General features: G+C 41.0%; 49 protein-coding genes (2 of these 49 cut by a window edge). 37 read left to right on the top strand and 12 right to left on the bottom strand.

All coding sequences use genetic code 11. The features are described from left to right. A protein-coding gene (locus tag IFO69_RS21650) for a hypothetical protein (protein WP_225444126.1) crosses the window boundary here: on the bottom strand, nt 1-15 show its 5' end (the start). It extends 174 nt beyond the left edge of the window; the window shows 15 of its 189 coding nt (coding positions 1-15); the start codon lies at nt 13-15; the stop codon falls past the left edge of the window. 116 nt (nt 16-131) lie between these two features. Here IFO69_RS21650 and IFO69_RS12755 point away from each other — a divergent pair, with 116 nt between their 5' ends. From IFO69_RS12755 to IFO69_RS12780, 6 genes are all read left to right on the top strand, one after another. After that, nucleotides 132-1577, top strand: coding sequence for a BatD family protein (locus tag IFO69_RS12755; RefSeq protein ID WP_192010508.1), 1446 nt, complete (start codon nt 132-134; stop codon nt 1575-1577). Next, entirely contained in the window at nt 1577-2659 is a 1083-nt protein-coding gene (gene aroC, locus IFO69_RS12760; protein WP_192010509.1) for a chorismate synthase, read from the top strand. The genes IFO69_RS12755 and aroC overlap by 1 nt, the downstream gene beginning before the upstream one ends. An 18-nt stretch (nt 2660-2677) precedes the next feature. Then, nucleotides 2678-4009, top strand: a complete 1332-nt coding sequence (locus IFO69_RS12765; protein WP_192010510.1) for a dicarboxylate/amino acid:cation symporter — start codon at nt 2678-2680, stop codon at nt 4007-4009. A 70-nt stretch (nt 4010-4079) separates the two neighbouring features. Continuing rightward, entirely contained in the window at nt 4080-4664 is a 585-nt protein-coding gene (locus IFO69_RS12770; protein ID WP_192010511.1) for a NifU family protein, read from the top strand. A gap of 81 nt (nt 4665-4745) precedes the next feature. Next, on the top strand, nt 4746-5822 hold the full coding sequence (locus IFO69_RS12775; protein ID WP_192010512.1) for a DUF3810 domain-containing protein: 1077 nt from the start codon (nt 4746-4748) through the stop codon (nt 5820-5822). Nucleotides 5823-5917: 95 nt separating this feature from the next. Continuing rightward, nucleotides 5918-6178, top strand: coding sequence for a hypothetical protein (locus IFO69_RS12780; RefSeq protein ID WP_192010513.1), 261 nt, complete (start codon nt 5918-5920; stop codon nt 6176-6178). A 224-nt stretch (nt 6179-6402) separates the two neighbouring features. Here the strand turns inward: IFO69_RS12780 and IFO69_RS12785 are convergent, their stop codons facing one another. Beyond that, the gene (locus tag IFO69_RS12785) at nt 6403-7329 is read right to left on the bottom strand and encodes a DMT family transporter (RefSeq protein WP_192010514.1); all 927 of its coding nucleotides are present in this window, start codon (nt 7327-7329) and stop codon (nt 6403-6405) included. A gap of 159 nt (nt 7330-7488) precedes the next feature. After that, nucleotides 7489-8487, bottom strand: a complete 999-nt coding sequence (gene dusB / locus IFO69_RS12790; protein WP_192010515.1) for a tRNA dihydrouridine synthase DusB — start codon at nt 8485-8487, stop codon at nt 7489-7491. Nucleotides 8488-8524: 37 nt separating this feature from the next. On the opposite strand from dusB, the gene IFO69_RS12795 reads away from it, so the two are divergent. From IFO69_RS12795 to IFO69_RS12815, 5 genes are all read left to right on the top strand, one after another. Then, on the top strand, nt 8525-9484 hold the full coding sequence (locus tag IFO69_RS12795) for a CPBP family intramembrane glutamic endopeptidase (RefSeq protein WP_192010516.1): 960 nt from the start codon (nt 8525-8527) through the stop codon (nt 9482-9484). Further along, entirely contained in the window at nt 9459-9665 is a 207-nt protein-coding gene (locus tag IFO69_RS12800) for a DUF2007 domain-containing protein (protein ID WP_192010517.1), read from the top strand. The genes IFO69_RS12795 and IFO69_RS12800 overlap by 26 nt, the downstream gene beginning before the upstream one ends. After that, nucleotides 9649-10488 (top strand): phosphatidate cytidylyltransferase, encoded by an 840-nt coding sequence (locus tag IFO69_RS12805; protein ID WP_192010518.1) that lies wholly within the window; start codon nt 9649-9651, stop codon nt 10486-10488. The genes IFO69_RS12800 and IFO69_RS12805 overlap by 17 nt, the downstream gene beginning before the upstream one ends. Nucleotides 10489-10562: 74 nt before the next feature. After that, complete coding sequence (locus IFO69_RS12810) at nt 10563-11840, top strand: Glu/Leu/Phe/Val family dehydrogenase (RefSeq protein WP_192010519.1); 1278 nt, start codon at nt 10563-10565, stop codon at nt 11838-11840. Between the two features lie 122 nt (nt 11841-11962). Beyond that, on the top strand, nt 11963-12625 hold the full coding sequence (locus tag IFO69_RS12815; RefSeq protein WP_192010520.1) for a phosphatidylserine decarboxylase family protein: 663 nt from the start codon (nt 11963-11965) through the stop codon (nt 12623-12625). Between the two features lie 70 nt (nt 12626-12695). On the opposite strand, the gene IFO69_RS12820 is transcribed toward IFO69_RS12815, so the two are convergent. Continuing rightward, on the bottom strand, nt 12696-13136 hold the full coding sequence (locus IFO69_RS12820) for a hypothetical protein (RefSeq protein WP_192010521.1): 441 nt from the start codon (nt 13134-13136) through the stop codon (nt 12696-12698). A 74-nt stretch (nt 13137-13210) separates the two neighbouring features. Further along, entirely contained in the window at nt 13211-14518 is a 1308-nt protein-coding gene (locus IFO69_RS12825; RefSeq protein WP_225444127.1) for a hypothetical protein, read from the bottom strand. 180 nt (nt 14519-14698) lie between these two features. Between IFO69_RS12825 and rbfA the strand changes: the two genes are divergently transcribed. Both rbfA and IFO69_RS12835 read left to right on the top strand, forming a co-directional pair. Further along, a complete protein-coding gene (gene rbfA / locus IFO69_RS12830) occupies nt 14699-15079 on the top strand; it encodes a 30S ribosome-binding factor RbfA (RefSeq protein ID WP_192010523.1) in 381 nt (126 codons plus the stop codon). Between the two features lie 79 nt (nt 15080-15158). Further along, complete coding sequence (locus tag IFO69_RS12835) at nt 15159-16382, top strand: FtsX-like permease family protein (protein ID WP_192010524.1); 1224 nt, start codon at nt 15159-15161, stop codon at nt 16380-16382. Between the two features lie 62 nt (nt 16383-16444). Here IFO69_RS12835 and IFO69_RS12840 read toward each other — a convergent pair whose 3' ends face one another. Continuing rightward, nucleotides 16445-18028 carry a hypothetical protein gene (locus tag IFO69_RS12840; RefSeq protein WP_192010525.1) on the bottom strand — a complete coding sequence of 528 codons (1584 nt, stop codon included), beginning with the start codon at nt 18026-18028 and terminating at the stop codon, nt 16445-16447. A 483-nt stretch (nt 18029-18511) separates the two neighbouring features. On the opposite strand from IFO69_RS12840, the gene IFO69_RS12845 reads away from it, so the two are divergent. Next, nucleotides 18512-21451 (top strand): DEAD/DEAH box helicase, encoded by a 2940-nt coding sequence (locus IFO69_RS12845; RefSeq protein ID WP_192010526.1) that lies wholly within the window; start codon nt 18512-18514, stop codon nt 21449-21451. Between the two features lie 138 nt (nt 21452-21589). After that, on the top strand, nt 21590-22444 hold the full coding sequence (gene purU / locus IFO69_RS12850) for a formyltetrahydrofolate deformylase (protein ID WP_192010527.1): 855 nt from the start codon (nt 21590-21592) through the stop codon (nt 22442-22444). 57 nt (nt 22445-22501) lie between these two features. Here the strand turns inward: purU and IFO69_RS12855 are convergent, their stop codons facing one another. The 3 genes from IFO69_RS12855 to IFO69_RS12865 all read right to left on the bottom strand — a co-directional run bounded on the left by IFO69_RS12855 (nt 22502) and on the right by IFO69_RS12865 (nt 25425). Further along, nucleotides 22502-22906: an META domain-containing protein gene (locus IFO69_RS12855; protein WP_192010528.1), complete on the bottom strand. Its 405-nt coding sequence runs from the start codon at nt 22904-22906 to the stop codon at nt 22502-22504. A 200-nt stretch (nt 22907-23106) separates the two neighbouring features. Further along, complete coding sequence (gene alr / locus IFO69_RS12860; protein WP_192010529.1) at nt 23107-24261, bottom strand: alanine racemase; 1155 nt, start codon at nt 24259-24261, stop codon at nt 23107-23109. A gap of 30 nt (nt 24262-24291) precedes the next feature. Then, a complete protein-coding gene (locus tag IFO69_RS12865; protein ID WP_192010530.1) occupies nt 24292-25425 on the bottom strand; it encodes an amidohydrolase in 1134 nt (377 codons plus the stop codon). 215 nt (nt 25426-25640) lie between these two features. Between IFO69_RS12865 and IFO69_RS12870 the strand changes: the two genes are divergently transcribed. The 20 genes from IFO69_RS12870 to IFO69_RS12965 all read left to right on the top strand — a co-directional run bounded on the left by IFO69_RS12870 (nt 25641) and on the right by IFO69_RS12965 (nt 51426). Next, on the top strand, nt 25641-25817 hold the full coding sequence (locus IFO69_RS12870) for a hypothetical protein (RefSeq protein WP_192010531.1): 177 nt from the start codon (nt 25641-25643) through the stop codon (nt 25815-25817). 241 nt (nt 25818-26058) lie between these two features. Further along, on the top strand, nt 26059-26541 hold the full coding sequence (locus IFO69_RS12875; RefSeq protein WP_225444128.1) for a GbsR/MarR family transcriptional regulator: 483 nt from the start codon (nt 26059-26061) through the stop codon (nt 26539-26541). 74 nt (nt 26542-26615) lie between these two features. Next, on the top strand, nt 26616-27986 hold the full coding sequence (locus tag IFO69_RS12880; protein ID WP_192010532.1) for a TolC family protein: 1371 nt from the start codon (nt 26616-26618) through the stop codon (nt 27984-27986). 33 nt (nt 27987-28019) lie between these two features. Next, complete coding sequence (locus tag IFO69_RS12885) at nt 28020-29066, top strand: efflux RND transporter periplasmic adaptor subunit (protein WP_192010533.1); 1047 nt, start codon at nt 28020-28022, stop codon at nt 29064-29066. Between the two features lie 18 nt (nt 29067-29084). Beyond that, on the top strand, nt 29085-32240 hold the full coding sequence (locus tag IFO69_RS12890) for an efflux RND transporter permease subunit (RefSeq protein ID WP_192010534.1): 3156 nt from the start codon (nt 29085-29087) through the stop codon (nt 32238-32240). 194 nt (nt 32241-32434) lie between these two features. Next, a complete protein-coding gene (locus IFO69_RS12895) occupies nt 32435-32680 on the top strand; it encodes a hypothetical protein (protein WP_192010535.1) in 246 nt (81 codons plus the stop codon). Nucleotides 32681-32714: 34 nt separating this feature from the next. Then, entirely contained in the window at nt 32715-33494 is a 780-nt protein-coding gene (locus IFO69_RS12900) for a lipopolysaccharide kinase InaA family protein (RefSeq protein ID WP_192010536.1), read from the top strand. 88 nt (nt 33495-33582) lie between these two features. Further along, nucleotides 33583-34212 (top strand): hypothetical protein, encoded by a 630-nt coding sequence (locus IFO69_RS12905; protein WP_192010537.1) that lies wholly within the window; start codon nt 33583-33585, stop codon nt 34210-34212. A 94-nt stretch (nt 34213-34306) separates the two neighbouring features. After that, the gene (locus IFO69_RS12910) at nt 34307-34945 is read left to right on the top strand and encodes a Pr6Pr family membrane protein (RefSeq protein WP_192010538.1); all 639 of its coding nucleotides are present in this window, start codon (nt 34307-34309) and stop codon (nt 34943-34945) included. A gap of 380 nt (nt 34946-35325) precedes the next feature. Then, nucleotides 35326-35754, top strand: coding sequence for a DoxX family protein (locus tag IFO69_RS12915; RefSeq protein WP_225444129.1), 429 nt, complete (start codon nt 35326-35328; stop codon nt 35752-35754). An 82-nt stretch (nt 35755-35836) separates the two neighbouring features. Then, nucleotides 35837-36490 carry a pseudouridine synthase gene (locus IFO69_RS12920; RefSeq protein ID WP_192010539.1) on the top strand — a complete coding sequence of 218 codons (654 nt, stop codon included), beginning with the start codon at nt 35837-35839 and terminating at the stop codon, nt 36488-36490. A 136-nt stretch (nt 36491-36626) separates the two neighbouring features. After that, nucleotides 36627-37598: an AAA family ATPase gene (locus tag IFO69_RS12925; protein WP_192010540.1), complete on the top strand. Its 972-nt coding sequence runs from the start codon at nt 36627-36629 to the stop codon at nt 37596-37598. Nucleotides 37599-37791: 193 nt separating this feature from the next. Continuing rightward, nucleotides 37792-38979: a right-handed parallel beta-helix repeat-containing protein gene (locus IFO69_RS12930; protein ID WP_225444130.1), complete on the top strand. Its 1188-nt coding sequence runs from the start codon at nt 37792-37794 to the stop codon at nt 38977-38979. 94 nt (nt 38980-39073) lie between these two features. Continuing rightward, nucleotides 39074-41953 (top strand): TonB-dependent receptor, encoded by a 2880-nt coding sequence (locus IFO69_RS12935; protein ID WP_192010541.1) that lies wholly within the window; start codon nt 39074-39076, stop codon nt 41951-41953. A gap of 201 nt (nt 41954-42154) precedes the next feature. Continuing rightward, on the top strand, nt 42155-45412 hold the full coding sequence (locus IFO69_RS12940; protein ID WP_225444131.1) for a S41 family peptidase: 3258 nt from the start codon (nt 42155-42157) through the stop codon (nt 45410-45412). Nucleotides 45413-45600: 188 nt separating this feature from the next. Next, nucleotides 45601-46665: a hemolysin family protein gene (locus tag IFO69_RS12945; protein WP_192010542.1), complete on the top strand. Its 1065-nt coding sequence runs from the start codon at nt 45601-45603 to the stop codon at nt 46663-46665. A 159-nt stretch (nt 46666-46824) separates the two neighbouring features. Then, nucleotides 46825-47958 (top strand): AI-2E family transporter, encoded by a 1134-nt coding sequence (locus IFO69_RS12950; protein ID WP_192010543.1) that lies wholly within the window; start codon nt 46825-46827, stop codon nt 47956-47958. Between the two features lie 90 nt (nt 47959-48048). Further along, nucleotides 48049-48858: an ion transporter gene (locus IFO69_RS12955; RefSeq protein ID WP_192010544.1), complete on the top strand. Its 810-nt coding sequence runs from the start codon at nt 48049-48051 to the stop codon at nt 48856-48858. A 69-nt stretch (nt 48859-48927) separates the two neighbouring features. Beyond that, nucleotides 48928-50706 carry a TrkH family potassium uptake protein gene (locus tag IFO69_RS12960; RefSeq protein WP_192010545.1) on the top strand — a complete coding sequence of 593 codons (1779 nt, stop codon included), beginning with the start codon at nt 48928-48930 and terminating at the stop codon, nt 50704-50706. Nucleotides 50707-50733: 27 nt separating this feature from the next. After that, entirely contained in the window at nt 50734-51426 is a 693-nt protein-coding gene (locus IFO69_RS12965) for a potassium channel family protein (protein ID WP_192010546.1), read from the top strand. A gap of 82 nt (nt 51427-51508) precedes the next feature. Here IFO69_RS12965 and IFO69_RS12970 read toward each other — a convergent pair whose 3' ends face one another. The 3 genes from IFO69_RS12970 to IFO69_RS12980 are packed head-to-tail and all read right to left on the bottom strand — an operon-like array spanning nt 51509 to nt 54189. Beyond that, the gene (locus IFO69_RS12970; RefSeq protein ID WP_192010547.1) at nt 51509-52087 is read right to left on the bottom strand and encodes a LutC/YkgG family protein; all 579 of its coding nucleotides are present in this window, start codon (nt 52085-52087) and stop codon (nt 51509-51511) included. Further along, entirely contained in the window at nt 52084-53457 is a 1374-nt protein-coding gene (locus IFO69_RS12975) for a lactate utilization protein B (RefSeq protein WP_192010548.1), read from the bottom strand. Before IFO69_RS12975 ends, IFO69_RS12970 begins: the two co-directional genes overlap by 4 nt. Before the next feature lie 6 nt (nt 53458-53463). Continuing rightward, entirely contained in the window at nt 53464-54189 is a 726-nt protein-coding gene (locus IFO69_RS12980) for a (Fe-S)-binding protein (protein WP_192010549.1), read from the bottom strand. A gap of 208 nt (nt 54190-54397) precedes the next feature. On the opposite strand from IFO69_RS12980, the gene IFO69_RS12985 reads away from it, so the two are divergent. Next, on the top strand, nt 54398-56866 hold the full coding sequence (locus tag IFO69_RS12985; protein ID WP_192010550.1) for a glycoside hydrolase family 31 protein: 2469 nt from the start codon (nt 54398-54400) through the stop codon (nt 56864-56866). Between the two features lie 110 nt (nt 56867-56976). Continuing rightward, nucleotides 56977-57671, top strand: the 5' end (the start) of a protein-coding gene (locus IFO69_RS12990) for a bifunctional aldolase/short-chain dehydrogenase (RefSeq protein ID WP_192010551.1). Its footprint extends 1414 nt past the window's final position; only the first 695 of its 2109 coding nucleotides appear in the window; its start codon is at nt 56977-56979; its stop codon lies beyond the right edge, outside the window.

Below are 57671 nucleotides of genomic sequence, written 5' to 3' on the forward strand. Positions count from 1 at the left end.
AACATATTCTATCATGGCTCATCAATTTATTTTTAAGTTAAACAATACTAAAACTAATACGACAATACTATGGATTTGTTGCGTTTAAAATATACTCGTTAATTTGCGTCAAATAAGTAGTTGTGTATCTCATGAAAAGAACGAAATATTACCTCACTCTAGTATTCATTTGGACATCGATAATTTCCATTGCCCAAGCACAAGATGTAAGGATTGACTTAGGACCTGATGAGATAGGGCTGAACGAAACGTTCAGTATAAAAATAACAATTTCCGATGAGAAAATAAAGTCATATGATCAGTTTCCGGAGATACCGGGCTTTCAGAAGCAGGGAATTTCTCAGTCATCTTCCATGAATGTGATCAATGGCCAAATGAGTAGTACTAATAGCATTGTTCAATACTACAAACCACTGAAAAAGGGGCAGTTTAGTCTGCCTAACTTTACCCTTCAGGTCAACGGAAATGAGGTGTCGTCTCCTGGCAAAACCATCACAGTGACCGAAGCCAAGCAAAGCCAACAGCGACCAGGCTCCAGAGATCCATTTGATGACTTTTTCAGAAGAGATGAACCTCAAGAGCAAGAATTTATTGAGTTAGATGATGAGGCATTTTTTGCGATGACAGTGGACAAAAATGAAATTTATGTGGGCGAAGGTTTTAATGTGAGTTTGGCCTTTTTCATGGCTCAATCCAACCAGGCTCCCTTTGATTTTTATGAACCGGGGAAACAATTGGAGGAAATTGTTAAGAAAATCAAACCGACCAATGCTTGGGAGGAAAACTTCAATATCACCAATATCCAGCCAGAGCGGGTGACCATTGATGGAAAGGTTTGGACCCGTTTCAAAGTATATGAATCTACCTTCTATCCTTTCAATGAGGGAGAGATTGAATTGCCACGAGTGGCTTGGGAGATGATCAAGTACAAGGTAGCCAAAAACCCCACCTTTTTTGGTAATAACAGGCAACAGGATTTTAAAACTTTCTATGCTAATGGCAAGACCATTAAAGTTAAGCCTTTGCCACCTCACCCGCTGAAAAATGAGGTGAGTGTGGGAGTTTACCGGCTACGGGAAAATTTTGACTCCAAAAAGGTGGAAACTGGCGAGGGTGTAACCTATGACTTTGGGATTAGTGGGGAAGGAAACATCAATGCCATCAAGCCTCCCAAAAAGATGGATATTCAAAAGCTAAACACTTTTGACCCGAATGAACGGCAGCAAATCAACCGGGGAAGAGGTAAAGTGAGCGGGATCAAACAGTATGAATACTATATCACTGTCAATGAGCCCGGAGAAGTAGCTTTGAAGGATCACTTTGAGTGGATTTACTTTAACACGGACAAAGAAACCTATGATACCCTGAGGCCAAGTGCGGTCTTGAACGTGGTGGGTGAGAGCAAAATTAACCAATCAATATCTTCTACGAGTCTAGGAGGAATCTATGATTTAATAGAACTAGAGGACAATAAGCTTTTAAACCAACGATATAAGTATTATTTTTCGACTTTTATCAACATACTACTGGTTGGCGCAGTGATTTTACTGATCGTCATGATTATGAAAAAGAGGTAATGGGTAATTCATTTGGAAGAGTATTTAGGATAAGCACCTTTGGAGAATCACATGGCAAAGGGCTTGGCGTTATTATAGACGGCTGTCCAGCTGGGCTGCCAATAGATGAGGAGTTTATCAGACAAGAGCTGCAGCGCAGAAAGCCTGGGCAGTCCAAGATCACCACTCAACGAAAAGAGGAGGATGAATGTCAAATCCTTTCTGGCGTGTTTGAAGGCAAAAGTACGGGTACGCCCATCGCGATTGTCATCATGAACACGGACCAGAAGAGCAAGGACTATTCTCATATTGCTGACAAATATCGTCCTTCCCATGCTGATTTTACCTATCAGGAAAAATTTGGGAATCGTGATTATCGTGGTGGAGGAAGAAGTAGCGCCAGAGAAACTGCTGCAAGAGTAGCTGCCGGAGCAGTTGCTAAAATGTTTCTTAAGCACGCAGGCGTAGAGATCAATGCTTATGTTAGTCAGGCGGGGCATATCAAGCTGGATAAACCTTATCAGGAATTGGACTTTGCTGAAATTGAGAAAAACATTGTGCGCTGTCCAGATCCTGAAGTGGCCAATGAAATGATCGAATACATTGATGAAATCAGAAAGAACCGTGATACGGTAGGTGGCGTGGTGAGCTGTGTGGCCAAGCAAGTGCCAGTGGGCTTAGGTGAGCCGGTTTTTGATCGACTTCATGCCGATTTGGGAAAGGCTATGCTGAGCATCAATGCTGTCAAGGGCTTCGAATATGGTAGTGGCTTTGAAGGGGTAAGCATGAGGGGCTCTGAGCACAATGATGAGTTTTACCAAGAAGGAAGTAGGGTGCGGACCAAGACCAATTATTCCGGTGGAATTCAAGGAGGAATTTCCAATGGTGAAGATATTTATTTCCGGGTGGCCTTCAAGCCTGTGGCCACCATTATGAAAGATCAGGACAGTGTCAATCAGGCAGGAGAAGCAGTCACCGTTTCGGGTAAAGGAAGGCATGACCCATGTGTGGTGCCCCGCGCAGTACCGATCGTGGAAGCAATGACTGCCTTGGTACTAGCAGATTTCTTATTGTTGAAGCGAATGAATAAATTGGAAGCTTAAGCACCTAACTTAATCAATATGTTTAAAAAAATACCCCTTCATACTCAAATTATCATTGGCCTGGTCTTGGGACTGATTTTCGGTTTAATTGTCATCAAAACCGAAATGTCACCGGACTTTACCATTGACTTTATCAAGCCCATTGGTACTATTTTTATCAATGCATTGAAAATGATAGCCGTTCCATTGGTGCTGGCATCTTTGATCGTGGGGGTATCTAATTTGGGAGATATTACCAAGCTGGGAAGAATTGGTGGAAAAACCATTGGTGCTTATATGGTCACCACCGTCATTGCGGTGACAGTAGGCTTGTTACTAGTGAATATTTTTGCACCGGGTAAAAGCCTTCCCTCTGAAACGAGGGAAAGGTTGATGGAGCAGTTCAATGATGTGGTGGGTGATAAATCCTCACAAGCTGCCGAATTACAAGAGCAAAGCCCTCTCAAGCCTTTGGTGGATATTGTCCCCGAAAATGTATTCTTGTCCGCTACGGATAATGGAAGTATGCTTCAAGTGGTCTTTTTTGCGATCATTGTGGGGATAGCATTATTGGAGATACCCAAGTCAAAGGCCAGTCCGGTTATAGCGTTTTTCGATGGGATGAATGACGTGATTATTCGAATCGTAGGTTATATCATGTTAATCGCCCCTTACGGAGTTTTTGCCTTGATGGCTTCTCTTATAGTAGAAATCGCAGGTGATAATCCAGATTCGGCCATAGAATTGTTGTTTGCTTTGTTGAAATATAGTTTGTTGGTAGTGGCTGGATTACTACTGATGATCGTTTTGGTTTACCCAACGATCCTGAAGCTTTTTACCAAAGTGAAATACAAGGATTTCTTCCAAGCCATGAGACCTGCACAGCTTTTGGCATTCTCTACGAGTTCCAGTTCTGCGACTTTGCCAGTAACCATGAAGCAGGTGGAAGAGGAAATAGGGGTTTCTGAAGAAGTGAGTAGTTTTGTTTTGCCCTTAGGTGCTACCATTAATATGGATGGTACCTGTCTGTATCAGGGGGTGGCCGCAGTATTTATTGCCCAGGCTTTGGGGATGGACCTATCATTGACCCAGCAGCTTATGATTGTGTTGACGGCTACTTTGGCGTCTATTGGGACTGCAGGAGTGCCAGGAGCTGGCTTGATCATGTTATTGATTGTACTAGAATCAATCGGTGTGCCTTCAGCAGGTTTAGCTTTAATCCTTGCTCCGGACAGGATTCTGGACATGTTTAGGACAGTGGTCAATGTAACCGGAGATGCTACGGTATGTACCGTTGTGGCCAGCACAGAAGGAGAATTGCCAGAAGGGTTGATCAGGGAATCCAATCCTTTGACATCCACTTCAGAATAATAAAATCGATCAAAGAGGAACTAATCACCTCATTTGATGTTTCAATTGCTAGAAGCTAAAAATTAAGACCATGTTACAAGCGCAGAAAAAGCCGGTACATATTTATATGGAAGCCAACCCCAATCCAAATTCACTGAAATTTGTGGTAAACTTTATGTTAACAGATGATGGGGTAAGCTTTGATTATCCAGATGAGAAGAGCACTGAAAACTCTCCTCTTGCCAAGGAGCTTTTCAACTTTGCGGCGGTAGAGCGAGTATTTATCACCTCTAATTTTGTGACAGTAACCAAGACAGATGATGTGGACTGGCCGGAAATCCAGGATCATATCCGTGAGCATATCAAACAATACTTGGAAGCAGGTAAATCTGCTGTAAATGTAGTTTTGGATAAAGATCCATTGTTTGATGAAACCGATAGTGAGACGGTAAAGAAAATCAAAGGAATCTTGGACGAATACATTCGGCCTGCAGTAGAACAAGATGGAGGAGCAATTATCTTCCACAGTTTTCATGAAGGAACGGTGAAGGTGCTTTTACAGGGTGCTTGTTCAGGTTGTCCTTCTAGTACAGTAACATTGAAAGCGGGGATAGAGAATCTATTGACCAGAATGTTGCCTGATGAGGTAAAAACCGTAGAGGCAGAAGGAATCTAAAAATAAAATTAAACTGTCAAGGTCATTCGTCTCAACGAATGGCCTTTTTTTTGCTTTTTGCAGACAAAGCGCTTGTAACTTATGCTAAGGAAAAACTGGACCTGGACCATATTGGGTGTCACCTGTTTGATAATTCGGTATTTTGCTGTTCGGTTTCCTGAGGATACTGAACATTTTTATTCTAGAAACTTTTTTCCTGTAATACGAAATGTCATTGACATAAGTATTGCACGCTTGCCTTTTCCTACTATCTATTTGTTCTTTTTTGGGCTTTTGATTGCCTTTGGCTATTATCTTTGGAAAATTGGATTGAGGAAAGGTTGGCTGGCCAAGTTGCTTTTTACAGGGAGGTGTACTTTGAATTTTATAGGCTTTCTGGTTTTTTCATTTCTCTTCCTATGGGGTTTTAACTATCAAAGGGTTCCTATCTTTGAACAATTAGACTTAAAACCTAAGGCACTTGAGAAAGAAATATTGGTGCGGGAATTGGAGCTTACCAGAAATATCCTTCACCAACTTCGGCCGCATATTACCGAGGATACCACTGCGATTGGAAGCACTATTCCTTATCAAAACCTGGAAAAGGTAGTTCGGGCAACCATTAGGGAAAACCTCTACATGATGGGACTCAATTTTACAGGAAATCCAAGGACAAAGGAGTTGTATCCCGGAGGATTGTTGAGAAAACTTGGGATATTGGGCATTTATTTTCCCTTTGTGGGGGAGAGCTATATTGACCCGACCATGCACCCTTTGGAGAAGCCATTTACTATTGCCCATGAGATGGCTCACAGTTATGGGGTAACCAATGAAGGTGAGGCCAACTTTATTGGCTGGGTGATTTGCTCCAATAGCGATAATCCACTTTTGCAATATTCTGGTCAGCTCAGACTACTGAGTTATCAACTCAATGACTTGTATCGCCTGGATGCACCAGGTTACCGACAGTTTATTACTACTTTGGATAAGGGACTCAGGAATGATTTGATAGATATTTCAGAGAATCATAGGCAAATTGAAGCGATTTCCTTGGAGCTCAGTAGAAAATCAAATGACCTTTTCTTGAAATCCCAAGGGGTGAAGGCTGGTGTCAAAAGTTACGCCCAATTGCCCATGCTGGCCTACGCGTGGAGGAATAAGCTCAAAGGGATGGAGTAATGTTGTTTTTTTAAACATTTAAGAAGTTTTTAGTTTAGAATAAAAAATTGTTTAGATGAATCGATTCATTTTTGTGACTATCCTGTTTTTCGGGAGTGGGTATAAGTGTTCAAGCGCAAGATTTTGAGGTAGAAAGTGAGCTTGACAAGGACAATAACATTTCATTGATCTGTGATAATAACACTTATGGAGTCTATACACTATTGATCGATGTGCTTCGTCATGATAACTTAGAGCCAAACAGTTCTTTGCCAGCTGTGAAGACCGTCCATCGTGGCAGAACCAAGGTTTTGGAACTGGATAGGATTGACCCTAATCAAGGAGATGGACTCCAATACAGCTATCGGTACTATTAGGGATTTTTCAAATCTAAGCTGCAGGATGTGACTTATGGACTGCCATTTCCAGATCGGAGTTTAGCTAGAGGTGTTGAATTTAGCCATCTCAAAGAATATTTGAACATGGGAGAGCAACCTGAAGGATTTTATGCTGTAGGCTTTTTCTTTGAAGAAGAAACACCTGTTTTGGTGCCAAGAAAAGGGCTTGTAATAGAAGTAACCAATAACCAAGCAAAGATGGCTCAAGACTCAGTGACGGTTTTTTGTTTTTTTTTCCTATTCCCAATCCATACACCTAGTATTACGGCTACGATGCCGATATAATGTCCCGGCAGAAGCACTTCGCCGTCAATCACTCCCCAAGCTATGGCCACAATAGGTATCAGGTAAGTAACCATGCTGGCAAAAACGGGAGTAGCAATTTTGACCAATCCATTGAAGATGATCAGGGCGATGGCGGTGCCCAGCACACCGAGAATGGTCAGGTAGCCTACTGCTAGCAAAGCCCCTTCTTCGTGGACTACTTTCATGGAAAAATCAGTACCGGCCATTAAATAGAGCAGTGCTACTGGAAGCACTAATAATAAAGATATTGCTGTGATCTCAACAGGCTTTAAGGCCACAAACCAATGTTTGATGATGTTTAGATTGATGCCGTAGCAAAGGGTAGCCAGAATGACAAAGAAGGCATAGCCATTGATATCAGCAAAACCACTGAAACTGGATCCTTCTTTGACACTGATCAGGATTACTACTCCAATAAAGGCAATGATCAATCCGAGACTGTTTCTCCCCGTGATTTTGGAGCCAAAGAATAAAGCACCGATAATGACAACAAACAATGGAGTGAGGGCATTGAGTACGCCTGTGATAGAGCTGCTTAACTGGGTTTGGGCTTTTGCAAAAAGAAAGGCAGGGATAAAACTGCCCACCAAACCTGCAACGATGAGGTTGCCTACCTGCTTTTTGTTCAGTTTTTTCAGTCTGGGCAACGAAAGTGGCAAAAGTACCAAGGCGGCAGAAACAATCCTGTAAGCCCCCACTTCTCCGGCAGAAAAGACAACCAGCCCTTTCTTGATTAGGATAAAGGAACTTCCCCATATCAAGGAAAGCAGCATTAGCAATAGCCAGCTACGCAGCGTTTGATCACCAGAAGGGTTGGGAGTCATTTGTTTCGGTTTAATAGGTTATAAAGTCTTCACAAAAGTAAACTTTTCAGGTAACATCAAACAGTTTTATAAAGTTGCTTGCAGAGAAGTTCTTTTAAAAGAAAAAAGGTTGACCAAGCGGCCAACCTCCAATATGTCGCAATGTTCTTTTTTAAATACCTATCCCGCTACGAACTGATAATCAGCAAACTGAACTGCCACCTCATCCAGCACTGCAGCCACTTCATCATAAGTATCAGCGGTAACCATTTGCATTCGGTAGGGCTTAAAATTGGGCATGCCGCGGAAATAGTTGGTGTAATGCCTTCTCATTTCCAGGATTCCTAATTTTTCTCCTTTCCACTTCACAGAAAAGTCCAAATGCTTTTTGGTGATGCGAATTCTTTCATTTAAGTCTGGTGCTGCCAGTTTTTCACCTGTTTCAAAGAAATGCTTGATTTCGTTGAAGATCCAAGGGTAGCCAATGGCTGCACGGCCTATCATCATGCCGTCTACCCCAAATCGGTTTCGGTAGTCCAGGGCCCGCTCAGGGCTGTCGATATCTCCATTTCCAAAAAGAGGAATGTGGATGCGTGGGTTTTCCTTGATTTTGGCCAAATAAGTCCAGTCAGCTTCTCCTTTGTACATTTGTTTTCTGGTGCGGGCATGCACACTGATGGCTTGAATGCCTACATCCTGAAGTCTTTCGACCACCTCCACAATACGGATGGTGTCACTGTCCCAACCCAAACGGGTTTTTACAGTAACGGGAATTTTGACAGCTTTGACAATCTCGGCGGTCATGGCCACCATTTTATCAATATCCAAGAGGATACCAGCTCCAGCACCTTTGCAGGCGACTTTGTTGACTGGGCAGCCATAATTGATGTCCAAGATATCAGGCCCCGCAGCTTCAGCAATAGCTGCTGCTTCCCGCATGGACTCAATTTCATTCCCGAAAATCTGAATTCCAATAGGGCGCTCGTATTCGAAAATATCCAATTTCTGAATACTCTTGGCCGCATCACGGATCAGTCCTTCCGAACTGATAAATTCCGTGTACATCAAGTCTGCACCATTTTCCTTACATACCGCTCTGAATGGCGGATCGCTGACATCTTCCATCGGTGCCAACAGTAAGGGAAATTCTCCTAAGGCTAAGTTTCCTATTTTTACCACAACTGATTTATAATTTTCCCGTAAATTTACCCCAATTATGGAGATTTATAAAACCCAAAGTCAAATTGCTGCAAAACACAACTGGTTATTGTCCCTGGTTGTTCTTGTTTTGATCACTTTTGGCGCACTCGCACTGACTCAAGGAATTGCACTTGTTCTGATCCCATTTTTGTTCAATATCCCTTATAAGGACATCCTGCCCCTGTTTCAGGGAGAACTGGATCATCCCAATGGACGAATGGCCATGCTATTTCTCCAAGGTCTTGGCGGTGGACTGGCTTTTCTTTTAGCTGGATATATTTTTTCCAGGTTTGTAGAAAAAGCAAGTCTCGGATGGGAACAACAGTTTAACCGCGTAAAGTTCAATAGTTTATTGCTGATTTTTCCATTGCTGTTTGGATTTATTTTGTTTGACTCAGCGATAGTGGAGTGGAACATGAATGTCGATTTTCCAGCATTTATGCAAGGATTCGAGGATTTTGCCCGGGAAATGGAGGACCAAGCCATGGCACTGACCAAGTACCTTACTGATTTCGAAACACCTGGGGAGTTTATTTTGGGCTTGCTCGTTATTGGTGTTTTTGCTGGTATTGGTGAAGAATATCTGTTTAGGGGGATTGTACAGCCCAAGTTCCACCTATATACTGGAAGTGCACATTGGGGAGTGTGGATTGCTGCTTTTGTCTTTTCTGCAATCCACTTTCAGTTTTATGGTTTCTTTCCTAGGATGCTTTTAGGGGCGTTGTTTGGCTATTTATACCTGTATTCAGGAAGCTTAGTTTATCCGATGTTGGGACATGTTCTGAATAATTCCTTTACTTTAGTGATGGTGTACTTGAACAAGCTAGGAATGGTAGAGTTTGATATTGAAGAGGCAGATGGGTTTTCTTGGTATGCGGTGCTGTTGGGTTTAGTAATATTTGTATTCTGTATGCGTGTTTTTATTTCCCAAAACAGCAATACCCCTCCTGATGGAAAAGTGGCAGAAAGTATTTGAGTCAGCTATACTTATCCGGGCTGAGATTGTCAAGGGAGTTTTGCTGGAGCATGATATTACCGCCATTGTGCTCAATAAAAAAGAATCAGTTTATCAACTTCATGGAAGTTATCACGTGATGGTTACTTCTGAAAATGCCTTGGAGGCAGTTAATATTATCAAGAATGAGATATCGTTTTAATATATCCAACTACAGTGAGCTGGCACAGCGGATCATTACTGCATTGATTGGAGCGGGGGGAATTGTAGCTGGATGTGTCTATAGTGAGTGGACCTATTTTGTGATCTTTGGAGCCATTTTAGGATTTTCACAAATGGAATTTTATAAGCTTTCGGGACTGGATGGGATGTTGCCTTTGAAGAGTTTTGGTACATTCTTGGGCTTATTGATCTTTATTATGTCCTTTTTGGTGGAGATGCAACACATGGCGGACAAATACTACTTTCTGATATTCCCCATGGTCTCCTTGATCTTTTTTATCAAACTTTATAGGAGATCGGATAAGAAACCTTTTACCGGGATTGCCTATACTTTCTTGGGGATCTTCTATGTGGCAGTACCATTTTCTTTGTTAAATATGGCTGCTTTTTCCGTGGATGGAAGCTTTCATTATGAAATCATAGTTGGGTCATTATTTATTTTGTGGGCAAGTGATAGTGGAGCGTATTTTGCTGGAACAAAATTCGGTAAGACGAAGTTGTTTGAGAGAGTGTCTCCCAAGAAGTCTTGGGAAGGAAGCTTAGGTGGGGCGGCCACGGCTATTGTCACGGCTTATATATTGAGCAGGTATTTTATGGTCATTCCCGAATGGAAATGGTTTTGCATTGGAGGAATCATCATTATAGCGGGAACATATGGAGATCTGATTGAGTCTTTATTTAAGCGAAGTATCGCAATTAAAGATTCTGGGAAAGGACTTCCTGGACATGGTGGATTTATGGATCGATTTGACGGATTGTTATTATCGGCCCCATTTATAGCTGCCTTTTTGAAAATATTTTAAAAAAGGTGTATTGATATTGAAATAGTGTCTAATATTGCATCATAATTAAGTCTCTAAAAAAACCAAACCCAATTATGGCTTACATTGAACCGGCTCCTATAAAGGATAAAGAAAATCCACTGGAGTCAATGATGGAGAGGTTTAACATTGCAGCAGAAAAACTGGGCCTTTCAGAAGAGGTTTACAGTGTGCTCAAAAACCCCGCAAAACAAGTTATTGTTTCATTGCCGATCACCATGGATAATGGCAAGATCAAAGTGTTTGAAGGGATCAGGGTGATCCATTCAAACATTCTGGGGCCTGCTAAAGGCGGTATTCGATTTGCTCCAGATGTGCATATTGACGAAGTAAGGGCCTTGGCGGCTTGGATGACTTGGAAATGTGCGGTGGTAGATATCCCCTATGGTGGTGGTAAAGGTGGTGTAAGGTGTAATCCTAGGGAAATGTCTCCCGGAGAGATCGAACGTTTGGTTAGGGCCTATACCTTGGCGATGATTGATGTGTTTGGTCCAGATAAGGACATTCCGGCTCCTGATATGGGAACTGGTCCAAGAGAAATGGCCTGGTTGATGGATGAATACTCCAAGGCCAGTGGCACCACTGTCAATGCAGTGGTAACCGGCAAGCCTTTGGTATTGGGAGGTTCTTTGGGTCGAACAGAAGCCACCGGTAGAGGTGTAATGGTCTCCGCGTTGGCAGCTATGGAAAAATTAAAGATCAATCCTTTTCAGGCCACTTGTGCGGTACAGGGTTTTGGAAATGTAGGTTCTTGGGCGGCTCTGTTGTTGGAAGAAAGAGGACTGAAAGTAGTTTCTGTTTCTGATATTTCCGGAGCTTATTATAACAGCAACGGAATCAATATTCAGGAAGCTATCAATTATAGAAATGGTAACCTTGGGACTTTGGAAGGGTTTAAAGGAGCTGAAAAGCTTTCTGATCCAGCTGAATTGCTAGAGCTTGAGGTGGATGTATTGGTGCCAGCTGCGGTGGAGGATGTGATTACCAAGAAAAATGTGGACAATATCAAAGCCAAATTGATAGTGGAAGGTGCCAACGGGCCTACCTCTTTCAATGCAGACAAGATTATCAATGAAAAAGGCATCATGGTCGTACCGGATATCTTGGCCAATGCAGGTGGAGTTACGGTTTCCTATTTTGAATGGGTGCAGAATAGACTTGGCTATAAATGGACTGCTGAAAGGGTCAATAGACGTTCCGACCGAATCATGAAAGAGGCTTTTGACCATGTTTATAAGGCGTCTGTCAAATATGATGTGCCTATGCGGATTGCAGCTTATATCGTTGCGATTGACAAAGTAGCACAAACCTATCAATTCCGTGGAGGCTTCTGATAGAAGAAAAGTTTGAAAACATTATTATATTGAGGAGGTAGATAAGAGAAGAAAATTCAATTTGAAAGTAAATCTCCAAAATTGAGTATTTATCCTTAAATTTGCCTCCTTAATTTTAAAATATGACCATACACAAAGAAGGAAGAAAACTATTATTCTGGATGCTGGTGATCCTTACCGGGGTCAATATAGCCGCGCATCAGATTTTGCCAGGACAAGAACTTGTCCTGAACCTCATTCTATTGGCCAGTATTATCATTTATTTGCTGGTTTTGCAGTTCTTTAGAAATCCCAACATTGCTTTGCCGGATGATGAAAGTCTGGTTTATGCACCTGCAGATGGTAAAGTGGTGGTTATTGAAGAAGCAGTGGAAGAAGAGTTTTTGCATGAGAAAAGAAAGCAAATTTCCATCTTTATGTCTCCGGTCAATGTCCATGTGAACAGATCCCCGATCAGTGGTATTGTGGAGTATTTCAAATACCATCCCGGAAAATATATGGTGGCTTGGCATCCAAAGGCCAGCTATGAGAATGAAAGGACAACCATGGTGATCAAGCATGCAAAAAGCGATGTGAAGCTATTGGTGAGGCAGATTGCTGGTGCCGTAGCCAGAAGGATCAAATATTACGTTAAAGAAGGAGAGCCTCTGGTGCAAGGTGGTGAGTTTGGTTTTATCAAGTTTGGCTCGAGGGTGGATGTTTTTGTCCCCTTGGATGCAGAGATACTGGTAAATATTGATGATACGACCAAAGGTGGTGTGACCCCTCTGGCACGATTAAAGTAAAAAGTAGAGCAAGTATTAAGGCTATCCGCCATGGCGGATAGCCTTTTTTGTTTTTAAACAAACTGATGGTTTATTGGCCGCCCAGCGTATATCGTAATCCGAAATTTCCCCGCAGCGCTAGCATTTCATGTCCGTACATTGGAGTGGCTTCCAGCATAACTGAGAATTTGCGATTATTTTGGATCGGCTTGATAGCTAATAGTAAGGGAATTCCAGCACGAATGCCTTCAACGTATTCATAATAGCCAAGCATTAGCCCCCCTGAGATATTGACCCAATCAGACTTTTGAAAATTGTATTGCCCCAATGCCTCAAAACCGAAGCTATTGATCAAGTAGTCGCCTGCAAATAGGCGGCCTTCTCCAAAAAACTTTTTCTCAGGGTTGCTGCCAATCCCTATTTGGGTAAAAGTTCCATTGGTATAAAGTCCTGCTGTTACTTGCGCATTGGCCAGTTGGCTGGTGAAAAATAGAAATCCTAAAAGGATGAAACTTAATTTTAAATAGTACATAATATTTGTGGTTGTTAAAATATATTACAAACCTATTAAAAGAATAGTTAACCTAAAAAAGAATATTAGAAATTTCATTTTTTGGTTAACTTAAAAACACCGTCAGATGTTTCGCGGTATAGGTCAGCTAGAGCTGGAATATGTTTCGTCAATTCCTTGAAAGTACCTTCTTGATCATAAATGACTTCCGGCCTTTCTTTTTGGAAGTCCAAATACACTTCAATCATCTTTTCATGGCTGGAAAAATTGGTCAATACCCTTTTAGAAAGTCTATAGTTAAGAAAAGGGCTTGCGATTTGGGTGTTTTGGTAAGCACTGATTTCGTCACCCAATACAAGAATCTTTTTTCCTTCAGCAGGGGTTGGTTTCTTTAAGGTGTAATTCCAGCTTTTTTCGGGTTGGATTTTATAGATAGCCCAACTGTACCCCACCGCTGGAACAAGGATAAGGAAAGAATAAAGTAAGATGTTAAGTTGCCTCTTGTTAATGAGGTAAATAAAGATTTGGGCAATAAAATAGGTCAAGCCCGGTAATATGACGACCATCTGATAGGGAGTTCTTCTATTGGCAATAAAAATCGACAGTAAGGCAAAAATTGAAAAAAGAATCATCAATTGTTTTTGCTTTTGCTGGTTTACGGTAATGTTTGTCGTGACGGTGCCGATAAGATACCCTATGACCGAAAACAGGATGGGAGCAGCGATTAATGCGGCTAAATCCAGGTAAGTGACATGGGGGTAGCTGGCCGTAATTCTTGTGGCTAATACAAATTCCGTAATAAATTCCTGCAGTCCCCCGATCCAAAAGAAATAAATACAGCAAAGAATTAATGGCTGAAAATAGCCCACCAATGAAAGCACCAGCTGGCTAAATGTAAAACCGCTGACGGAGATGCCTGCCACAATCATAAATGGAAGAAAAACAATCAACGGAAAGTGGAAGCATGCAGCTATACCTCCAAATATTCCTACCAGTAGAACAGATTCTGTGTTTTCCTTATTGATCAATGTTTGGGAAAAGAGCTGTCCCAAAGCCAAAATAATAAAGGTAGTACCCATCAATGCAGGAGATAGCGTGAGCAGATCAAAAGAAAAATGGAATAAGATGATCATGACCATTGCTGGAAGATAGGTATAGTCATCATAAGCCTTATAGGCGATAAAGAGCCTATTGATATAGGTGACCTGGAATAAAATAATGAGCGCAGCCAAGACCTTGTACGTCCACCATGACCTTCCTACGGCCAGATCTATTAACCAATAGATATATGCAGACAAGGGGCCAATATCGTCTACCACATCCAGATACAGAAAATAGCCCGAGCTAAGCCTTTCTCCTACCAGCATCCATGATAGCTCGGGAGTTAGCAAGGGAATATCCATCAACAAATAAGGTAGACTTAAAACAGAGAAAAGAAGGATGATACCTATAATTCTAAATGGGTCATTTATTCTGAAAAAACTTAGCAAGGGAATTATCTCATTGAAGGTTTCGTATTCTAAACGTACGAAATTAAAGGTTAGTCATTTAAATCACTAAATTTGTACGGATAATTATTTAATATGGAAAGCAAGAGACAACAAAAGTATTCAAAGTTAATTCAAAAAGAAATTGGTGAGATCTTCCAGCGGGAGTCTAAGCCCTTGGTAGGAAATGCGATGGTGACAGTGACTAGGGTTTTGATGAGCCCAGACCTGGGAGTGGCCAAAGTATATCTAAGCTTTTTATTGGCCAACAATAAAGAAATGTTGGAGAATATTGATTCCCATAAAAAGGAAATTAGAAGACATTTGGGAAACAGGATTGGGAAATCCGTTCGGGTAGTGCCGGAATTGATTTTTTATCCAGATGACTCTTCTGCATATGCCCAGTATATGGACAAGGTTATAGGTGATCTACATATTCCTGAAGCACCAGAAGAGGAGGATGAAGACGAGGATTGATTTTTCGAAAAAATGATTACCTTTTAAGATCATTTTAGAAAATGAAAAAATAATTGTCTGTTTTAGATCAACCAATTCAGTGAACCTATCCTTTTTTATTGCATCCCGGTATTTTCGAAGCAAAAAGAAAAGAAACTTTATCAATGTTCTTTCATGGATTGCCATGGTAGGAGTGGCAGTAGGTACTACTGCTTTGATCGTGGTGCTTTCTGTTTTTAATGGATTGGAAGATTTGATCAGGGGGCTTTATGGTTCCTTTGATGCGGACTTGAAGATTGAAGCCGGTTTGGGCAAGTCATTTGAAGCGAGTGAAGGCTGGTTAGATAGTCTCAGTAATGTAGAAGGGGTAGCTGTTTTGACAGAAGTAGTGGAAGACAATGCGTTGCTCAAATATGGCGATGACCAGATCATCGTTACCATGAAGGGGGTGACCGATAATTTTTTGGATGACCATCGCTTTAGCACCGGGAATTTAATCGGAGATAAAACTTTAGGGACTGATTTGGTGCCGAAGGCTATTGTGGGCCGAGGTGTTGGTTATTTTTTAGGCATAGATCCAAAAAACGAATTTGAAAAATTAAGGGTGTATTACCCTAAGGCTCCACGGGCAGGTACATTAGACCCAAGGCAGATGTACAATTCTGGCATTTTGGGATTTGGAAGCTTTTACAGCGTCGAGAAGAAGTTTGATGACAATTATGTAGTGGTTCCCTTGTCTTTTGCCGTGGATGTGATGGATTATGGGGATAAGAGAACTTCTTTGGAAGTTATGGTAAGTGAAGGTCAGGATGTGGAAAAAGTAAAAGGTAGATTGAGGGCGATTCTGGGAGATGCTTTTACCATAAAAAACAAAGACGAGCAACATGCCGGCTTGATCAGGGCCATTAGAATAGAAAAGTTATTTGTTTTCATCACGCTTACTTTTATCCTAGCAGTAGCTTCCTTTAATATTTTCTTTTCACTGAGTATGTTGGCCATTGAAAAGAAAAAAGATATCGCGGTCATGTTGGCGATGGGGGCTACTGAAAAACTTATTCGTTCCATTTATGTCAAACAAGGAGCGATCATTGCATTTTCTGGTGCCTTGATTGGCTTGGTATTAGGCTACCTTTTGTGCTGGCTGCAGCAGAGTTTTGGCTTAGTTTCTTTAGGCGTAAGTTCTTCTGTGGTCAACAGCTATCCAGTTGAAATCATTTGGACGGACTTTGTCTGGACGAGCTTGAGTGTACTTATGATTACTTTTTTAGCTTCCTATAGGCCTGCTACTATTGCTACAAAAGTCAATACCATAGAGCATTTATAAAATAAGGCCAGATAAAATGTCTAGGATTTTACCTGGCCTTTATTGATGCTTTTTGTTAGTGCTTAATAGGAGAAGGTCTTTTCAAACTCCAGTCTGGCCAACCTATACTCTTTGTTGTACTGTCCTAACACAACCATTTCATTTTTGGAAACCTGCTTGCAGGCAGAAGGCTTGGTCAGGATGTTGATGTTTTGGGAGAGTGAGAGGGCTTCTTTTTTGATCTTACCATTCCAATCCAATTCTACCAAAGCTACCAAGACATCCTTTTGTGGAGCTTTGGGGTTGAAAAGTACGGGTTCACAGACTCCATTACACAAATTCTCAGGATTGTCATTGAAGACCAAATAGACTTTGTCGTGCATTACAGCGGTGGCATAGGATGAAAAGGAGTTATAGCCCCCCATAGCGATTTGGTTTTTCTGGATTTCTTCCGTCCACATTACTTGCCCGTCGGGATCAATACTGATGACTGCAATGTTATTGTAGCTGATTTTGTTGGAATGTCTAGCAGATCGAGGACTATTGCCTGCCATCATGGTCGCTTGCTCGGCGATAAGTATTGCACCGCCATCGTTTCGCATAACAATGTCGTTTAAATTGTAAGCAAAAATCCCAAGTTGCTTCTCCTGTTTACTTATTTTTTTGTTGGTTTCACTGGTCACAGTCACTGGGTCGAATTCCTTAAAACTTATTTGTTTTGGGAGTTCGTTTGAGGAATCTAAAGTCATAAAGTAGCTGCCCACTGAATTGGATGCTTTTTCATCCTGGTAAAGTCCGGCACAGACCAATTCGTTCTCCAGATTGGTGGCTATTTGCATTTTGGTGAGGAATTTCCCTTTTATTTCAGGCGAAAAGATTTGCGTCTTTTTACCCTGGTTTTTGATGGCCAAAATTTGGTAATGGTAATTGGGTTCCCAGAATTTTTCAAGGTCTCCATTTTTTTTAACGTGCTTTGTCAAAACATACACGTCTCCTTTTGGACTCAGGTGATAGTTTTCTAGAAGACAGTGGCCATGCTCTAACTCACTGGTATAATCAATGGCCCACTGGGTGTTGAGATGTCGGTCAAGAACCTGGAAGGAAAGCAATTCGTTTTTACTTTTTGGATTCGAAAGAATATGGGACACAAGGAGCATCGAGCCGTCTGCGGATGATTTAATATTGAAGCTTGGACTATCGTAAGCTGGGCCGTCATAATTAAGGGACTGGATTGCCAGTACTTCATTTTCCAAGGAAAGAGTGGTTTTGTTAATCTTTTGAGCCAAAAGAACTTTGGTTTTTGTTCCCCTTTCCAATGTGCTATAGAGACAATAGAGGTTGTCTCCCAGTTCAATTATCCTTTCAAATTGAGCTGGATGATCGGTGCTCGTTACCTTAAGTTCCCTGAATTGGCTGAGTTCCATTTGCTTGTTGTAGCGTTCAAGAATAGGGAAATCATGGATGTTTCTTAATTCATCTTTAAGACTAACTTTGGTGATGTAAGTTCCTTGATCATCGCTGCCAACGATTTGACTGGGCATCATGTTGTTTTTCACATAGTTTTGACTGCCAAGATGAATGTTGGCTTGTGTTCCCGGTACTTGTTGGGAATAGGATGGAAGGCATAGCATGATCGCTGTACCAAGGGTGAGTAGGGTCTTTTTCATAAGCGGGTGAATTTCAGGCAAATATCCGAATGAAATAAGTGAAATACAAAAAAGTGTATTTAAAAGATGTAATCGTATATTTGTTGTAATTATCAGGAAGAAATGACGGGATGAACGGATTTAAAATTTTGAAATCTTAAATCGATCCAGAATATTTTACTGTTGAAGTAAATCGTTTTAGATCACATGAATGGGTAAAAAAATATCATAATTAGGTAGTTTGTTTACATAATTGGTCTTTTCGTTTTTTATCAACTTCGCTCAACTGCTGATTGTTTTAAATAAATAGTCTGATATTCTATTACTGTATTAAGGAAGCTGCAGGATCTTAGTAAAATAGCTTTATAGATATGGCAAAAAATCCCTTTTTTCTTTTCTTTTTTCTATTAAAAATTCAAATAATTATTTACTTTGCAAGCTAGTATATTTTAGAAAATTACTTCCCTACAAGTTGTTTTGGTAAGTAGTATTGTAAAAAGTGTTATGAAAGTTTCTCCGGAGAAGCCATTTGAGATTGTTTATTCTCTTTTTAGCCATGAATACTTGGGAATCCTTTTCGAGTCTTTTGTAATTCAATTGGACGAAAAGGGAAGGCTTTCTTTTGCCTATCAAAATATTGCCTCGCAGAATGCGAGAGAGTTTGCCAGTGGGCTAGATGAGGATGATTATGAGTTGATCAAGCTGATGGATAGCATGCAGCATGATGCTATCGTAAAACAATTCAATACCAAGAAGCTGAAGCCAAAAGAATACCTTACCAGGGTTTATGACACGAGCAGTGAAACTACCGCCAATACTGAAATTAGGAAGCTCATTGAACTTAAACTGGAGAGTGCCCGCTCGAAGATTCTAGAGAAAATAAAAGGAAAGAGACTCTTTGAAATGGGCAATGATGGAAATCCTATTTGGAAAGAAATCAATGTGATGCCTCAAATGGCTTCGGTGCTTTTTCACTTCAGAAGAAATGAGGACAATACCCATTATTTTCCGACTTTAAAATATGACGGGGAAAAGCTGGATTGGCAATATAAAGGAGGGTACTTGATTTGTGAGAAGCCGGCTTGGCTTGTGGTGAACGGGAATCTTTATAATTTTGAAAAGGGTGTTGATGGTAAGAAACTAAAACCTTTTTTAAACAAAAAGTTTATTGTTATTCCTAAAAACGTAGAGCAATCCTATTATCAAAAGTTTATCACCCAGTTGGTGGCCTCCTTTGATGTGTATGCCAAAGGCTTTGATATCAAGGTGCAGCGCAGTCAGCCAGAGGCATTGCTAAGTTTAAGTGATCTTCCGGGAAGTGGCGGCAATACCGATTTGTTTGGCAATACCCAAGAATCCATTGAGGAAGATAAAATAGTATTTGATCTAAAGTTCCAATACGGCAATTATTCATTTAGATCTGAAGAGAAGAAATCCAATAATGTTGAGTTGGAACAAAAAGGGGACAATTATGTTTTCCATAAAGTTATTCGTGACCTTGAGAGGGAAAAATCCTATGGCGATTATTTGAAAAACCTAGGCTTGCCCGTTAGGACTTCGCGCTTTTCTCTGGGTAAGTCCAAGGCCTTTGATTGGTTGAACTCCAATCGGGAAGCCTTGGAAGACATGGGGGTGAAAATACTCCAAAACCAGAGTGCTAAGGGTAAGAAATACTTTATCGGTAATGCTTCTATCAAAGTGGAAGTCAAAGAAAATATAGACTGGTTTGATGTCAATGCCATCATCAGCTTTGGAAGCTATGAAGTGCCGTTTTCCCAAATCAGAAAGCTATTGGTAAAAGGAAAGTCTGAGTTTGAGCTGCCCAATGGGGAAATAGCCGTGATTCCAGATTCTTGGTTTGTGAATTACTCGGAGATTTTCTCTTTCTTGGAGAGCGGTGAGCAGCAGCAGGATAATATGATGTTGAAAAAGCACCACATTGCCCTGGCCCAAGAACTACAAAAAGGTAACCTTATTGATTTGACCTTAAGCCGCAAGCTGGAGAAGTTGAAGGATTTTTCCGAAATGGAATCCTATGAGCTTTCTAAACATTTTAAAGGTACACTGAGACCTTACCAAAAGGCTGGGTACGATTGGTTGAGGTTCCTGAATGAATATAATTTTGGGGGCTGTTTGGCTGACGATATGGGGCTGGGTAAGACCGTTCAGACTTTGGCTATGTTGGCTCATGAGAAAGAAAGAACAGAAGGCGCTACTTCACTTTTGGTGATGCCAACATCTTTGATCTATAACTGGGAAGTGGAAGCCCGTAAGTTTACGCCAAAATTGAAAATTCTGGTTTACACTGGTTCCCAAAGGATCAAGGATAGCAGTCGTTTTTCCAAGTATGACCTGGTGTTGACTTCATATGGGATCACCCGTTTGGATGTAGATATTCTAAAGGGCTTTTATTTCAATTACATCATTTTAGATGAGTCTCAGGCCATCAAGAACCCTGGAAGTATTATCTCGAAGGCGGTTAATCAATTGGTATGTAAGCACCGATTGATTCTGACCGGTACTCCGGTGGAGAATGGTACCATGGATTTGTGGTCCCAAATGAATTTTGTGAACCAAGGCTTGTTGGGAACTCAGGGCATGTTTAAAAAGCAATTCCTGCAACCCATTGAGAAGAAAAATGACATGGACAAAGCTGCCAAGTTGCATGCCATGATCAAGCCTTTTGTGCTTAGGAGACTCAAAACTCAGGTGGCTACTGATTTGCCTGAAAAGGTGATCAACGTAAAATACTCGAACATGACTTCGGAGCAGGAAAAAGCTTACGAGGAGGTAAAAGGGTATTATCGTGAAAAAATTGTCCAGGAGATGAGCATTCCAGGCATGAACCGTCAGGCATTTACCTTGTTGAGAGGTTTGACCCAACTGCGGCAAATTGCCAATCACCCTCGTTTGACTGATGCTGCCTATACGGGTGATTCCGGTAAAATGGAGGATATTACCCATATGCTGGATTCCACGGTTCGGGAAGGACACAAGGTTTTGGTGTTTAGCCAATTTGTGAAGCATTTGGCCATTGTCAAAGAGTATTTGGATGAGAGCAAAATACCTTATGCATATTTGGACGGAACAACTAAGGACCGGCAAGCGCAGGTCAATGCTTTCCAAGAAAATGATAAGGTAAAAATCTTCTTGATTTCATTAAAGGCTGGTGGTGTTGGACTGAACCTGACCAAGGCTGAATATGTATTTTTGTTGGATCCATGGTGGAATCCTGCAGTAGAAGCGCAAGCCATAGACAGGGCACACAGGATCGGACAAGAAAACAAGGTGATTATCTATAAGTTCATTACACACAATACCGTAGAGGAAAAAATCATGGCCCTTCAAGAGAGGAAGATGGCTTTGGCTGGGGAGTTGATCAGTACAGAAGAGAGCTTTATGAAGAGCCTAAATAAAGAAGATATTGAAGCATTGCTGGCCTAGGCAATGCTTCTTGATTTTTTTAATGTTATTAAGAAATGAGGTTTTTTATAAACTTTTATAATATTAATGGCTTATAGATAATTTATCCATATTTTTAGGCTGTTATAATTAGTATTACCAAAATTTTTAATAGTAATCATGGAGTGCGCGATTTTGATCATACAGTGCAGGGACCAAAAAGGTATCGTAGCAGCTGTCTCACAGTTTCTTTATTTTCATAATGGGAATGTCCAGGAAGTAGACCAATACATCGATAATGAAACAGGTGATTTTTTCATGAGAGCCAAGTGGGAATTGGAAAGTTTTGCCATCCAAAAAGACCAAATCGAGCGGATATTTGCAGAAACGGTAGGCGTGAAATTTGGGATGAATTTCAGTTTACACTTTACTGAGCCTAAACCTAGAATGGCCATATTTGTTTCCAAACTTTCCCATTGTCTATTTGATATACTTTCACGGTATTACAGTGGGCAGTTTGAAGTGGAAATTCCAATGGTGATTTCTAACCACGATAACCTAAGGTCGGTGGTAGAAGCGTTTGGGATACCCTATTACCACTTCCCGATCACCAAAGAAAATAAGCTGGAGCAAGAGCAAAAACAGTTGGAGCTCATGAAGGAGCATGGGGTGGACTTTGTGGTATTGGCGAGGTACATGCAAATCTTGAGTCCCGCATTTATTGCCAATTATAAACACCAAATAATTAATATTCACCATTCATTTTTACCCGCCTTTGTGGGAGCCAAGCCTTACCATGCTGCCCATAAAAGAGGGGTTAAGATTATTGGTGCCACAGGGCACTATGTTACAGAAGAGTTGGATGCGGGACCCATAATAGAGCAGGATATTGCGAGAGTAAAGCATCACAATACAGTGGAGGAGCTAGTACAGATAGGTCAGGATGTGGAAAAAGTGGTACTATCTAAAGCCATCAAATATCATTTAGCTAAAAAGGTAATGGTTATGGGCAATAAGACTATAATCTTTAATTAAGAAGCACTTGTCCCGAAGCTTAAGGCGTTTTTTTGGAACAAGTGCTTCAATAGAAAGTTAGTTGATCTGCTGAAATTCAACTGTAATATTTCCGTCTCCATCATAGAAAACCATTCTATCTGCAGTAGTGGTATATTTCTCACTATTTTCCAAAGAGCTCAAATATGCATTTTGGATTATTTTTCCCTCGCAGGCTTGTGTATCTGTATAAAGTGTAGAAAATTTTACTTTATCTTTGTTGTAAACTGCTTTTCCTCTAAACTGGTCACAGGGGGCTTGGCCGCTCACTTCCTGTCCTTCACCAAATTCAAGGGTTAGTTTAGCCAGTTGCTCTTTTGTGGCTGGAGCACCATTTATCGAACGTACTTTCCAGTCATATTTTCCTATATCCTCCGGTTCACCGCAAGAAAACAGGGAAAGAGAAATCAAGGCCATTCCCATTAATGCATTAAACAATTTCATGTTATTTAATTTTTGTGGTTGATAAACTGATTCGTAACAACTGTCTTCAAATAAAATCAACAACTATAAGATTTTGTTGATTTTAATGCAAGAAAACAGCTGTTTTGGTGTTTATTTAACCACAAATACCATACTTAACTTTCATGTCATGTTATTTTTTTATGATAAATTATTTGACTGGTGAATATTATGGTTGAGAATCAGTAAACAATGCGTCTTGGGATTTCTTGGGGTAGCCGTGTCAATAATTCATAATTGACCTGTTGGGTGGATTCACTGAAGGAAGCTACGGTAATTTCACTGCTTTTTTGCTTACCGATGATGACAACCTCCTCTCCTTTTTTTACTTCCTTAAGATCTGTGACGTCCACCGTGATGGAGTTCATGGTTACATTGCCCACCACAGAGATCATTTTTCCCTGGATCAATACCTTGCCGAGATTGCTGAGCATTCGGCTGAAGCCGTGGCAGTAGCCAACCGGAACCATGGCAACTTTCATATGCCGAGGGGCCATGTAGGTATTTCCATAGCCAATAAAGTCACCTATTTCAACCTCTTTGATACTCATGATGACGCTTTTCCAAGTAATCAACCGTTTTAATGGGTTTTTCCTGTTTTCCGCCAATTGTTTGAATTTGCTCATATAGGTTTCCTGACTAGGCCAGAAACCATATTGTGCAATGCCTATTCTGACCATGTCCATGATTGTTTCTGGATAACTCAATGAGGCTGCTGAGCAGGCAGTATGGTAGATGGGAAAATGTACTCCCTTTTGATTAAACCAGTCTTTAAACTCCAAATACCTTTTGATTTGGTTTTTAACCCGAACATAATTAGCAATACTTTCTGCACCTGCATAATGGGTGCATAGCCCGATTAGCTCAAGGTATTCAGCGTGTTCTTCAACGATATCCAGCAAAAACTCTTTTTCGTTCCATTCAAAACCTGTACGATGAAAGCCTGTTTCGACTTCAATATGGACTTTGGCTTTTTTGCCTACTTTTTTGGAAGCTTTGATTGCAGCCATCAAACGGTCAAATTCAAACACATAGAAACTGATGTCTCTTTGAATGATCCATTCAAGGTCCTTGTTGTGAACCATGCCCATGATCATGATTTGGCTGCCTTTACTGATGGAATTATAAACTTTAAAGGCCTCATCCGAGCTGAAGGTGCTGAAATGCCTGATTCCGGTCGCTTCGGCAATGGGTACAATGTTTTCAATACCATGTCCATAGGCATTGCCTTTTACTACAGAGGAAATCACCGTTTCGTTGCCTAGTTGTTTTTGAAGAAATTTGATGTTCCTGCGGTAAGCTGATTTACTGATTTCCAAATGGGAAGTATGCTGCATGGTGCCTAGTTGGTTTTTTAAGAGAAAGAGTTACTGGTGGATTTGTGCTGCTATGGTTTCAAAAATTTTCACACCAGTTGGAATAATGTCATCCGGAAAGTCATAAGTTGGTTCGTGAAGTTGGGGCTGGGATTTGCCTGCTCCCAAACCGAAAAGCATGGTAGAGGTGTAGGCTGAAAAATGCCCGAAATCTTCTGACCATCTAAATGGGTTTCTGATGTGTTTGGTTTTTAGTTTTAATGATTTTGCGGCTTCGTTGACGTATTCCCAAGCGGCTTCATCATTGACTGTGCTGGCAAAGCTTTCTGTGTAATCGATATGACATTGAAGCTTATATTCTTTGGTGATGAGAAGGGAAAGCTGCTCTGCATAGGTAGTGAGCAGAGTCATCGTCTCGTCATCATAACTGCGCAAGGTGGCCCTAACAACAGCTTTTCCGGGGCTGGTACCAAAAGCTATTTCTCCCAATTCAGCTTGAATGACCGTAATGAGGCTGAAGGAGGACAAACTTTGTGGAATGGCTTGTAAACCCACCATAAGTTTGGCCATGGCTTCTGTAGGGCTATTGCCATCTTCTGGATGGGCAGCGTGGGAGGTCTTTCCTTTTAGCGTGATGATCATTCCCTTGGAAGCGGCTGCAAACGCACCCTTCTTTAACACGATTTCATGTTTAGGGTAGCCGGGCAAGTTGTGAAGAGCAAAGGCGAAATCAGGTTTGATCTTTGCGAAGTTTTTGTCTTTGATTACTTTTTCTGCTCCCTCTCCAGTTTCTTCGGCAGGTTGAAAGAGCAATACTACCTCTCCTTTCCGTAATGGTTTGTCAGCGAGGCAAAGTCCTAGACCTGCTATTATGGCCATATGTCCATCATGACCACAAGTGTGGGACTTTCCTTCCAATTTGCTTTTATGATTTGTATTTAACTCCTCATGAATAGGAAGGGCATCCAATTCACATCTAAAAAGTGTTCGAGGTCCATTTTCCTTTCCCTTAAAAATTATTGCTAGACCATGTCCTCCTAAGTTCTCTATCATTTCGTTAGGCTTAAGAGGCTCAAAGAAGTCTTTGATGAAATGGGTGGTTTCTTTTTCTTGATGGGAAAGTTCCGGGTATTGGTGGAGAGCTTTCCTGAATTTGGTCAATATCTGATGATCGGACTTTTTCATAAACGGAAAGTTACTTGTGTATTCAAATTAGGCTATTCTGAATTATTGACAAAGCTATTGTGAAAATGGTTTCTTTAATTTCCACAAAAAGTGGGCAAAAAATGGTTGAAATTTTACATTGACTCTCAATGACTTACTTTTATGAGGGGATTAATGGATTTTTTCCATGAACTTATTATATTCAATTTTGCTTTTTACTGACTAAACGAAATCCTATGAACGCAGAACAAAAAACAGCGCTTACCAACGAGATTGAAAAACTACAAGCATCATTGACTGGCGACATGTTTCAGGACATGGAGATCCGTGATAAAATCCATAATTTGGAGATGCAATTAAAAGGAACAAAACCTATGGACAGCCATTTTGACTGTATTGGTTGTGGAAGTTAATTCCATCTTTTTCCAAAAACATGAAGGGCCTTTAGAGGCCTTTTTTTATTTTTGGAGGATTGGGCATGTCCTTTGTTGAAATCAAGATTTATGATGAACCGTTTGTTTTTAGTTTTAAGCAGCTTTTGTAACCAATGTCTAGAATGGTTTGTGAAGTTTTAACAGTGTCATAAAATAAATTTTGGTTCTCTTTTTTATGAACTAACAAAACCTTTGCTATATTTGCATCGTAAACTCATCCATGATGAGAGGAGGAAATATGAAATTATCATCAGAACAACAGGAAATTATAGAAAGAATAGGTGTCTTCTTCGAAAGAAAGGGCCATCAGCCTATATTGGGAAGAATCATGGGATTGTTGTTGGTATTAGAAGAAGCTGAGGCGACATTTGATGAGATACAAGAATACCTTTCTGTCAGCAAAAGTGCTGTTAGTAATGCCCTTACCTTGCTTCAGAGCCAAAATAAAGTGGAGTATACCACCAAGCCAGGTGAAAGGAAACGCTACTTCCGCTTAAAAGTGAGGAATTGGAGAAACGATATGCAGGAGGATATGCAAGGTATTTTCAGAATAAATGCCTTGTTGAAGGATGTGATGGCTACGAGGTCCGCCAGTAATATGGAGTTTAATCGCTGCATTCAGGACTTCCAACAATTCATTGAATTCATGAAGGTAGAAATGCCCAAATTGATTGAAAAATATGATCGGCTGCATAACAGCTGATATATTTTTTGTTCTTTAAGTTCTTTAAATACAGAACTAAGTAATAAATAAGAAATTAACTATAAAATAATAAAATGAAAAAACATTGTTTGATCGGATTGATAGCTACCTTTTGTTTAACGGGTAGTTTATTTGCCCAAGACAAATTTCAGGAAGGTGGTGTGTTTACCCTGCAAGAGTGTATTGAGCTTGGGCTTAAGCACAATACTGAGATCAAAAAAGCCCAACTGGATGAAGAGGCTGCCAATTACCAGAGAAAAGAGATCATAGGAACTGGATTGCCTCAGGTTGATGCCTATGGAGATTATAATAATTTCTTGGATGTATATCCCCAGGCGATTCCTGGCGGGGTCCTTGACCCCAATACAGATCCCAGTGATATTAATGTTATCGCTTTTGGTGTGCCACAAAGCATGAAAGCAGGCGCACAAATTAGTCAGCTAATTTTTAGTCAATCTTATTTGGTAGGCTTAAAGGCAGCAAAAACATCGGAACAATTCTACCGTCTTTTGACTCAAATGACCGAGGAAGATATTGTCTATGATGTGGCCTTGAACTACTATTCTGTGATCTCTACCGAGTTACAGATGGATAATTTAGAGGCCAACCATGACCAGTTGAAACGGTTGGAGGAGATTATCAAATCACAATATGAAAATGACCTGGCCAGGAAGGTAGATTACAATCGGGTAAAAGTAAACTTGACAACCTTGGAAACGGAGATGGATAATTTGGAGATTACCATTGAGCAGCGCAAGAATTACCTCAAGTTGGTGATGGGTATTCCGGTTAATACTCCCATTAGTCTGGAGGAGTATGATTTTAAGGACAATCTGAGTCCACTTCAGGCTTTACAAGTGGATGCAGACCTTAGTCAGCGTTACGATTTACAGGTTTTGGGCAAGCAACAGGAGCTAAATGATTTGAACATCAATAATATCAAATCAGGTTACTATCCTACACTTTCAGCCTTTGCAGATGTGAATTACAATGCTTTCTCCACAGAGTTTGATTTCCTTTCTTCCAGCCATATGTGGTACCGGGGGGCTCTGATCGGACTAAAACTTTCGGTACCTATTTTTGATGGATTTCAGAAGAAAAATAAAATAGCCCAGGCTAGCGTGGAAGGTCAAAAAATAAAATATGACCAATACATGGCCGAGCAAAATGCGGAAGCCGAATACCTCAATGCAGTCAAAAAACTCAAAAATAGTATTAGGAGCTTACAGGCCCAGGAATCCAATTTACAGCTATCTGAGGATGTTCTCCAACAAACAGGAGAGCTCTACCGTGAAGGGCTTTCCCCTTTGACCGACTTACTGGATGCAGAAACAACATTGCGTCAGGCCAGGTCAAGTTACTACAGACAAATTATCAATGTAAAGACGGCCGAAGCAGACTTGTACAAGTCTACTGGCCAAATCGAAAAAATCATAAAAAACTAAGAAATAGACTTCCCCAATATATCATCTACAGCTATGAAAAAAATTATCACACCATTAATATTGGTCATCATTGCAGCTAGCATAGGCTTTACGCTATTTAAAAATAAGCAAGAAATGGAGGTCAAAGCAGAAGAGGCCATGAAGACCAGCGAGTCCATTCCAGTAAGGACAGCGGTTATTGAAAAAACAGCACATAAAATCTCCTTTACCTCAAATGGTACTTTCGAGCCCAACAAAGAGCTAACCCTAAAGGCTGAAGCTAGTGGTAAGGTTTTGAAGATCTATAAAGAAAAAGGGGATTATGTACATAAAGGAGACGTCATTGCAAAACTGGATGATGAGCTGATCCAATCTGAATTGGCCATTGCAGAGGTGAAATTACACCAGAATAAAAAGGACTTGGGGCGTTATGAAAATCTGGCGGGTACAGAAGCCATTACGGAAAAACAATTGGAAGAGATCCGCAATGCAACCAAGATGGCTGAGTCAGATGTGAAAATGAAAAAGAAACGTTTGGCCAATACGGTGATTACCGCTCCTATATCCGGCTATATCAACGAAGACTATATTGAAATCGGAACTTTAATGAGCCCGGGCATGAATGTCGTGGACATAGTGGACATTGACCCTATGAAATTGGTCGTGAAAGTTTCTGAATTGGAAATTGCCCGCATCAACAAAGGAGATAAAGTAAAAGTGAAAGTAGGTGTACTTCCTGAGCAGGATTTTGAGGGTAAGGTTTCTTTTACCAGCAGAAAAGGGGATGCTTCATTAAGGTATGAAGTAGAGATTGAGTTGAGTGAAAGTTCCGACCAGATCAAGCCAGGAATGTTTGCTTATGCAGCCTTTGATTATCCTGCTGAAGAAGCTATCCTAATTGACAGAAAGTCCCTAGTGAGTGGAGTGAAAAACCCAGAGGTTTATGTAGTGGAGAATGGAAAAGCAGTGTTGAAAAAAGTAAACCTTGCGCAAGTAGGCGAAAACAAACTGGTTCTTTTGGACGGATTAAAAGAAGGAGAGAAACTAGTGACCTCTGGATTGATCAATTTGAAGGACGGGACAGCAGTAACTGAACTTTAATCTGAAAATTAGTAGAGCATGCAGATAACGAAAATATCTATCAAACGGTCCACTATTGTAGTGGTGCTGTTTACAATATTGACTTTACTGGGGATTTTTTCCTATACCCAGATGTCTTATGAGCTTCTGCCTAAGTTTAGTCCCAATGTGGTGACCGTTTCGACTGTTTACCCTGGTGCAGCACCGACAGAAGTAGAAAACTCAGTGACTAGAAAATTGGAGGATGCCTTGGCTTCTTTGGAGGGAATCGATGTAATGAAGTCCACTTCATTGGAAAGCTTTTCCATCATTACCATTGAGTTGGATGATGATGTGGATGTGGATATCATTCTTCAGGATGCACAAAGAAAAATCGATGCCGTAATAGGAGATTTGCCTGAAGATGTAGATCCTCCATCCTTGGGGAAATTCAGTTTGGATGATATGCCAATCATGCAAATGGGAGCCTATTCTAACTTGACCGCGACGGAATTTTATGATTTGATGGACCAGCGGATTCAGCCCATGATATCCCAAATTGACGGGGTAGCTCAGGTGAATTTGCTAGGCGGTGCAGAGAGAGAAATTAAGGTAAACTTGGATCAAAACAAGTTAAACACCTATGGGATTTCTCCCTTGCAAGTGAATCAGGCGATTGCTCAGGCAAACTTGGATTTTCCTACAGGGAAACTAAAAAGTGATGAGGAGCAGATATTAATTCGTTTAGCGGGTAAGTTCAGCAGCGTGAATGAGATTGGAGAACTGATCATTACTTATGCAGAAGGCTCAGCTATCAAGATCAAAGACGTGGCCGAGGTTGTAGACTCCAGTAAGGACGAGGAAATTCTCAGCAGGCTGAATGGCAATAGCGCCATCGGTATCAGTATCCAAAAACAATCCGATGCCAATGCGGTAGATGTGGCAGAGCGTGTTGATGTTGCATTGGCGCAATTAGAGAAAACTTATCAAAACAGTGATCTTAGGTTTGAGATTTCCCAAGATTCCTCAGAGTTTACCTTGGAAGCAGCTGATGCCGTAATTCATGACTTGATTATTGCCGTGGTCTTGGTAGCAGTCATCATGCTCTTATTCTTGCACAGCTTCCGAAATGCCATTATTGTGATGATTGCCGTTCCGGCATCTATCATTGCAACATTTACAGTGATGTACTTGGCGGGCTTTACCCTCAACTTGATGAGCTTGCTTGCCCTTTCCTTGGTGGTAGGTATTCTGGTGGATGATGCGATTGTGGTCATTGAGAATATCTATCGTCACTTGGAAAAAGGTAAATCAGCGGTACAGGCTTCTTATGACGGTATCCGCGAAATTGGGGGGACAGTAACTTCAATCACCTTGGTAATCGTAGTGGTTTTCGTGCCTCTTTCTCTTACAGGTGGATTGATATCAGGCATTTTGACCCAATTTAGTATCACGGTGGCAGTTGCTACCTTGATGAGTTTATTGGTAGCATTTACTTTGATTCCATTGTTGACTTCAAGGTTTACAAAATTGGAGCACATCAACCCCAAAAGTGTTTTTGGAAGAATCATCAATGGTTTTGAAGGTTTTCTGGACAGCTTTATTGATTGGTTGACAGGCATCCTAAAGTGGGCTTTCAACCATAAGATCATTACTTTAGTGGTCACTTTTGTCTTGTTTATTTCTTCATTTATGCTGGTAAGCAATGGTTTTATCGGTAGCGAATTTGTGAGTGAAGGGGACAAAGGTGAGTTTATTATCCGTTTGGAATTACCAAAGTCCGCCACCTTAGAGGAAACCAACTTTACCACGAGGGAAGCGGAGAATTTCCTACAAAAAAATCCATTAGTGACCAGTGTATTTACGACAGTTGGTCAAACCACAGGGAGCATGTCTGGAAGTCAATCAACTCCTTATGCTTCGGAGATCACCGTTAAAATGGTGGATGCTGAAAAGCGTCATGTGAGTGCGCCTGAATTTGCCAAGGAGATGGAAATAGCCTTGGAGGAGAACATTATTGGAGCTGAGTTTACCGCTGTACCGATCAGTATTACTGGTACTGCCAATGATGCTCCGATCCAGATTGTACTTTCTGGTCCTGACTTGGACACGTTGAAAAGCTTTTCAGATAGGGTTTTGACCGAGGTAGAAAAAGTACCGGGTACCAGAAAAGTTCAAACTTCTTTGGAAGATGGTAATCCGGAAATACGTGTAGAAGTGGACCGAACCAAAATGGCTGATCTAGGATTGGACATGGCCATGGTGGGTGGAACCATGCAGGTGGCTTTTAACGGGAACACAGATACCAAATACAGGGACGGAGAGTACGAATATGATATCAATATCCGAATGGATGAATTTGACAGAAAGTCCGTTTCAGATATTGAGAACCTTGCTTTTGTCAATAACAAAGGACAAACGGTCTTACTGAAGCAATTTGCCAATGCCACACCATCAGAGGGACCGAGTGAGTTAAACCGTCAGGATAGAATCAGCTCTGTCACCGTGCAATCACAAGTTTCAGGAAGAACTACTGGGGTGGTTGGTGCTGAAATTCAGGAGAAAATAGCCCAGCTAAATCTACCAAAGGAAGTATCCATTTCTTATGAAGGGGATATGAAAATGCAAGAAGAAGGCTTCGGCAGCTTAGGAGTGGCTCTGCTGGCATCGATCTTATTGATCTACTTGATCATGGTGGCGCTTTATGACAATTATATCTACCCTCTAGTGGTGATGTTCTCCTTGCCTTTGGCCATCATTGGTGCCCTCTTGGCTTTGGCCTTGTCCAGTTCTTCCCTGAGTATTTTCAGTATCCTCGGATTGATCATGCTGATGGGATTGGTAGCGAAGAATGCCATCATGCTAGTGGACTTCACCAACCAGTTGAAAGATGCTGGCCTAGAAGTGAAAGCGGCTTTGGTGAAAGCTGTGGAGATTCGTTTCCGTCCGATATTAATGACCACTCTGGCCATGGTTTTTGGTATGCTTCCAATTGCATTGGCTTCCGGAGCCGGTGCAGAATGGAAAAATGGTCTTGCTTGGGCATTGATCGGTGGGTTGATCTCATCCATGTTTTTGACCATGGTAGTAGTGCCAGTGATCTATTATATATTCGATCGTATCATGGCCAAGCTAGGTAAGGATAAGAAAAAAGAAATTGTGATCGAAGAAACCGAGCTGAGTGAGTCGGAATCCGAAGTTGCAGCGTATGTATAATTATAGTTAGTTGATGATTGCTGAATGGTCAGTGCAGGATTAAAAATAGAGTTGTAAGAAATTATAACTGTTTTTTGAAACTGTACTGACCTTCACAATAAGGGTAAATCCATTTGAGCGTGTCTTTCTACAAAGGTGATTTACAAAACATTGAGACAGAATCAAGTAAAGTCTCGTCTAAAAAATAAAAAGCGATGAAAACAAATAATTACACAAAACTGAAAACGATTATCGAAGTGATGGGGAAATATGGAATCACTCCAATATCCAAATTGAAGCGTTCGGACTTTGTAAAGGATATGGGATTTGATAAGGTGTATTTGGACGGTTTGATCTATGATGTGGAAGATGCACTTCAAGTAGAACTGAATGAAGAAACCGCCAACTCCCTCAAAAGCCCGGATGAGTTGATCAGATATATGTTGCAGCATCAAAACTGATTTTGTAATCCATTGAAGCAAGACAGAAACTTTTATGAAGAAAATTATCCATATCCACGACCAATTCAAGCACCTTAGAAAATACCTGGAGGAGATTCCTGAAAAGTTTGAAGAACGTGGAGTGGTTATTTATAATGAAAGGAATCAAGTAAGGACAGATGTGGTCCAAGGAGAAAAGATCGTTGTCAAGTCCTTTAGAAAAATATACCTGGCCAATAGATTTATTTACGCTTATTTAAGGCCCTCCAAAGCCAAAAGAGCCTATGAATATGCGCTGATGCTTCAGCAGGAAGGAATCAACACGCCACAGCCTGTAGCCTTTATTGACTGTATTGAAAATGGTATGTTAAAAGCAGGATACTTTGTGTCGGTCTATACAGATTACAAACCTCTTTCTTCTTTTGATACCCATGATGTGGCGAAGTCCAGGGAGATGCTGGAATGTCTTGCTCGATTTACCTTGAACCTTCATCTTCATAAAATTTATCATGAAGATTATACCTTAGGCAACATTTTGTACCATGAGCAAAATGGACAGTATGACTTTGCATTGATTGATAACAATCGACTGAAACAGGTTAGGATCAGTGAAAGTGATGCGGTAAAAAGCTTGAACCGCTTAGGCTTCCAGCCTGAGGCAATGACCTATTTGATTCGACGATATATGGAGTTGAGAGGAACCAATGCCCTAAAGGGGCTCAAACTTTTCTACGATTATAAATATGAGGCAAGTTTAAGGTATGGTGCCAAAACAAGACTAAAGAAGCTTCGAGACCAATTTTTAGGAAAGAGAAAGCTAGGGAATCATTGTTGATAGTTCTTTCTTTTTAGTTGTAATGTAATTTTATTAGGTGTTTCTGAGACGAATCATAAATTTGTTCCGTATAGAAAATAAAAACCTTATGAAGTTGCGAGTTTTGTTACTGTTTACTGTTTTTACTTTTGGGGGCGTTTTTTGGGCTTGTCAGCAAGTTGATAATGATATGTGGGAATGTCCTGATATTTTGCCCTATTTTTCCATCAAATCTATCGAATCGATCAATTTGCAGCCTAGCCAATCCAACAATAATACTTTTGAAGAAATACAGGAAGGAGAAGTGGTTTTGTGGGAGCGATTTTTTATCAGATTTGCGTTTGAAGCAGATTATTTGGCGCGTAAAGCAACCATATCTCTTAATGGAAGCTTGCTTGCCCTGTCCTGTGCTCCCAATGGCTGGAAGGGAGATAAAGTTGGCCTGGACACACTTTATGTCAGGACACTGAGTGATTTTAATGAAAACTTTGTAGCTGGGGATACGATCAATGATTTGATTTTGACCAATTATTATACAAATACAGCGCAAGGTTTGATGGATTTTACTCCGCTGACTAATTATATAGAGGAAAACCATGAAAGCGTGAAATATCAGGTTTTTGATATGAAGTTATCCAAGGGACCGACCGAGGAAGGGGCTTATGCATTTGACCTGATTTATGTGCTCAATGATGGCCAGTTTTTCACCCATCGAACAGAACCTGTCCAATTGAAGTGACCTTTACAGTTTGACGCAGTAATAAAATTATGCAAAAACAACTATATTGGTGATGGTACTATTAAAAATGGTATAAAGATTTCTATCCTCGCCAATGAGAAAATTTTTAAGTAATACAATCGCTTTATTGGGTTTTTTCGCTGTGGTCACCCAATTTATATTGATGGTTTGGGCGAGTGAAGGTTCGATGGTTCAAAATCTGTTGATGTTTTTCAGCTATTTTACGATCCTGACGAATACTTTGGTTACCTTTTGTTATTGGAGGGAGTCTTTATCAAACAAACCAAACTCAAAATGTTTCTTTGATCGATCTGGACTGCTTACCGCCATTACTATTTATATCACTATGGTTGGCTTGGTCTACCAAGTAACTTTGAGAGGTGTTTGGGAACCACAGGGACTTCAGATGGTTGTAGATGAGCTGCTCCATTCTATCATTCCAATTTTGGTGGTGATTTACTGGGCTCGTTATGAAAAAAAGGATAAAATAAGATGGAGCCAGCTTCCTTTGATGTTGATTTATCCATTGCTTTACTTGATCTATATTTTGGTGAGTGGAGAATTTTCAGATTTCTATCCTTATTATTTTATAGATGTAAATAAGCTGGGTTGGGCTAAAGTATTGCAGCATACAATAATGTTGATTTTAACCTTTGTGGTATTGGCTTTGGGCTTTATTGGAATGGGTAAATTGATGGCAAAGAAATCCTTGTACTTTAAGAGGGAGGCATAAAGACAACACTAAAGACATGTGCTATGCAAAATTGACAGGAATGGGTAGGTTGACCGGGGCATAAGGTTATTGGCTGTTGGTACATTTTTTCTGGCCTTAATCATTTTTGGAAGCTTGCATCCTGACTTTAACTACCCTGAAGATTTTGTCAGTAAGCTAGGTGCAAAAGGTCAGCCAAATGTTGTTTGGTTTAACTTGTTTGGATTTTGACTAGCGGGTTTACTTAGGGCTTGCTTTGGTGTGCTTTATGGTCGTATTTGGATGGACAATATTTACTTCGTTGAGCCTATTGATTTCGAAGAATAGTAAATAGACAGCTGTATTGAAAATTTCAGAAAACTTATCAGCTTATATTTAGTTAGAGCATAAAATTTTCAGTTATGAATGAGGTGAAAACAAATAAAGTTCAAGCAGTTTTTAGAGTAATCTTAGGGGCTTTTATGATCTTGGCCGCCATTGGTCATATGACCTTTCAGCGGGGTGAATTTCAAGCACAAGTTCCTAACTGGGTTCCATTGAGCAAGGATCTAGTAGTTATTTTATCAGGAATTGTGGAACTGATTCTTGGCTTAGCTATGATTTTCTGGGTCAAGCAAGAGGTGAAAGTAGGAATGGCCTTGGCACTGTTTTATGTGTTGATTTTTCCGGGAAATATTGCTCAATACACCAATGAAATTGATGCTTTTGGATTGGATACTGATCGTAAAAGGTTGATCCGTCTTTTTTTTCAACCTGTATTAATTTTATGGGCACTTTGGTCGACTGGAGCGCTCAGGTATCTTTTTGGGAAGAAGGAAACCAATGGGTAGTAATATCTTTTGTCCGCAGAATCCATTTTTTTGGTTTTGAAACAGATAATGTCAAACTTTGCCCATCATCAATATTTAGCCTATGCCCCGGTATTTTGTGATCTATAAACCATTTGGGATTTTGAGCCAGTTTAGTGGAGAGGAGAATACTTTGAAAGAGCTTGGGGATTTTCCAAAAGAAGTATATCCTGTTGGTCGATTGGACAAGGACAGTGAAGGCTTACTGTTGATTACAGACGATAAGCCACTGAACCATTATTTGCTTAACCCTCAGTTTGGGCATCAAAGGAGTTACCTGGCCCAAGTGGAGGGTGTTCCAGGTGAAGAAGCCATTTTAGCTTTGGAACAAGGAGTGGATATCAAGGTGGACGGGAAAATGTACCATACCAAACCGGCCAAAGCAAAGTTAAAAAAAAATGAGCCTATATTACCCGAAAGAGACCCTCCTATTCGTTATCGTAAGACGGTGCCGGATTCTTGGCTTAAATTGACATTAATTGAAGGTAAAAACCGACAAGTTAGGAAAATGACAGCCGCGGTGAATTTCCCCACCTTAAGACTGGTGCGCTGGTCCATGGAAAAGCTCACCATTGAAGGTTTTGCGGTCGGAGAAGTACGGGAATATGACCAGCAGGAAATGTACAAGCTATTGGGCGTGGATATAAATAAAATGGTTCATCAGTCTAACAAGCCTTTTCATAAACGTTCCAAAGGAAGATTTGGAAAGCGAAATTAGCTTGGTTGAAAATAGAATTTCAGCACTTGTTAAATTGTGTTAAAAGGCAATTTATTCTAATTTAGGCTTCTTAATTTAGCAAGGTGCCTTGGCATCAGCAGTTTTATACGAGACTTAACATAAATAAAAGATTATAATGCATCAGGAAAAGATTCAGGACGTCATCAATGAAGTCAAGAAGGTGGTGGTAGGACAAGAGCGAATGGTCAATCGTTTATTGATCGGACTCTTTACCAATGGACACATACTTTTGGAGGGTGTACCCGGTTTGGCCAAAACCCTAACAGTAAACACCCTGGCCAAAGTACTTCATTTGGACTTTAACAGAATCCAGTTTACTCCTGACTTGTTGCCATCAGATTTGATCGGTACCATGATCTATAACCAGCAGAATGGTGACTTTGAAGTAAAAAAAGGGCCTATCTTTTCCAATTTGATTTTAGCTGATGAGGTAAACCGCTCACCTGCCAAAGTTCAGTCCGCCCTTTTGGAAGCCATGCAGGAGAAGCAGGTAACCATTGGTGAAACTACCTATCAGTTGGATCGTCCTTTTTTGGTACTGGCCACTCAGAACCCTGTGGATCAAGAGGGGACTTACCCATTGCCTGAAGCTCAGGTGGATAGATTTATGATGAAAGTACACATTGATTATCCGGGCAAGTCAGATGAGTTGGAGGTGATGAGAAGAATGTCCAATATGAGCTATAAGGCTGATGTGCAGGCTATACTTTCCAAAGAGGATATTTTTGAAATCCGTGATAAGATCAACCAAGTGCAGGTGTCTGAGCCTTTGGAAAATTATATCATTGAATTGGTTTTTGCTACGCGATTCCCAGAGCAATATGGTTTACAAGAAGAAGCCAAATATATACAGTTTGGTGTTTCTCCTCGGGCAAGTATCAACCTGAACCTTGCAGCTAGGGCTGTGGCCTTTATGGATGGACGCGATTATGTGCTTCCAGAAGATATCAAGGAAGTAGCAGAAGATGTGCTTAATCACAGGATTATTCTTAATTATGAGGCAGAAGCGGACAATATCAATACCCGTGACCTGATTCATATAATATTGGATAAGATACCAATTAATAAATCCGTAACATTGAAATAACGCCCAAATAAGCGATTCAGAAAGCCTTTGAGAGATCAAAGGCTTTTTTTTTATCCGTTTGTTAATTCAATATTAATCTGTGACGACTTTTTTAAAAAATACATAATTGGAAAAATTCTAAGTCGCAGAAAAATTGGTTCAGTTTTGTGGAGCGAAAACAAAAAAGCGAACAAACTAAATCAATTTCATAATCATGAAAAAACTTAACTTTCTGTTTTTAATGTTGATGGCAACATCAGTGATGTTTACATCTTGTAGCGATGATGATCCAAATCCAAATCCAGGACCTGATCCTGAGGATGAATTTGTTCTCAGCGAAAACATTACAGAAGATCGTACTTTAGAGTCAGGTAATGTATATACTCTAGCGAGTAGAGTTTCCGTATTGAACGGTGTTACATTGACTATCGAGCCAGGAGTAATCATCAAAGGTGAAGCTGGTTCTGGTGCCAACGCAACAGCATTAATCATCGCCCGTGGTGGAAAAATTATGGCTGAAGGTACTGCTGATGATCCAATTATCTTTACTTCTATTGCAGATGAAATCCAACCGGGTGAAGTGTTCCATCAAGATGGTCTTTCTCCAAACCAAAATGGTCTTTGGGGAGGTCTTTTGATCTTGGGAAGAGCAAATGTTTCTCTTGCCGGAGGTAATACTGAAGCACAAATTGAAGGTATTCCACCATCCGATACCAACGGTCTTTACGGTGGTTCTGATGATGAGGACAATTCAGGTGTATTAAGATATGTTTCTATCCGTCATGGAGGTGCAAATATCGGAGACGGTAATGAGATCAACGGTCTTACTTTAGGTGGTGTAGGTTCTGGTACTGTAATAGAAAATGTAGAAATCATTGGTAACCAAGATGACGGTATCGAATGGTTCGGTGGTACTGTAAACGTTACTAACGCTGTAGTTTGGAATGCTGGTGATGACTCTATCGATGCTGACCAAGCTTGGAACGGAACATTGAATAACTTCATCATTGTAAACGGTGGTGACAAATGCTTTGAGCTTGATGGCCCAGAAGGTGCTTATGTAAATGGTAACTACACCTTAACTAACGGTTCTATCATCGCTGGGGGTGCTGTAGGCCTAGTGGATAATGATGCCAATACTAATGTAGATATGTCTAATATCTACTTCACTAGTGTAGCTAGCGGTCAGACTTTCGATGAGCTTCCAACTGTAGCAGCTGCTTTCTCTAATTTTGAAGTAACTCTTCCTGCTGAACTTATGGTTTCTGATGTATTCCTAGGTGGTTCTGCAGCATTTACTACTGCAGTAGCAGAAGGTGAAAATACTGTAGGTGCTGACAAGTCTGCTTTTGCAGGATGGTCTTGGGCTGCTGCCTCAGGTGCACTTGATATCTTGAAATAATCAATCATCCATACTCAGAAGGGATCATTCATGATCCCTTCTATCTACTTTTTTATCTTTTAATCGTTAGCTGTAACTTATAATTCAAATAAAAATGAAAAAGATATTCGTAGCCCTAACCATATTGGTATGCGCTGCAATCCCTCAACTTGTATTTGCCCAACAGGGTACTATCCGAGGAAATATTATTGATGAAGGTTTAGGAGAACCTTTGATTGGGGTTTCTGTTTTGGTTAAAGAAACACAAACCGGTGCTGTTACGGATTTTGACGGAGCTTTTGAAATCAAGCTTGCGCCAGGAACTTATACACTTGTTGCTTCATTCATCTCTTTCAATAAACTGGAAATCAGTGGGGTGGAAGTGAGGCCAGGTGAAGTTACTTTACTAAGTGATTTGAAATTGGCAGAAACCACTGAAGAGCTGGAGTCTGTAGTAGTAACTGCACAAGCCATCAGGACCACTGAAGCTGCTTTGATGACTGTAAAAAGAAATGCTGCTAACATGATAGACGGTATTTCAGCGTCTACTTTCAGAAAGATTGGTGACAGCGATGCCGCTTCTGCTATCAAAAGAGTAACAGGGGTATCCATAGAAGGCGGAAAATATGTCTATATCCGAGGTCTAGGTGACCGATATACCAAAACGGTATTGAACGGTGTGGACATCCCTGGCCTTGATCCCGATAGAAACTCTATCCAAATGGATATCTTTCCTACCAATGTGGTAGATAACATCATTGTATCCAAGTCATTTACGAGTAACCTTCCTGCTGATTTTACCGGAGGTGTGGTGGATATTGAAACCAAAGATTTCCCAGAAGAAAAAACATTTAAAGTGAGTCTTAGTGGTGGTTATAACCCTTCGATGCACTTCAATAGCAACTATCTCAAAGTAGATGGTAGTGGTACTGACTTTTTAGGCTTTGACAATGGATACCGTGATATTCCAACCGGAGGAAGAACTGATATTCCTCAATATGCTCAGGTAGTAGGAAATCCAAATGGTCCAACAGGGCAGGAGTATCAATCAATTTTAAGAGGATTTAATCCTACTATGGGAGGTCAGCGTTCCAGTAATTTAATGGACCTAAGCCTTGGTTTATCCTTTGGTAACCAGGTAGATGCTGGAAATGGCAAGTTAGGTTATAACTTTGCTTTAACTTACAGCAACGAAACTACTTATTTTGAAGGGGCTGAGTATAACTTGTATGGAAAACCAAGTAATGCAGGTGAGTACGAATTAACTCCCCTAGAAAGACAAGTTGGTGATTATGGAGTAAATAATGTATTACTGGGTGGAATGGCCGGATTGGCTTACAAGACGGGTATGTCCAAGTACAAATTGAACTTTTTAAGGCTTCAAAATGGAGAGTCTAAAGTTGGGCAGTTTGATTTTGAAAGTAATAATGTGGGTACCGTTTATGGTGCTGACCAATATAACATTGAATACAGTGAGCGTTCATTGACGAATATCCTTTTGAGCGGTGAGCACAAGTTGGGACCAACAAACGATTGGGAATTGAACTGGAAATTATCTCCAACAAGGTCGGTTATTGAAGATCCGGACGTTAGAGTTTTGAGGTTCAGAGACATCAATAACTCAATCTCCACTGAAGTGGGTCTTCCTGAGAGAATTTGGAGAAACCTGGATGAGGACAACGTGGTTGGAAAAGTAGATTTAACCAAAAATTATACTTTCAGAGACCAAGCTGCTAAATTCGGTTTTGGAACGAGCTACACTTACAAACAGAGAGACTTCTTGATCCAAAGCTTCCAGTTCCCAGTGGGCAACACCACTTTTACTGGGGATCCAAATGCAGTATTTGATGAGGAGAACCTTTTCTCTGCTGACAATACCAATGGCGTTCGATATGATCCATTGTTCATACCGAACAATCCAAACGAGTATAATGCTAGCATCAACAACCTTGGGGTGTATGTGAATACAGAAATCAATCCATTTGATAACTTAAAAGCTATCGTAGGAGTGAGAATGGAGAAATATGAGCAGTATTACACAGGAAGTAACCAGACCAAAACCATTGTTTTTGACAATGAAAAGGTATTGGATGATATTGATTTCTTCCCAACCTTGAACTTGATCTATGATATGGGAGAGACTCAAAATCTACGTTTCTCTTATTCAAGAACAATTGCTAGACCTTCTTTCAAAGAAATGTCTTTCGCTGAAATCTTGGATCCCATTACAGGTAGAACTTTTATTGGTGGTCTATTCCCTGAAACAACCAATGGTGGATCAGAGACACTTTGGGATGGTAACTTACAGTCAACCAGAATTCATAACTTGGATGCTAGATGGGAACTTTTCCCTAAAAGAGGTGAAATCCTGTCAGCCAGTGCATTCTACAAAAAGTTTGCTGCTCCTATCGAAATGGTGCAGTTCCTTTCGGACCCAGGGGCCTTCCAGCCAAGAAATGTGGGTGATGGCCAAGTGACAGGAGTTGAATTGGAAGTAAGAAAATCATTGGATATTATTACTCCAGCTGCTGAGAATTTCTTCTTCAATGCTAATGTAACTTTCACCAAGTCCAGCATTCAAATGTCTGAGTCAGAATTGAGGTCAAGAGAGCTTTCTGCCAGAGAAGGTGAAGAGATTTCTTCAACCAGAGATATGGCAGGTCAAGCACCTTATATCGTCAATACTGGTTTGGCATATGAAAACTGGGAATCAGGATGGGAAGCTGGTGTTTACTATAACGTACAAGGAAGCACACTATCTTATGTGGGCTTCGGTAACAGAACGGATACTTATACTGTTCCATTCCACAGCTTGAACCTTAACGTAAACAAGACCTTCGGAGCTGATGAGAAATTCCAAACTGGATTGAAAGTGAGTAACTTGCTTAATGACAAAAAAGAGGAAGTGTTTAGATCTTACAATGCCCAAGATCAGATTTTCACTAGCCTAAGCCCAGGCACCAAGATCAGTCTTAAATTGGCTTATACTTTCTAATTTCTCGGCAGAAGTTAGCATTAATTAACCTTTATCATAGTTGAAGCGTGGATAGCAATATCCACGCTTTTTTTACTTCTAGCATGCTGTGATATTTTTTTTATATTTGATAGGCTTTGTTTGTTATAGGTTGGAAATGTGTACGATAGCGTACTTTCAGGCCATTTGTTTATTGAATTTTTCTTCAAACCCCAACAACACATGATGTTTAAGAAATTAATCAATTTCATAGGAACAGTTTTGTTGATTCCTATGGTAAATTATGCTCAGGTAGATGCCAAGATCGCTCAATTTCCAGATGTATCAGCTACCCAAATTACCTTCAGTTACGGTGGTGATATTTGGGTGGTGCCAAAAACGGGAGGTTTGGCCAATAGGCTGACTACTTCTGCAGGAACAGAATCCTTTCCCAAATTTTCCCCTGATGGGAATTCTATCGCCTTTAGTGGAGTTTACAACGGAAATGGCGATGTCTATGTGATGCCAGTAAAGGGTGGGATGCCCGAGCGCCTCACTTATCACGGAATGGGTGATCGTGTGACAGATTGGTTTAGCGATGGAAAGCATATCCTTTTTACCTCATCCAGAGAAAGTGAGAAGCAACGTTTCAGTCAGTTTTATAAAGTGCCAGCCTCGGGAGGAATGCCGGAGAAACTCCCAGTGCCTTATGGCGAGTTTGGAATGATTTCTCCAGATGGAGAACAGATTGCCTATACCCCTAAGAGTAGGGCTTTCAGAACCTGGAAGCGCTACAAAGGAGGCATGGCCACTGATATTTATACTTTTAATCTTACTGATAATTCTTCTGAAAATATCAGCGAGAGTATTTACAATGACGAATTCCCGATGTATACTTCGGACAAGATTTACTTTTTGTCTGACCGCGGAGAAAATAGAAGAAACAATATCTACAGTTATGACCTGAGCTCTAAAGCAATCGATCAGGTGACAGATTTTAGTGAGTTCGATGTCATGTTTCCTAGTATAGGAGAGGAAGAAATCGTGTTTACTGCAGGAGGCAAGATTTACTTGTTGGACTTAACAACCGAAGCACATTATGAAGTACCCATACAGGTCAGTTCAGATGTGGCATCTTTGATGCCCAGGAAAGAGAATGTAAAAGACTACATCCAGAATGTATGGCTTTCACATGATGGAAACAGAGCTATATTTGAGGCTCGGGGGGAACTATTTTCCGTGCCTGCCAAAGATGGCCCTGTAATTAACCTGACTCAAACTTCCGGTGTGGCCGAACGTTATCCATCCTGGTCACCTGATGGTAAATACATTGCTTACTGGAGTGATCGTTCCGGTGAATATGAGTTGACCATTAAAGATATGGAGAATGGTGGAGAGGAAAAGGAGTTGAGCTCTTATGGTGCTGGGTATAGGTATCAGCCATATTGGTCACCCAATAGTAAAAAAGTAGCCTTCGTCGATAAGGCAATGGATATTTATATCTATGATATGGAGACCAATGAAACCAGTCATGTGGACAAGCAAAAATACCTTTACCAGTATAATCTGGAAAATTTTACAGTGGCTTGGTCTCCTGACAGCCACTACCTGGCTTTTGAGAAAAATCTTAACAACCTGAATAATTCCATTGCGATCTTTGATACACAATCCGGTGAGCTGCATGAAGTGACGTCTGGCTTTTACAGTGATCGAAATCCAGTGTTTGATCCAGAAGGAAAATACTTGTATTTCTTTACCAATCGAGAATTTGATCCCATCTACAGTGATTTTGAAGGTGCTTGGATATATGCCAACTCCACACAAATCGCTGCGCTTCCTTTAGAAAAAGCAACAGCTTCTCCTTTGGCACCAAAAAATGATACCACTTCTGTAAAAGAAGAAGAGAAAGCGGATGCTGAAAAAGAGAAGAAAGAGAAAAAGGGAGATAAGAAGAAAGACGATGAAAGTAACGGTGATGAGAAGTCCGTAAAAATTGATTGGGATGGAATGGAGCAGCGACTGGTGGTACTTCCTGTTTCAGCTGGCAACTACAGTATGCTAAACGCAGTCAAAGGAAAAGTACTCTATCTTAAACACCCTCAAAGTGGGGCCACTTCTCTTCAGTATTACGATATCGCTGAGCGCGAAGAAAAGGCGGTTATTGAAAACGTAAATGGTTATAGACTTTCAGCAGATGGAGAGAAGGCCTTAGTGGTGTCAAGAGGTGCTTTTGGAGTGATCAGCATTGGTGGAGACAAGAAATTGGAAGACAAAATGCCTACGGACAAGATGGAAATGACCTTAGTGCCCAAAGAAGAATGGAGACAAATTTTTAATGATGCATGGAGGTTAGAGCGTGACTTCTTTTATGATCCCAATATGCATGGCGTGGACTGGGAAGCCATGCGCGACCAATATGGTAAGTTGATTGATAATGCCATTACCCGTGAGGATATAAATTATATAATTGGAGAACTGATAGGTGAGATCAGTGCTTCTCATACTTACCGGGGCGGTGGAGACACAGAGCATGCAAACACAAAGTCAGTAGGTTATCTTGGCATTGATTGGGGAGTGAAGGATGATGCTTATTATGTAAAGAAAATCATTCGTGGAGCCCCTTGGGACAATGAAGCTCGATCACCTTTGGATCAAGCAGGTGTAGATGTAAATGAAGGAGACTTTATTTTAGCAGTGAATGGCGTGGCCATGGATCTTTCAAAAGACCCTTGGGCAGCTTTCGAAGATTTAGCAGGTGAAACCGTAGAGTTGACAGTGAACGATGCGGCCAGCTTGGAGGGAGCCAAAAAAGTAGTTGTGAAAACAATGGACAGTGAAACCCGCTTGAGAAATTTGGCTTGGATAGAGGCCAATAGAAAAAGAGTGGAGGAAGCAACGGATGGAAAGATCGGTTATATTTATGTGCCTAGCACTGGCTTGGATGGACAATATGAACTGACAAGGATGTTTTACGGACAGTTCAATAAGGAGGGATTGATCATTGATGAAAGATTCAATAACGGAGGGCAAATACCTGATCGCTTTATTGAGTTGTTGAACAGAAAGCCTTTGGCTTTTTGGGCAGTTCGGGATGGGGAGACCTGGCAATGGCCGCAGGTAGCTAATTTTGGTCCCAAGGTGATGCTGATCAATGGTTGGAGTGGTTCTGGAGGAGATGCTTTTCCAGACTATTTTAGAAAAGCTGGCCTCGGACCGCTAATTGGCACTAGGACCTGGGGTGGATTGATTGGGATTTCTGGAGCTCCTACTTTGATTGATGGGGGTTCAGTTACAGTACCGACTTTCAGAATGTTTGACCCTGATGGAGGGTGGTTTAAGGAAGGACATGGAGTGGATCCAGATATTGAAGTGCTAGAAGACCCTACTGCTTTGGCCAACGGCACTGATCCACAATTGGAAAAAGCCATAGAAGAAGCCATGAAGTTGCTTCAAGAGCATCCGCCGATAAAGCCAACCGTACCTGAATACGAAGTGAAATAAAAACTTATTATAGAAAATTAGAGAAACCAGTCAAGCTACTTGGCTGGTTTTTTGTTTGGATTTGCAGAAAATGATGTTCCCGGATGAAACTTCTTTCGAAAATAAATTCAGGATTTGAAAAGGCTTCTTCATTGAAGAACCTATTTATTTTTAGTATTTTAATTGATGATTCCACATAAGCAGCACCTATGACTTTATTGATCCTTTACCTCTTCTTGGCCATTGGTATATCTTTTTTATGTTCGGCATTGGAGGCTGCGCTTTTAAGCATCACCCCTTCCTATATTGCATCACAACAAGAAAAGGGGAAGGATTATGCGAGGAAATTGATGAAATTAAAGGAGAATATCAATCAACCTCTGGCCGCGATTCTATCTTTTAATACCATTGCCCATACGGTAGGGGCAGCTGGAGTGGGCGCTCAGGCGGTTGAGGTCTTCGGACAACAATATTTTGGGTGGATTTCTGCTGGTTTGACCATTGCCATTTTGATCTTTTCAGAAATTATTCCCAAGTCCATTGGAGCAAATTACTGGAAACAGCTTGCACCTTATATTGGAGGGATATTGAAAGTGATGATTTATGGACTATATCCATTGGTGAAAATTTCCGAGTTTTTGACCCGTTTTTTTAAAACAGAGGAGCACCATACCATGAGTCGTGAGGAGCTTTCAGCAATGGCCAGTATTGCCACTAAAGAGGGGGTTTTTCAAGAAGGAGAATCAAAAATTATCCATAACTTAATTCGATTTAGATCTATTTTGGTAGCCAGTGTCATGACACCGAGGACGGTGACAGTGGCCCTTGAACAAGAAGAGACAGTAAAGGATTTTTATGCCAAAAAAGAATCTCGGAGGTTTTCCCGTTTTCCCATTTATGATGGTACAATCGACAATATCAATGGATATATCATAAAGCATGATGTCTTGGCAGAGCTGGCCGAGGATCATTTTGAGATGAAATTAAAAGAGCTGAAACGAGAAATTATGGTGGTGTATGAACATTATCCTATCCCATCTGTTTTGGAAATGATGTTGAACAAGAGAGAACATATAGCTTTGGTGGTGGATAAATATGGTGGGATGTCGGGGATTGTAACTTTAGAAGATATTTTGGAAACACTGCTTGGGATGGAGATTCAAGATGAAAGCGATGAAGAAAAAGATATGCAGCTTTTGGCCAGAAATCAGTGGGAGGCAAGGGCAAAAAAGATGGGGTTGATCTTCGATAAGCCCAGCGAAAATATCGATTAACATCTAAAAGGCCCAAGAGATATTAACTATCTTTGATCAACGGTCTTAGTGGGGGCACTTGAGTCGTATGCTGATATTAACAGATGGGGAATATATTTGTTAGAATAACAGAGTCTAAATGTAAAAAGTAAGAAATAAAGGATATTAATCAAGATTTTTATGGAGAAGAAATATCCCAGTAGTATCATACTGGCTTCGAAGCTTATCGTCCTGTTTTTGACCATCGCAATGGCCCACTTTCTCAAGAGTGTTTTGGTGCCCATGATGTTTGCACTGATCATTTCGATCATGCTCTATCCGCTTTGTAATCTACTTGAAAGAATAAAATTTCCCAGAGCGGCAGCTTCCATAGTGTCAGTCATTGTAGCCACCTTGGTGCTTTCTGGTTTGATGTACTTTATCGTTCATCAAGTGATTGTGATCGGAAAGGATGGTCAGGATATCGCTACCAATTTTGCGAATATTTATGATAGCATCCAGAAGTGGTTCGAAGGTAAGTTTGGTTTGGAGCCTGGGCAATTGACCAACCAGATCAGAGAAGAAGCCCATAAGTCCGTCTCAAACATTGGGAAATACCTCACTACCGTTTTCAGTTCTGCTGGAGGTACTTTGGCCAATGGCGTTTTGGTACCATTATATACTTTCTTTTTCCTTTATTATAGGGATTTCTTTAAGGATTTTCTTATTCAGGCAGCCAAGGGAGCCCCTGCTGAAAAAGTGGTCGAAACCATTAGCAGGATTTACCATGTTATCCAAAGTTATTTGTTGGGACTGGTGACCGTAATGGGAATTGTGGCTATTCTAAATACAGTTGGATTATTAGTGATGGGAATTGAGTATGCCTGGTTTTTTGGGACTCTGGCCGCCATACTTATTTTGATTCCTTATATCGGTGTGGCTATTGGCTCTCTGGTTCCGGCATTGTATGCTTTGGCGACCATGGACAGCTCTTGGTATGCGCTGGGTGTGATTGGCTGGTTTCAGGTAGTCCAGTTTCTGGAAGGAAATTTTATCACTCCAAATATTGTAGGTGGAAAGGTGAGTTTGAACCCTTTGATAGCCATTGTTTCTTTAATCTTGGGAGGGATGCTCTTTGGCTTGGGGGGCTTGATTTTAGCAATTCCAATGGTAGCTGTGATCAAAATTGTTTTTGATATGACAGAAGCTACCCAGCCTTTTAGCTTTTTGATCGGAGAGCCTGATGAAGAACATTTACACCGTGACTCTTTCGAAAAACTTATGGATAAACATGAGGTCAATAAGAAAAAGGAAGGTTCTTCATTAAAAGATTAGCAGATTGATTTTTTGATGCATTTTTAAATTAATTAGCCAGACGGCTTTCAAGGGAAGCCCAAAAATGGCAGCTATGAATGTAGATAAACAATGAAACTGACAAGGAAAAGACTGGCACATATTGTTTTTGAATCAGATGATGCAGCATCCAAACGTTTCGATGTAGTTCTATTGATCGCTATTCTTGGCAGTGTTACGATTACGGTATTGGATTCTGTTCGAAAGCTCCATGATGCTTATGGTACTATTTTCTATATGATGGAATGGGCTTTTACGATTCTTTTTACCATGGAGTATATTTTGAGGGTTTGGCTTAGTCGAAGAACCACTGGTTATGTGCTGAGCTTTTATGGGCTAGTGGACTTGTTAGCCATATTGCCAACCTATATCAGTTTGGTGGTGGCCAATAGTCATTTTCTGGCTGTGGTCAGGGCCCTTAGGTTTTTGAGGGTGTTGAGGGTCTTAAAGCTGGGGCGGTATATGCGAGAGGCTCAGATGCTGACAGAAGCCTTGCATAATAGCCGGATGAAAATACAGATTTTCCTTGGCTCTGTGATTACCATTATTTTGGTGATGGGTACGGTGATGTTTTTCATTGAAGGGCCTGAAAGTGGTTTTACCAGTATTCCCATGGCTATGTATTGGGCCATTGTTACTTTGACCACTGTGGGTTATGGTGACATTTCTCCTATGACGCCGCTGGGACAGTTTATGGCTTCATTGATTATGCTTTTAGGCTATGCGATCATCGCAGTACCTACAGGTATAGTGACTTCTGAGATCAATGCAGCCAAAAACAAAAAGAGAAATTCAGATGATCAAAGAACCTGTCATACTTGCCATGCTGGCAATCATGATGAGGATGCTTACCATTGCAAATATTGTGGAACCAGGCTTTAGCATATTTGACTTGGAAAATTTAAAAAACTTGAGTAGTTCACCTACCTTTACCGCATTCAAGAAACAAGCATGAATGTAAATAAAAAGCTTTTAAAAGGAGTATTGGAAAAGGCAATCATGGTGCTTAGCTTTATTAGCTTTGCCTTAGTGGTTTATGAAGAAGGCTTTAAAAAGCCATTTTTGTCCTTGTCGGATTCCCATGCCTTATTGAAAACTATTCTTGGTTTTATCTGGTCGGGCTATATAGGGCTTTATTTTTTTGCAAAAGCAGGTTCAGGGTTTTCTAAAAAGCGAATTTCAGAGCTTGCTCTGATTTTCATGATCAGTTTGATTTTGATTTTCATATTTACCGATTATTCCATTCCTACTTTTTCAGCAATTACCCAGATCACGACAGATCGTTTTTTGGTGGATTTGCTTGTGGCAGTGGTTTTTTTAATAGAACTGTCCAAAGTCAGCTTGGGAGTAAATGAACTCAAGCTAAATCCTCCATTAATATTTTTGCTTAGCTTCTTTGTGTTGATCATTATTGGGACAGTATTGTTGATGCTGCCCAATGCTACCTATCAGCCCATTCATTTGGTAGATGCCATATTTACATCGACAAGTGCCGTTTGTGTGACGGGACTTATAGTGCTGGATACCGCCAAAGACTTTACCATTTTCGGGCAGTTGATCATTCTGTTTTTGTTCCAGTTGGGTGGATTGGGTATGATGACCTTTACGAGCTTTTTTGGTTTTTTCTTTAGAGGAAGCTTCAGCATCCAGAATCAACTGTTTTTGAGGGATTTTATCAATGAAGAAAACTTTGGCCAGATTTTTAATACCCTGCTTAAAGTAATTCTTTTCACCTTTTTGGTAGAAGGAGTGGGGGCGGTACTGATCTTCCTTTCATTGGACAAAGAACTATTTGAAAGCACTGGAGGGATGATTTTCTTTTCCATCTTTCACAGTGTTTCTGGCTTTTGCAATGCGGGCTTTAGTATCTTAAGTGACGGCTTGTACCAAGAAGGCTTTAGGGATAATTACAACATGCACCTGATTCTGGCTTTTTCAATTGTTTTGGGAGGAATAGGCTTTCCCGTTGTGCTAAGTTATTATGGTTATTTGAAACATCTTATAAGAGGGTTATATAGGAAAGTCCTGTATGGAGAAAGTTATAGGCATTTGCCACGAGTGGTTAATGTAGGTACCCGATTAGTAATGCTCACTACAGGGTTACTTTTATTGGTGGGTTTCGTGCTATATTGGGTTTTGGAGGAAGAAAATACACTAGCAGGACTAAGTGGTTATGGTAAAGTGGTAACGGCAATATTCGGTGCGGTAACACCGAGGACTGCCGGTTTCAACACGGTGGATATGACAAATATGGCCATTCCGACAGTTTTGGTTTATCTCTTATTGATGTGGATAGGTGCATCGCCGGGGTCTACAGGAGGGGGATTGAAAACCAGTACCTTTGCAGTGGCCATTCTTAGTTCATTCAGTATTGCCAAAGGCAAGGATCGAGTTGAGGTGTTTAGGAGGGAAATATCCAACACAACCTTACGAAAAGCCTTTGCGGTTACCTTTATGTCGATTATGATGATTGGTGGAGCCGTGTTCTTTTTGAAGCTTTTCGATAGAGATATCCCTTTATTGAGCGTATTCTTTGAAGCGTTTTCAGCTTTTTCGACTGTGGGGTTAAGCTTAGGAATCACAGGAGGGTTGAGCTTTGGAAGTAAATTGGTACTGATTGTAACCATGTTTGTAGGAAGAGTGGGGATTCTTACCTTATTGATTGCGGTCAGCAAGGGCGTTAAAAATCTTAGCTATCGCTATCCTGAAGAATCAGTGTTTATCACTTGATAGATTGCAACGAAAAACATTATATATATGAAATTTATCATCGTAGGTATGGGCAACTTTGGAGCCTATCTGGCTGCTCGATTAACAGACAAAGGTCACGAAGTGATTGGCATCGATAATGATATGAACAAGATTGAGGCTGTTAAAGAAAAAGTGACCCATACCATTTGTATGAATGCTACCGATAAGCATGCCGTCAAAAATTTACCCATCAAAGAAACAGATGTTGTTTTGATTGCGATTGGAGAGGATATGGGAGCTTCGATTATGGCAACAGCTGTTTTCAAAGAATTGCAGGCCAAAAGAATCATTAGTAGGGCCATTACCAATACCCATGAAACCGTGATCAAAGCCATTGGTGTGGATGAAATTATCCATCCGGAAGAGGAAACAGCAGAGAGGCTTTCCAAAAAGCTGGAGATGAAAGGGGTGATTGACAGCTTTGATATTTCGGACGGCTATAATATCGTGGAGGTGACAGCTCCAAAAGATTTTGTGGGCAAGACTATCGGTGAAACGGCAGTAAGAAATCGATTCAATGTCAACATTCTTACCATTATCAAAGTCCGCAATAGGGCTAATCTTTTTGGGAACCTGCAAGAGAGACAAAAGGTACTTGGTGTGGTCAATGCCCAAACCATGATTGAGAAAAATGATATTTTGGTACTTTTTGGAGATATCAAGGACATCCAAAATATCCTCAACCTTAACGAAGAATAAGTGCTTTTGAAGCTAATACAATTAAAAAGCCCTCTGACAAGTGGAATGGATCAGAGGGCTTTTTCTATGTCAAAGACAATTTTTATTTCAACAAAAACACGGTTAAACTTCTTGGACCGTGGGCACCGATAACCAGCGACTGTTCTATATCAGCTGTTTTGGAAGGTCCTGCTATAAAAACACCATAGCCCGGTGCGGATACATTTACTTGGTCGTAAGCTTGATGCATATTGGTCAGTAACGTATTTTCCTTCAGAATGATGATTAAGTGTTGGGCGATAAAAGGCAACACACGATGAACGACATTTTCTTCCGGCATCCAAATAGCTCCATTTTCAGCCACCCCCAATTCTCCTTTAAGAATAGCCAATTCGACATGTTCTAGGTCATGAGGATCGGAAATTTGCTGTACATCGACATTCCCCTTTATTCCATCCACCAAAGAAGCAATCAGTTGATCCTCGGCAAAGTTTTCTGAAATGTGTTGTTGGACTTGTTCTAAGGAACCCGCTTCGATTAATTTTCCTCCATTTCCTGAAAGGCCTTTCTGGTACTTCTCCACCAAATCAGGTTGGTCAGGAAAGTTCAGTAAAGCAGGTAAAGGTGTTTCTGATGGCTTATTCTTTTGAATTGCTGCTAATATTGCTGCTTTACTGCTCATGATTTTCTGTTTTTCTTATACCACTCTTTGAAACTTTCCTTGGGCACCTGAGGTAAATCCCTATGTTTTCCCCATACATTGATGCTACTGTACACCAAGCTGTCAGGAGTGATCCTGAGGGCTGTCCGGGCCATCTTTCCAGCTAAGTCATACAGAACTGGTTTGCCAAATGTCACACCGGCTACTTTCATGGCCAATTTCTTACTGGCATCCACATCCGTGTTTTCCGTAATTACTTGTCGCCACTTGTAAAGCTGCTCATGGATATTGATCTTAACAGGGCAGACGTCTGAGCAAGAGCCACATAGGGTGGAGGCAAATGGTAAGGTACTGTATTTTTTTAGGTCCTTGCCTGGGGAAAGGATGGAGCCTATTGGGCCAGGAACTGTGGAGTTGTAGCTATAGCCACCGCTTCTTCTGTAAATCGGGCAAGTATTCATACAGGCCCCGCAGCGAATACACTTGAGGGAGTTTTTGAAGTCTTCCCTGCCCAACTGTTCCGTTCGGCCATTGTCCACCAAGATAATATACATCTTTTTCCCTTGGGCAGGTCGGTGGAAATGGGAAGAATAGTTGGTGATACTTTGTCCGGTGGCACTGCGTGCCAAAAGTCGTAGAAAAACACCAAGGTCAGCAGCTCGAGGAATCAGCTTTTCTATTCCCATGCAAGCAATGTGTATATCTGCTAAGTGCGTGCCCATATCGGCATTACCTTCGTTGGTACAGACTACAAAACCGCCTGTTTCCGCTATGCCGAAGTTGACTCCTGTGATGGCGGCATTGGCCTCAATGAATTTTTTTCTAAGGTGCTGCCGGGCAGCTTCAGTAAGGTATTTGGGGTCGCTGGCACCTTCCTGTGTACCTATGTGCTTGTGGAAGATCTCTCCAATATCCTGTTTTTTAAGGTGGATGGCAGGTAGGACAATATGACTCGGAGCTTGCTTGGCAAACTGGATGATTCGCTCTCCGAGGTCCGTATCCACTACTTCATAGCCTTTGTCTTCCAAGTAATGGTTCAAGCCACATTCTTCCGTAAGGATAGACTTGCTTTTGACAATATTGGCGACCTTATTTTCTTGAAGAATCCGGTAAACGTGGTCATTGTGTTCCTTGGCATCTTTTGCCCAAAGCACCTCTACCCCATTGGCCAATGCATTGGACTCAAATTGTTCCAAAAGCTCTCCTAAGTGGGAAAGTACATAGTTTTTGGCGGCGGAGGCAGTGTCTCTGAGGGTCTCCCATTCAGGAATTCCTTGAGCAGATAAATCCCTTTTTTGGCGCACATGCCAAAGGGTCTCATCATGCCAATGGGTTCTGGCGTCATCTTTTATAAATTCTTCCGCTGCTTGAGCGTGGGTATGTCCTTTCATAATTGGTTATTTCACGGGGTTCCCATTAAGGATTTCAGCAATGTGCATGACTTTTATTGGGCTTTTTTGGCGTGTTAGCAGGCCCTGCAAATGCATGAGACAGGACATGTCTGCGCCTGTCAAGACTTCTACTCCGTTCTTTTGGTGGTCCGCAATGCGGTCATTGCCCATAGTGATGGAGACGGCCTCCTCTGCCACGGCAAATGTTCCTCCAAAGCCGCAGCATTCATCTTTTCTGTCCAACTCCACCATTTCAATGCCCTTGACCTTGTTCAAAAGAGAAAGGGGCTTATTGAATTCAGGGTCCATTCTTTCTGAACATTTAGCCAACCTTAATCCCCGAAGTCCGTGGCAAGAAGAATGGAAGCCTACTTTATGCGGAAAACTGGAAACAATATCTTTGACTTTGAGCACATCTGTCAAAAATTCACATAGTTCGTAAATCTGTGGAGTCTTATCGTCTTTGGGCAGTACATGATCTTTAACATGAAGGGTACAGCTCCCGGATGGGGCAACGATATAGTCAAAGTGACCGAAGTTTTTCATAAAGAGGTCAGCAGATTCTTTACCGTAACGTTCATAACCTGAGTTGGCCATTGGTTGGCCACAACAAGTTTGAGAAAGTGGATAATCCACTTCGACATTATACTTCTCCAATAATTCCAAGCTTGCCTTGGCCACGTCAGGGTAAAACTGATCAACGTAGCAAGGTATAAATAGTCCTACACGCATAGTTATGTATTTCAAAATCCCAATTTACTGTCGACAGCTTAGCTATTCATCCTGCACCATACTGTTTTTGGCGCACCCATCATGCAGGTAAGTAAAGTACACCAAAAAGGGATTAAAAGGTTAAATTTCCTGCTCGGTCTGTATAATCAAAAGCAAACCATTAGATAAAGTTACCTTAAATAACCCAAAATTATCAATTTATAGCTTCATGAATATTAAACATTTCTTTGCAGCTTTTTTCATTTTCTTCACCACGCTAGGCCTTTCACTTGGTCAAACTGGCTCCGGTGATTTGTCAAAAGACAAAAACAGCTACCTGATCCGTTCTGCTTCGCAAACCCTGAAATTGGAATTTTATTCTCCTGAGATCCTACGCATCAGGTGTGTGTGGGACAAAGCGTTTGAAAATGAATACTCCTATATGTTAAAGAAACAGGATTGGGAGCCTATTCCTGTAAAAGTAGAAGAAAGTAATGATGACTTTGTTTTTGAGACAGAAAGAATGACTGTGATGGTGGATAAAGAGACTTTCCAGCTTTCGATATATGATGAGCATGGAAATTTACTTTCTGGAGAAAAGGGAGAAGTGGCGAGCGGAGGCGCTTATCAGGAGGGAAGTACAGTAGGAACTACAAAAACCTTGTCTCCTGATGAACATTTCTTTGGCTTTGGCGAGCGGATGGACTTCTTGGACCGACGGGGAAAGCAGGTGGATCTGAATGTAGGAAGGGGCTTGGGTAGGCCTCATATTGTTGGAGCTTACAATGTTTTGGAAGCCAACTATTCACCGGTTCCATTTTTTATGAGTACCAAAGGGTATGGGATTTTTTTTCATAATTCTTACGCAACTCACTGGGATATGGGGGCTAGCATGCCCCAAGCTTTGCGCTTTGAAGCTGAAGGAGGGGAACTTGATTATTTCTTTATGTATGGCCCTGATTTCTCCAAAATCCTATACCACTACACTGATCTGACGGGGAGATCTCCCTTGTTGCCTCGTTTTGCACATGGTTTGCACGTGGGTACTTACAGTGGAGGTACTTGGGGGCATGAGGAAATGACTTCCACGCATTATGTGGTAGCTTTGGCACAAAAATACAGAGAGAAAGGAATTCCATTTGATGTGCTTCACTTGGATTCTACATGGAGAATGTTCGGTAAAAATGGAGGTAGTGGGGCGACTTCCTTTGAGTGGAGGGAAACTTTTAAAGATCCCAAAAGCATGTTTGATAGCCTGTATGCTATGGATGTGAACATGGTAGGACTCCATGTCAGGCCACGGTTCGATAATGGAAATTACCTCAATTTATTGGACCAGGCCAGAGAAAAAGGACATGTTTATCCAGAAGACCATAACCTAGGGGAGTTTGTAAATGTCTTTGACCAAGCATCAGTTGATTGGTGGTGGGACAATGGTGTGATGCGGATTGCTGAAATAGGGGCCATGTTTCTCAAAACGGACGAAGGCAGTGCTTTTGGTAGAAAGGCCAATGAAAGCAACAAAACAGGTCCAACAAGTGAGCGAGCAGTCCGGTTGCACAATGTATTTCCTGTCGCTTATGCAAAAGCCCCTTATGAGAAGTTTAAGGAATATAATGGGATGCGGGGGATGAACCATACCCGAGAAGGTTATGCTGGGATTCAGCGCTATCCATTTATTTGGGCAGGAGATTGGCCCAGTGAATGGCAGTATTTTGGGCCTGTGATCAAAGCAGGAATTAATATTGGGATGTCCGGAGTAGGATACTGGTCACACAATATGGGGGGATTTGAGCATCAAGCAGACCCTGAGCTGTTTGCCAGGTGGGTACAGTTTGGTATGTTTAGCCCTATAGCCCATGTGTTTGGAATGGATCATCCCGGTTATAAGGAACCCTGGAATTATGGTGAGAAAGCGGAGGAAATCTTTACAAAATATGATAAATTAAGGTATCGGTTGATCCCTTACATTTACAGTACGGCTTTTCAGCAATACCAAACTGGCAAGCCTATTATGAGGGCATTGGTATTGGAGCATCAAGATGATTATAATACCTATGATATAGGTGATCAATATTATTTTGGAGACCAAATGATAGTGTGCCCCGTACTGACCAAGGAAGCCCAGACAAGAACGGTTTACTTGCCAGAGGGCACTTGGTATGACTACTGGGATGGAACGCCATATGAAGGCAAACAGTATTATAACATCGTGACTCCTCTGGAAAAACTGCCCGTTTTTGTGAAAGCTGGAGCGATCATTCCGATGCAGGAAGCGGTGGCCTTTGACAACAAGGAAAATTATGGAGACATTACCTTGGAGGTGTTTCCAGGTAGGGATGCAGTATTTTATTTGTTTGAGGATGATGGAGTTTCAGAAAAGTACATGGAGGGGGTTTATGCTCAAACGACAATTTCTACCCACCAAAGGGCTGAAAATCTGGAGATAAAAATCAGCGCATCCGAAGGGAAGTTTGATCCAGGGGTGAGAAATTATATTTTGAAACTCCATTTGGATAGCATCCCTCAAACTGTTTTGGTCAGTGGAAAGGATTTGCCCATGATCTCAATTGATTCCGTGCACTCAGGCCAAAAGGGTTGGCATTATGATGAAGCAGGGAAAGTCCTGTGGACTGTTTCAGAGAAAGTGCCAGAAGATGTTTTGACCTTTCTAATTAAACAGTTTAATGATAATTAAGCTGCTTTTTGTCTCGATTTCATCAGTACACAACAGGACAGTATTTATGAAATTAAAAAATAAATTCGCTAGTATATACTTCAAACCTGTAATTAAAAAAACTAATCATAATGAGCACATTAGAGAGAACATTTAAGCATGTGAATTACCTCTGGGATGACCAAAAGGCCCAGGAACTACAAGGGGATGAAGTGGCCCTTTTGATCTACCGGTCAAACATTTTGGGTGCTGACCTTCGGATTACCAACTATGGTGGAGGAAATACCAGCTGCAAGACCATGGAAACAGACCCTTTGACCAAAAAGGAAACTGAAGTGATGTGGGTAAAAGGTTCTGGTGGAGACATCGGGACTTTGAAAAAGAGCGGACTTGCAGGACTATATGTAGAGAAATTACATGCCCTGAAAAACGTATACAGGGGTTTGGAGTTTGAAGATGAGATGGTAGGTCTTTTCAATCATTGCATTTATGATTTGGACTCAAAGGCTCCATCCATTGATACCCCATTGCACGCTTTTTTGCCTTTCAAGCATATTGACCACCTACATCCAGACGCGGCGATTGCCATTGCTGCGGCAAAGGATGGCGAAAAAATCACCCAAGAGCTTTTTGAAGGACAGATTGCTTGGGTGCCTTGGCAAAGACCAGGATTTGACCTGGCCCTGCAATTGGAGAAAGCTTTGAATGAAAACCCTGGCATCCGAGGAATCATGTTGGGTGGACATGGATTGTTTACGTGGGGGGGTACTGCTTACGAATGTTATATCAACAGTTTGGAGGTAATCGATAAGGCTTCCATCTATTT

The sequence above is a fragment of the Echinicola arenosa genome (genome assembly GCF_014841125.1).
GTDB classification, from domain to species: Bacteria; Bacteroidota; Bacteroidia; order Cytophagales; family Cyclobacteriaceae; genus Echinicola; species Echinicola arenosa.

Bases quoted from the DNA above. Each gene is read 5' to 3' on its own strand.
- IFO69_RS12755 (WP_192010508.1), top strand. From the start codon at position 132: ATGAAAAGAACGAAATATTACCTCACTCTAGTATTCATTTGGACATCG.
- aroC (WP_192010509.1), top strand. From the start codon at position 1,577: ATGGGTAATTCATTTGGAAGAGTATTTAGGATAAGCACCTTTGGAGAA.
- IFO69_RS12765 (WP_192010510.1), top strand. From the start codon at position 2,678: ATGTTTAAAAAAATACCCCTTCATACTCAAATTATCATTGGCCTGGTC.
- IFO69_RS12770 (WP_192010511.1), top strand. From the start codon at position 4,080: ATGTTACAAGCGCAGAAAAAGCCGGTACATATTTATATGGAAGCCAAC.
- IFO69_RS12775 (WP_192010512.1), top strand. From the start codon at position 4,746: ATGCTAAGGAAAAACTGGACCTGGACCATATTGGGTGTCACCTGTTTG.
- IFO69_RS12785 (WP_192010514.1), bottom strand. From the start codon at position 7,329: ATGACTCCCAACCCTTCTGGTGATCAAACGCTGCGTAGCTGGCTATTG.
- IFO69_RS12795 (WP_192010516.1), top strand. From the start codon at position 8,525: ATGGAGATTTATAAAACCCAAAGTCAAATTGCTGCAAAACACAACTGG.
- IFO69_RS12800 (WP_192010517.1), top strand. From the start codon at position 9,459: ATGGAAAAGTGGCAGAAAGTATTTGAGTCAGCTATACTTATCCGGGCT.
- IFO69_RS12805 (WP_192010518.1), top strand. From the start codon at position 9,649: ATGAGATATCGTTTTAATATATCCAACTACAGTGAGCTGGCACAGCGG.
- IFO69_RS12810 (WP_192010519.1), top strand. From the start codon at position 10,563: ATGGCTTACATTGAACCGGCTCCTATAAAGGATAAAGAAAATCCACTG.
- IFO69_RS12815 (WP_192010520.1), top strand. From the start codon at position 11,963: ATGACCATACACAAAGAAGGAAGAAAACTATTATTCTGGATGCTGGTG.
- IFO69_RS12820 (WP_192010521.1), bottom strand. From the start codon at position 13,136: ATGTACTATTTAAAATTAAGTTTCATCCTTTTAGGATTTCTATTTTTC.
- IFO69_RS12825 (WP_225444127.1), bottom strand. From the start codon at position 14,518: ATGGATATTCCCTTGCTAACTCCCGAGCTATCATGGATGCTGGTAGGA.
- rbfA (WP_192010523.1), top strand. From the start codon at position 14,699: ATGGAAAGCAAGAGACAACAAAAGTATTCAAAGTTAATTCAAAAAGAA.
- IFO69_RS12840 (WP_192010525.1), bottom strand. From the start codon at position 18,028: ATGAAAAAGACCCTACTCACCCTTGGTACAGCGATCATGCTATGCCTT.
- IFO69_RS12845 (WP_192010526.1), top strand. From the start codon at position 18,512: ATGAAAGTTTCTCCGGAGAAGCCATTTGAGATTGTTTATTCTCTTTTT.
- purU (WP_192010527.1), top strand. From the start codon at position 21,590: ATGGAGTGCGCGATTTTGATCATACAGTGCAGGGACCAAAAAGGTATC.
- IFO69_RS12855 (WP_192010528.1), bottom strand. From the start codon at position 22,906: ATGAAATTGTTTAATGCATTAATGGGAATGGCCTTGATTTCTCTTTCC.
- alr (WP_192010529.1), bottom strand. From the start codon at position 24,261: ATGCAGCATACTTCCCATTTGGAAATCAGTAAATCAGCTTACCGCAGG.
- IFO69_RS12865 (WP_192010530.1), bottom strand. From the start codon at position 25,425: ATGAAAAAGTCCGATCATCAGATATTGACCAAATTCAGGAAAGCTCTC.
- IFO69_RS12870 (WP_192010531.1), top strand. From the start codon at position 25,641: ATGAACGCAGAACAAAAAACAGCGCTTACCAACGAGATTGAAAAACTA.
- IFO69_RS12875 (WP_225444128.1), top strand. From the start codon at position 26,059: ATGATGAGAGGAGGAAATATGAAATTATCATCAGAACAACAGGAAATT.
- IFO69_RS12880 (WP_192010532.1), top strand. From the start codon at position 26,616: ATGAAAAAACATTGTTTGATCGGATTGATAGCTACCTTTTGTTTAACG.
- IFO69_RS12885 (WP_192010533.1), top strand. From the start codon at position 28,020: ATGAAAAAAATTATCACACCATTAATATTGGTCATCATTGCAGCTAGC.
- IFO69_RS12890 (WP_192010534.1), top strand. From the start codon at position 29,085: ATGCAGATAACGAAAATATCTATCAAACGGTCCACTATTGTAGTGGTG.
- IFO69_RS12895 (WP_192010535.1), top strand. From the start codon at position 32,435: ATGAAAACAAATAATTACACAAAACTGAAAACGATTATCGAAGTGATG.
- IFO69_RS12900 (WP_192010536.1), top strand. From the start codon at position 32,715: ATGAAGAAAATTATCCATATCCACGACCAATTCAAGCACCTTAGAAAA.
- IFO69_RS12905 (WP_192010537.1), top strand. From the start codon at position 33,583: ATGAAGTTGCGAGTTTTGTTACTGTTTACTGTTTTTACTTTTGGGGGC.
- IFO69_RS12910 (WP_192010538.1), top strand. From the start codon at position 34,307: ATGAGAAAATTTTTAAGTAATACAATCGCTTTATTGGGTTTTTTCGCT.
- IFO69_RS12915 (WP_225444129.1), top strand. From the start codon at position 35,326: ATGAATGAGGTGAAAACAAATAAAGTTCAAGCAGTTTTTAGAGTAATC.
- IFO69_RS12920 (WP_192010539.1), top strand. From the start codon at position 35,837: ATGCCCCGGTATTTTGTGATCTATAAACCATTTGGGATTTTGAGCCAG.
- IFO69_RS12925 (WP_192010540.1), top strand. From the start codon at position 36,627: ATGCATCAGGAAAAGATTCAGGACGTCATCAATGAAGTCAAGAAGGTG.
- IFO69_RS12930 (WP_225444130.1), top strand. From the start codon at position 37,792: ATGAAAAAACTTAACTTTCTGTTTTTAATGTTGATGGCAACATCAGTG.
- IFO69_RS12935 (WP_192010541.1), top strand. From the start codon at position 39,074: ATGAAAAAGATATTCGTAGCCCTAACCATATTGGTATGCGCTGCAATC.
- IFO69_RS12940 (WP_225444131.1), top strand. From the start codon at position 42,155: ATGATGTTTAAGAAATTAATCAATTTCATAGGAACAGTTTTGTTGATT.
- IFO69_RS12945 (WP_192010542.1), top strand. From the start codon at position 45,601: ATGACTTTATTGATCCTTTACCTCTTCTTGGCCATTGGTATATCTTTT.
- IFO69_RS12950 (WP_192010543.1), top strand. From the start codon at position 46,825: ATGGAGAAGAAATATCCCAGTAGTATCATACTGGCTTCGAAGCTTATC.
- IFO69_RS12955 (WP_192010544.1), top strand. From the start codon at position 48,049: ATGAAACTGACAAGGAAAAGACTGGCACATATTGTTTTTGAATCAGAT.
- IFO69_RS12960 (WP_192010545.1), top strand. From the start codon at position 48,928: ATGAATGTAAATAAAAAGCTTTTAAAAGGAGTATTGGAAAAGGCAATC.
- IFO69_RS12965 (WP_192010546.1), top strand. From the start codon at position 50,734: ATGAAATTTATCATCGTAGGTATGGGCAACTTTGGAGCCTATCTGGCT.
- IFO69_RS12970 (WP_192010547.1), bottom strand. From the start codon at position 52,087: ATGAGCAGTAAAGCAGCAATATTAGCAGCAATTCAAAAGAATAAGCCA.
- IFO69_RS12975 (WP_192010548.1), bottom strand. From the start codon at position 53,457: ATGAAAGGACATACCCACGCTCAAGCAGCGGAAGAATTTATAAAAGAT.
- IFO69_RS12980 (WP_192010549.1), bottom strand. From the start codon at position 54,189: ATGCGTGTAGGACTATTTATACCTTGCTACGTTGATCAGTTTTACCCT.
- IFO69_RS12985 (WP_192010550.1), top strand. From the start codon at position 54,398: ATGAATATTAAACATTTCTTTGCAGCTTTTTTCATTTTCTTCACCACG.